The 51,955-nt window shown below is 28.4% G+C and carries 46 protein-coding genes; 30 read left to right on the forward strand and 16 right to left on the reverse strand.

The genetic code is table 11. The annotated features are described in order from the left end of the window. Window positions 1-110 precede the first annotated feature (110 nt). Complete coding sequence (locus tag I6U48_RS16695) at window positions 111-1,799, reverse strand: diguanylate cyclase (RefSeq protein ID WP_218321602.1); 1,689 nt, start codon at window positions 1,797-1,799, stop codon at window positions 111-113. A 487-nt stretch (window positions 1,800-2,286) separates the two neighbouring features. Between I6U48_RS16695 and I6U48_RS16700 the strand changes: the two genes are divergently transcribed. The 3 genes from I6U48_RS16700 (at window position 2,287) to aat (ending at window position 4,677) form a co-directional block, all read left to right on the forward strand. Next, on the forward strand, window positions 2,287-3,318 hold the full coding sequence (locus tag I6U48_RS16700; protein WP_218321603.1) for a DUF362 domain-containing protein: 1,032 nt from the start codon (window positions 2,287-2,289) through the stop codon (window positions 3,316-3,318). Window positions 3,319-3,438: 120 nt separating this feature from the next. Next, the gene (locus I6U48_RS16705) at window positions 3,439-3,999 is read left to right on the forward strand and encodes a TetR/AcrR family transcriptional regulator (protein ID WP_218321604.1); all 561 of its coding nucleotides are present in this window, start codon (window positions 3,439-3,441) and stop codon (window positions 3,997-3,999) included. Between the two features lie 30 nt (window positions 4,000-4,029). Then, entirely contained in the window at window positions 4,030-4,677 is a 648-nt protein-coding gene (aat, locus tag I6U48_RS16710) for a leucyl/phenylalanyl-tRNA--protein transferase (protein WP_218321605.1), read from the forward strand. A 94-nt stretch (window positions 4,678-4,771) separates the two neighbouring features. On the opposite strand, the gene I6U48_RS16715 is transcribed toward aat, so the two are convergent. Genes I6U48_RS16715 through I6U48_RS16725 form a run of 3 tightly spaced genes read right to left on the reverse strand, consistent with a single transcriptional unit; the run spans window position 4,772 to window position 6,923 of the window. Next, the gene (locus I6U48_RS16715) at window positions 4,772-4,951 is read right to left on the reverse strand and encodes a FeoB-associated Cys-rich membrane protein (protein ID WP_218321606.1); all 180 of its coding nucleotides are present in this window, start codon (window positions 4,949-4,951) and stop codon (window positions 4,772-4,774) included. Beyond that, window positions 4,941-6,710 (reverse strand): ferrous iron transport protein B, encoded by a 1,770-nt coding sequence (feoB, locus tag I6U48_RS16720; protein WP_218321607.1) that lies wholly within the window; start codon window positions 6,708-6,710, stop codon window positions 4,941-4,943. The genes I6U48_RS16715 and feoB overlap by 11 nt, the downstream gene beginning before the upstream one ends. A gap of 33 nt (window positions 6,711-6,743) precedes the next feature. Next, window positions 6,744-6,923, reverse strand: coding sequence for a 4Fe-4S dicluster domain-containing protein (locus I6U48_RS16725; protein ID WP_218321608.1), 180 nt, complete (start codon window positions 6,921-6,923; stop codon window positions 6,744-6,746). Window positions 6,924-7,245: 322 nt separating this feature from the next. Between I6U48_RS16725 and I6U48_RS16730 the strand changes: the two genes are divergently transcribed. From I6U48_RS16730 to I6U48_RS16745, 4 genes are all read left to right on the forward strand, one after another. After that, window positions 7,246-8,211 (forward strand): metallophosphoesterase family protein, encoded by a 966-nt coding sequence (locus I6U48_RS16730; RefSeq protein WP_218321609.1) that lies wholly within the window; start codon window positions 7,246-7,248, stop codon window positions 8,209-8,211. Window positions 8,212-8,377: 166 nt separating this feature from the next. Continuing rightward, entirely contained in the window at window positions 8,378-9,115 is a 738-nt protein-coding gene (truA, locus tag I6U48_RS16735; protein ID WP_218321610.1) for a tRNA pseudouridine(38-40) synthase TruA, read from the forward strand. Between the two features lie 196 nt (window positions 9,116-9,311). Beyond that, window positions 9,312-10,427, forward strand: coding sequence for an HD-GYP domain-containing protein (locus tag I6U48_RS16740; RefSeq protein ID WP_218321611.1), 1,116 nt, complete (start codon window positions 9,312-9,314; stop codon window positions 10,425-10,427). Between the two features lie 84 nt (window positions 10,428-10,511). Further along, window positions 10,512-10,919: an HIT family protein gene (locus I6U48_RS16745; protein WP_312891061.1), complete on the forward strand. Its 408-nt coding sequence runs from the start codon at window positions 10,512-10,514 to the stop codon at window positions 10,917-10,919. A 51-nt stretch (window positions 10,920-10,970) separates the two neighbouring features. On the opposite strand, the gene I6U48_RS16750 is transcribed toward I6U48_RS16745, so the two are convergent. Continuing rightward, window positions 10,971-11,783, reverse strand: coding sequence for an HAD family hydrolase (locus I6U48_RS16750; RefSeq protein WP_218321613.1), 813 nt, complete (start codon window positions 11,781-11,783; stop codon window positions 10,971-10,973). Window positions 11,784-12,498: 715 nt separating this feature from the next. On the opposite strand from I6U48_RS16750, the gene I6U48_RS16755 reads away from it, so the two are divergent. After that, on the forward strand, window positions 12,499-14,664 hold the full coding sequence (locus tag I6U48_RS16755) for a HAMP domain-containing methyl-accepting chemotaxis protein (protein WP_218321614.1): 2,166 nt from the start codon (window positions 12,499-12,501) through the stop codon (window positions 14,662-14,664). A gap of 159 nt (window positions 14,665-14,823) precedes the next feature. Here the strand turns inward: I6U48_RS16755 and I6U48_RS16760 are convergent, their stop codons facing one another. Both I6U48_RS16760 and I6U48_RS16765 read right to left on the reverse strand, forming a co-directional pair. Then, on the reverse strand, window positions 14,824-15,582 hold the full coding sequence (locus I6U48_RS16760) for a LytR/AlgR family response regulator transcription factor (protein WP_218321615.1): 759 nt from the start codon (window positions 15,580-15,582) through the stop codon (window positions 14,824-14,826). 31 nt (window positions 15,583-15,613) lie between these two features. Further along, entirely contained in the window at window positions 15,614-16,723 is a 1,110-nt protein-coding gene (locus tag I6U48_RS16765; RefSeq protein WP_218321616.1) for a sensor histidine kinase, read from the reverse strand. Between the two features lie 275 nt (window positions 16,724-16,998). On the opposite strand from I6U48_RS16765, the gene I6U48_RS16770 reads away from it, so the two are divergent. The 4 genes from I6U48_RS16770 (at window position 16,999) to I6U48_RS16785 (ending at window position 20,880) form a co-directional block, all read left to right on the forward strand. After that, window positions 16,999-17,757 (forward strand): sensor histidine kinase, encoded by a 759-nt coding sequence (locus tag I6U48_RS16770; protein WP_218321617.1) that lies wholly within the window; start codon window positions 16,999-17,001, stop codon window positions 17,755-17,757. Window positions 17,758-17,843: 86 nt separating this feature from the next. Continuing rightward, window positions 17,844-18,593, forward strand: a complete 750-nt coding sequence (locus I6U48_RS16775; RefSeq protein WP_218321618.1) for a LytR/AlgR family response regulator transcription factor — start codon at window positions 17,844-17,846, stop codon at window positions 18,591-18,593. Window positions 18,594-18,814: 221 nt separating this feature from the next. After that, on the forward strand, window positions 18,815-19,567 hold the full coding sequence (locus I6U48_RS30135; protein ID WP_218321619.1) for a LytR/AlgR family response regulator transcription factor: 753 nt from the start codon (window positions 18,815-18,817) through the stop codon (window positions 19,565-19,567). A gap of 596 nt (window positions 19,568-20,163) precedes the next feature. Beyond that, window positions 20,164-20,880 (forward strand): sensor histidine kinase, encoded by a 717-nt coding sequence (locus I6U48_RS16785; RefSeq protein WP_218321620.1) that lies wholly within the window; start codon window positions 20,164-20,166, stop codon window positions 20,878-20,880. A 154-nt stretch (window positions 20,881-21,034) separates the two neighbouring features. Here the strand turns inward: I6U48_RS16785 and I6U48_RS16790 are convergent, their stop codons facing one another. Together I6U48_RS16790 and I6U48_RS16795 are read right to left on the reverse strand one after the other, a co-directional pair. Beyond that, on the reverse strand, window positions 21,035-21,397 hold the full coding sequence (locus I6U48_RS16790; RefSeq protein WP_218321621.1) for a hypothetical protein: 363 nt from the start codon (window positions 21,395-21,397) through the stop codon (window positions 21,035-21,037). Between the two features lie 50 nt (window positions 21,398-21,447). After that, window positions 21,448-21,633 (reverse strand): hypothetical protein, encoded by a 186-nt coding sequence (locus tag I6U48_RS16795; protein WP_218321622.1) that lies wholly within the window; start codon window positions 21,631-21,633, stop codon window positions 21,448-21,450. A 523-nt stretch (window positions 21,634-22,156) separates the two neighbouring features. On the opposite strand from I6U48_RS16795, the gene I6U48_RS16800 reads away from it, so the two are divergent. The 10 genes from I6U48_RS16800 (at window position 22,157) to I6U48_RS16845 (ending at window position 36,098) form a co-directional block, all read left to right on the forward strand. Further along, window positions 22,157-23,062 (forward strand): sensor histidine kinase, encoded by a 906-nt coding sequence (locus I6U48_RS16800; protein ID WP_218321623.1) that lies wholly within the window; start codon window positions 22,157-22,159, stop codon window positions 23,060-23,062. A gap of 163 nt (window positions 23,063-23,225) precedes the next feature. After that, complete coding sequence (locus tag I6U48_RS16805) at window positions 23,226-24,938, forward strand: methyl-accepting chemotaxis protein (protein WP_218321624.1); 1,713 nt, start codon at window positions 23,226-23,228, stop codon at window positions 24,936-24,938. Window positions 24,939-25,090: 152 nt separating this feature from the next. Next, entirely contained in the window at window positions 25,091-26,530 is a 1,440-nt protein-coding gene (locus I6U48_RS16810) for an NAD(P)/FAD-dependent oxidoreductase (RefSeq protein ID WP_218321625.1), read from the forward strand. Window positions 26,531-26,671: 141 nt separating this feature from the next. Beyond that, window positions 26,672-28,837 carry a YhgE/Pip domain-containing protein gene (locus I6U48_RS16815; protein WP_218321626.1) on the forward strand — a complete coding sequence of 722 codons (2,166 nt, stop codon included), beginning with the start codon at window positions 26,672-26,674 and terminating at the stop codon, window positions 28,835-28,837. A 135-nt stretch (window positions 28,838-28,972) separates the two neighbouring features. Continuing rightward, window positions 28,973-30,208: a flagellar filament capping protein FliD gene (gene fliD / locus I6U48_RS30350; RefSeq protein WP_218321627.1), complete on the forward strand. Its 1,236-nt coding sequence runs from the start codon at window positions 28,973-28,975 to the stop codon at window positions 30,206-30,208. A 381-nt stretch (window positions 30,209-30,589) separates the two neighbouring features. After that, window positions 30,590-31,573, forward strand: a complete 984-nt coding sequence (locus I6U48_RS16825; protein ID WP_218321628.1) for an asparaginase — start codon at window positions 30,590-30,592, stop codon at window positions 31,571-31,573. A 71-nt stretch (window positions 31,574-31,644) separates the two neighbouring features. Then, window positions 31,645-32,091, forward strand: coding sequence for an Lrp/AsnC family transcriptional regulator (locus I6U48_RS16830; RefSeq protein WP_218321629.1), 447 nt, complete (start codon window positions 31,645-31,647; stop codon window positions 32,089-32,091). A 102-nt stretch (window positions 32,092-32,193) separates the two neighbouring features. Then, window positions 32,194-33,828 carry an aspartate 4-decarboxylase gene (gene aspD, locus I6U48_RS16835; RefSeq protein WP_218321630.1) on the forward strand — a complete coding sequence of 545 codons (1,635 nt, stop codon included), beginning with the start codon at window positions 32,194-32,196 and terminating at the stop codon, window positions 33,826-33,828. 199 nt (window positions 33,829-34,027) lie between these two features. After that, window positions 34,028-35,089 (forward strand): glycosyltransferase family 4 protein, encoded by a 1,062-nt coding sequence (locus I6U48_RS16840; RefSeq protein WP_218321631.1) that lies wholly within the window; start codon window positions 34,028-34,030, stop codon window positions 35,087-35,089. Beyond that, window positions 35,079-36,098 (forward strand): lysylphosphatidylglycerol synthase transmembrane domain-containing protein, encoded by a 1,020-nt coding sequence (locus tag I6U48_RS16845; protein ID WP_218321632.1) that lies wholly within the window; start codon window positions 35,079-35,081, stop codon window positions 36,096-36,098. The genes I6U48_RS16840 and I6U48_RS16845 overlap by 11 nt, the downstream gene beginning before the upstream one ends. A gap of 23 nt (window positions 36,099-36,121) precedes the next feature. On the opposite strand, the gene I6U48_RS16850 is transcribed toward I6U48_RS16845, so the two are convergent. Further along, the gene (locus I6U48_RS16850) at window positions 36,122-37,273 is read right to left on the reverse strand and encodes a glycosyltransferase family 4 protein (RefSeq protein ID WP_218321633.1); all 1,152 of its coding nucleotides are present in this window, start codon (window positions 37,271-37,273) and stop codon (window positions 36,122-36,124) included. A 284-nt stretch (window positions 37,274-37,557) separates the two neighbouring features. On the opposite strand from I6U48_RS16850, the gene I6U48_RS16855 reads away from it, so the two are divergent. From I6U48_RS16855 to I6U48_RS16875, 5 genes are all read left to right on the forward strand, one after another. Next, window positions 37,558-38,433, forward strand: a complete 876-nt coding sequence (locus I6U48_RS16855; protein WP_218321634.1) for a DUF1002 domain-containing protein — start codon at window positions 37,558-37,560, stop codon at window positions 38,431-38,433. Between the two features lie 172 nt (window positions 38,434-38,605). Next, window positions 38,606-39,337, forward strand: a complete 732-nt coding sequence (locus I6U48_RS16860) for a phosphatase PAP2 family protein (RefSeq protein ID WP_218321635.1) — start codon at window positions 38,606-38,608, stop codon at window positions 39,335-39,337. 131 nt (window positions 39,338-39,468) lie between these two features. After that, the gene (locus tag I6U48_RS16865; protein WP_218321636.1) at window positions 39,469-39,657 is read left to right on the forward strand and encodes a DUF896 domain-containing protein; all 189 of its coding nucleotides are present in this window, start codon (window positions 39,469-39,471) and stop codon (window positions 39,655-39,657) included. Between the two features lie 13 nt (window positions 39,658-39,670). Continuing rightward, the gene (gene hprK / locus I6U48_RS16870; protein ID WP_218321637.1) at window positions 39,671-40,600 is read left to right on the forward strand and encodes an HPr(Ser) kinase/phosphatase; all 930 of its coding nucleotides are present in this window, start codon (window positions 39,671-39,673) and stop codon (window positions 40,598-40,600) included. After that, window positions 40,590-41,138, forward strand: coding sequence for a 5-formyltetrahydrofolate cyclo-ligase (locus I6U48_RS16875; RefSeq protein ID WP_218321638.1), 549 nt, complete (start codon window positions 40,590-40,592; stop codon window positions 41,136-41,138). Before hprK ends, I6U48_RS16875 begins: the two co-directional genes overlap by 11 nt. A 27-nt stretch (window positions 41,139-41,165) precedes the next feature. Here I6U48_RS16875 and I6U48_RS16880 read toward each other — a convergent pair whose 3' ends face one another. The 6 genes from I6U48_RS16880 to I6U48_RS29775 form a co-directional block, all read right to left on the reverse strand. Further along, window positions 41,166-42,005, reverse strand: a complete 840-nt coding sequence (locus tag I6U48_RS16880) for a PHP domain-containing protein (protein ID WP_218321639.1) — start codon at window positions 42,003-42,005, stop codon at window positions 41,166-41,168. 37 nt (window positions 42,006-42,042) lie between these two features. After that, complete coding sequence (locus I6U48_RS16885) at window positions 42,043-43,098, reverse strand: flavodoxin family protein (RefSeq protein WP_218321640.1); 1,056 nt, start codon at window positions 43,096-43,098, stop codon at window positions 42,043-42,045. Between the two features lie 20 nt (window positions 43,099-43,118). After that, window positions 43,119-44,375: a Rossmann-fold NAD(P)-binding domain-containing protein gene (locus I6U48_RS16890; RefSeq protein ID WP_218321641.1), complete on the reverse strand. Its 1,257-nt coding sequence runs from the start codon at window positions 44,373-44,375 to the stop codon at window positions 43,119-43,121. 36 nt (window positions 44,376-44,411) lie between these two features. Continuing rightward, window positions 44,412-49,274, reverse strand: a complete 4,863-nt coding sequence (locus tag I6U48_RS16895) for a nucleotidyl transferase family protein (protein ID WP_218321642.1) — start codon at window positions 49,272-49,274, stop codon at window positions 44,412-44,414. A gap of 219 nt (window positions 49,275-49,493) precedes the next feature. After that, entirely contained in the window at window positions 49,494-49,871 is a 378-nt protein-coding gene (locus I6U48_RS16900; RefSeq protein WP_246615409.1) for a spore coat protein, read from the reverse strand. A 14-nt stretch (window positions 49,872-49,885) separates the two neighbouring features. After that, on the reverse strand, window positions 49,886-50,251 hold the full coding sequence (locus I6U48_RS29775) for a hypothetical protein (protein ID WP_246615410.1): 366 nt from the start codon (window positions 50,249-50,251) through the stop codon (window positions 49,886-49,888). 170 nt (window positions 50,252-50,421) lie between these two features. Between I6U48_RS29775 and lepB the strand changes: the two genes are divergently transcribed. The 3 genes from lepB to I6U48_RS16920 all read left to right on the forward strand — a co-directional run bounded on the left by lepB (window position 50,422) and on the right by I6U48_RS16920 (window position 51,893). Further along, the gene (gene lepB / locus I6U48_RS16910; RefSeq protein ID WP_218321643.1) at window positions 50,422-50,949 is read left to right on the forward strand and encodes a signal peptidase I; all 528 of its coding nucleotides are present in this window, start codon (window positions 50,422-50,424) and stop codon (window positions 50,947-50,949) included. A 215-nt stretch (window positions 50,950-51,164) separates the two neighbouring features. Continuing rightward, complete coding sequence (locus I6U48_RS16915; RefSeq protein ID WP_218321644.1) at window positions 51,165-51,362, forward strand: alpha/beta-type small acid-soluble spore protein; 198 nt, start codon at window positions 51,165-51,167, stop codon at window positions 51,360-51,362. 276 nt (window positions 51,363-51,638) lie between these two features. Then, window positions 51,639-51,893, forward strand: a complete 255-nt coding sequence (locus I6U48_RS16920) for a hypothetical protein (RefSeq protein WP_218321645.1) — start codon at window positions 51,639-51,641, stop codon at window positions 51,891-51,893. The last annotated feature ends 62 nt before the right edge of the window (window positions 51,894-51,955 follow it).

Consider the following 51,955-nt stretch of genomic DNA (forward strand, 5'->3'; position numbering starts at 1 on the left):
TTAATACTATAATTAAAGACTAAAAAAGAAAAAGGAATTCAATTAACCTTTTTCTTTTTTAGTCTTTACTGTAAGGATAAAATTAAGAAAGATAATCTTACTTTTAAAAATTAACTGTTTGTGATCATAATTTTGGCTTCATAAAGCATAGTGTCGGCTTTATGAAGTAATTCTTTAAAGGTGGTATTTGTACTAGGAATACACATAGAATAACCCATACTAATTGATAGTTTATATGGTTTTTTTGAAATTAAATTATACTTATAAAAATTGCTGTTAATGAGTTCTATGATTTTTTTTGACTCCTCTTCCGATGCCTTGTTAACTGCTATAGCAACAAATTCATCTCCGCTCATGCGTGCTACTATATCGCTTTCAGCAAAGGAATTTTTAAAAATCTGTGCTGTATTTTTAATTGCTTCATCACCTTCCTTGTGGCCAAAGGAATCATTTATAGTCTTTAGTCTATTCAAATCTCCATAAAACAGTGTGAATTTACCACCAGTAGTTGATGTAGCCTTAAACAAATTATCGCCCTGTTCATAGAAACCTCGCCTATTTAGAATACCTGTTAACTCGTCTATATATACGGATTTATTTTCTTCAACAAGTTTTTCTATTTTAAGGAATGCATTAGAAAATTTTGTTGCTAGCATATAAGCCTGTGAAAATATAAAAATAAAAAATCCTAAAGGTATAAGGGAATTTGTATTCAATAATCTTGCGTGTAAAATGGCATCATGAACTACTGTAGCTAAGAAAACAATAAATCCAAATAAAATGATTAAAGCTCCTTGAGTATTATTAATAACAGCCTTAACTACAATAAATAATATATATATGAATAGTATAATAGCATATACTTCATAATATATTAAAAAGGCTTCATAGATCTCTATATTTGTACATATTGTTACCAGACTAATAAATAATGATACAATTTGGGTCACATGTATCATTTTTGATGAAATATCTTTAGCAAAAAGTTCTTTGAAAAACATAGCTATAAAGGGAAGGGAAAAATATACAGTTAAGTAAGCTATTTTATTAAATAGTGTAAATGGAATATTGGGAAATATATCAAATATAATTCTTTCACCTACTAGCGTGTTTCTTAAAGCTATTACTAAACAAAATATTCCGAAGTATAAAGGCGCTTTGTATTTTGGTCTTTTATAATACAGTACAAAGTGATAAATTCCCATGATAAAAATGCATCCAATAACAAATGCATCCGAAGCCGCACTTGTAATGTATTCTCTTTTTACTTGGTTAGCATTACCTAAAAAAATGCTTTGAATTTTGCCACTTACATTATTAAAGTTAGACATTTGAATAACAATTTCTACATCATTATTATCATTTTTAAAAAAAGCCATTTGATGCTCAAAACTTTCAATGGCACTATTTTCATCTTTAGATACTAATCCTGCGGAAGATACTAATTGTCCATTAATCCATATTTTTGAGGCTGAAAGTATATGTTGAGTTTTTATTCCATAAAGCTTATCGCCGTTAGCTTTCATTTTAATTATAATTCTCATTGTGCCGTATCCAAACTTAGGTAGTATATTATTATTTACAGTGGTAATTAATGAATTAGGTAGATTAATAAAATTATTTGGGTTATTTCTATGATTACTTTTAAAATCCTTAGGCTCTAATAACTGTCCCCAGTACAATTCCCATTGCCCATCTAGTTTAGCAAGTCCATCTTTTTTAAAGTCCCAATTAGTTAAATCAATTGTTCCTTGTGAGGATTTAGGTATGTTATTTTTTTCAACTCCACATCCACACAAAATAAGTATTATTAGAATTAATAATACGATAATTATATTTTGTTTTTTTCTAAGTAATCTATTTTTTTGAATATACCGTCCCTCCTTTTTATTTCAATGAACTCTAGCAAAAATTATATTTTACCTAAGACATTTTCACTATTACATATAGATTAACATTTGTCAATACTGTTAAAAGTAACTAAATTAGATAAATAAAGAAACATAATTATTGACTGTTTAGTCATTAAATATTAGAATTAAGTTAGCAAGATAATAAGTTAAAATATTAATAATCAAAAGAAGATGTTCTAGAAAGTAAAATTTATAGTGTGTTTATCTTTAATGAATCTAACTTGAAATTGTTAAATTTCAGGTTATGCTTCAGTTGAAATTTATGTGATTTTATAGAATTCTTTTAATTTTCTTTGGAATAATATAAAAGAATAATTTTGAGTCTTTTATTGACTAAATAGTCATTAATAATAATTGATAGAGGAGATGTCTTATGAAAAAAGTATATTTTAAAGCTATAGATTCATATTTGAAAACAGAAGAAATAAATCAAGTAACTAAGCTGCTTTTGAATAGCTTGATAGAAGGTGAAAATATTGTACTTGAAAAGTACATACCACTGAAAGTTCATTTTGGAGAAAAGGGCAATAATACTTTTATAGAATCTAAAAACTTTGAAGGTATATTTAAATACTTTAAAGAAAGAGAAATAAAAAGTGCTTTTATGGAAACAAATGTACTTTATAGAGGGCAGCGAACTACTAGTGAAAATCATATTAAGCTTGCAATGGAACATGGATTTACTCAATTACCTATTATAATTGCAGATGGAGATCATGGTGAAGATTATGAAGAGGTAGAAATAAATAAAAAGAATTTTAAAAAATGCAAAATAGGCAAAGAGATTGCAAAGCAAAAACAAATTATGGTTATAAGTCATTTTAAGGGTCATGCTTTAGCTGGTTTTGGAGGTGCAATTAAGCAACTTGCAATGGGGTGTGCATCAAGGGGTGGAAAGCTTGCTCAACATGCTAATTCTATACCTAAAATAAGCTATTTTAAATGTAAAGGTTGCGGTGCATGTGCTAAGAATTGTCCGGAAAAGGCAATCGTTATAGAATCAAAAGCTAAGATTAATAAAGATAAATGTGTTGGTTGTGCTGCATGTATGACAACTTGTAATTTTGGAGCAGTTTCAAATGGTTGGCTGGCATCACTTTCTAAAAACTTTAACGAGAGGCTTGCTGAATATGCTTATGGAGCTGCTAAAGGTAAGAATAATATTTATATTACCTTTGCTTTTAACATAACTAGAAATTGCGATTGTCATGGACATAGTATGAAACCAGTAGCAAAAGATATAGGTATATTTGCAGCTACAGATCCCGTTGCTATAGATCAAGCTTGTCTTGATGTACTCGATAAAAATAATGGGAGAACAGTATTTAGAAGAGGCAGATATACTTTAGAATATGCAGAAAAAATAGGTTTAGGAAGCAAACAATATAAACTTATAGAGATATAGGATTGCACTCCCTTTCTATTTGAAGTTCCATGTCAGCAGTAGTAAATTTAAAGAATATTAGTGTTGATTATTTGATTAATACAAATTATAATACTCTCTAGACTGATAAGGAGGGAAGATATGGACAGAAGAGAGAGAATATTAAAAGCAGCTTTAAAGCTTTTTAACGCTCATGGATTTGATAATACTCCTACGGCTCGAATTTCTAAAGAAGCAGGTGTTGCAACGGGAACGTTGTTCAATTATTTTGACACAAAGGAACAGTTAATAAATAGTCTTTATTTATATTGCAAGGATTCTTTAATAAGGCAGATAACACAGGGGATTGACAAAGAAAAAACTCTCAGGAGTAAATTAAAAAGGATTTATATGAATTATCTAGGATGGGGTCTTCACAATACAGATGAATTTTTATTTTTTCAGCAGTTTAGTAATTCACCTTATATAGGTGAAGTAACTAGAAAAGAAGGAGTTAGCAAGCTTAGCAGTTTATTAGAGCTAATTACTGAAGGTATGGAAAATGAAATTATAAAAAACTCCAATCAAGATTATATCAATGCAGTAATTGTAGGCATATTTAATTCAAGTATGCATTATTTTATTGAAAATCCCACTTTAGCTAAGGATGAAGAGTTTTTAGAAATATCTTTTAATTTTCTTTGGGATAGTATTAAGAAATAACTTAATAAATATATGGGAAAGGAAGTAATTATGCCTATTTTTAGATTAAATGATGATTTAATATTCCCCCATCCATCTCTCGCAGAGGAAGATGGACTTTTAGCTGTATATGGAGATCTGTGTCCTGATAGGTTAATGCTAGCCTATCAAAATGGAATATTTCCTTGGTTTTCGGAAGGGGAACCTATACTCTGGTGGTCTCCAGATCCAAGATTTATTCTTTATCCACAGGATATAAAAGTCTCTCATTCTATGAAAAAGCTGCTAAAAAAGAATACATATAGAATTTCTTTTGACACTTGCTTTAGAGATGTAATATCAAATTGTGCTGGTGTTCGAAAAGAAAGCGGCACATGGATTACTGATGATATGATAGAAGCCTATAGTAAGCTTCATGAACTTGGACATGCACATTCTGTGGAAGCCTGGTATGAAAATAAATTAGTTGGCGGGTTATATGGTATAAGTATTGGAAAATGCTTTTTTGGCGAATCTATGTTTTCAGTTATGGATAATGCTTCTAAGGCTGCATTTATTACTCTTTGCAAAAAGCTGGATTCAGAGGGCTACATTATGGTAGACTGTCAGGTTTATACTAAACATCTTGAAAGTTTAGGAGCTGTAAATATTCCACGAGAAGAGTTCCTTAAACTTATTAAAAAAGGAATTTTAAGATAAATTTCAATAAAAATCAAATAATTGATATTAAAAAACTCTGCGGCTAAAAATTCTTGAAATTAGTTTAGCTTCAGAGTTTTTTAGAGAAATAAAATTAAGATTTAAATTTATTTTTCTGAATTTTTTTAGTTCTGTAATGCGGACACATTTTAGAACAGCTTCCACAATTACGGCATTGATTGTTACTGTTTCTTATCTTCATATATATGATGTAAATAGCAGCAATAATTATTATGGCAGCAATGAAAAACTCGATGCAATCCTTAAAATCCATAAAAATACCTCATTCCTATATTATAAAATAAAAATGAAACTATCCAAGCGGTAGCAAATTGATAAAATATTGAAATTAAAGCCATCTTGGTACCGAATTCTTTTTTTAAGGTTATTATAGTTGAGGCACAAGGAGTGTATAAAAGAATAAAAAGTATAAAGCTTAAGGATGATATTGTATTAAAATGCTGCGCCATAGTTACTGAAAGATTACCACCATATAAAACTCCTAAGGTACCTGCAATAACTTCCTTTCCCATTAAACCAGTGAGCAGAGAAACTGAATTTTGCCAGTATCCAAAGCCCAGAGGAGCAAAGATTGGAGATATTAATTTTCCTATAAAGGCTAAAAAGCTTTCATTTATATTTACCATACCTTTTAAACTGAAATTAGACAACACCCAAGTTATAATAGACATTGAAAAAATAATAGTTCCGATTTTCTTTAAAAATCCTTTGCCCTTTTCCCAAGTATGCATAAATAGCAATTTTAAATTTGGCAGTGTATATTCTGGTATTTCATCGATGTATGGCTCATAATTAGCTTCTTTCACTAAAAATTTAAAGATTAAACTGTAAATAAAAGCTATAAATACGCCCATAGAATACATAAAAGCCAGAACAATAATTTCTTTACCGTGAAAAAACATGGTAGCAAAAAGCATGTATACAGGAAGCTTTGCATTACAGGACATCAATGGTATAAGTAATGCTGTAATATTTCTTTCTCTTTCATCTTCAATATTTTTAGCGGCTATTAAAGCTGGAACAGAGCATCCAAAACCTATTATCATTGGCATAAATGACTTACCTGATATTCCTCCCATATTCATAATTCTATCCATAAGAAAGGCAACTCTATTCATATATCCGCTATCTTCTAAAAATGACAATATAGAAAATAGCGTCAGAATTACTGGAAGGAATACCAATACCGAACTTATACCAGATATAATCCCATCAATTATGAGCGATTTAAACCATGGGCTCTGGTGAGATAATAATTTATCAACTACAGGTATTGTATAGTCAAACAATGCACTTCTTAAAAGATCAGAAAGAGGGGTACCCACCCAGGAAAACACTATTTTAAAAATAAGATAAATAATGCAAGCAAAAATTGGGTACGCTAAATATTTATTTAAAACAATCCTGTCTATTTTTTGTGATATGTTAACTAAGTTATGTTTTTTAACGCTAATGCAGGAATTCATTATTTGCTCTATATAGGAATAGGTGTTTTTTTCAGTATTTATATTTTCAGGAAAGATATTAGGTGCTGAGAAGCTAGAATCCTTTATGTATTTGTGTACTGCTTTAACGTGAGGTTTAGCAAGTTTATTTATAGGTATAACTTTGATTCCTAACATATCAGAGAGTTTTTGAATATCTATATAAATACCATTCCTTTTAGCCTTATCGACTGAATTTAAAGCAACTACCATTGGTATATTTAATTTTGTTAATTGCAGGGTTAAATAAAGATTTCTCTCTAAATTCGAAGCGTTTACAATATTAATTATTAGATCTACCTTGTTTTCTGTTATATAGTTAATAAATAAGTTTTCAGTTTTAGAATTTGTATCTATAGAGTAAATCCCAGGAAATGCGACTATTTTGGTACTTTTATCTATAAAACCTTGCTGTTTGTCTATTTTAGAATTTCCCTCTTCATCTGATTTTTGTTGTACACGAGCTATTTTACTAAAAAAAGTTTCCTGCCCAACATTAGGATTACCAATTAAAGCACATACTGTCATATCTTGCTCCTTATATAAGTCTTTTTATTAAATTTATCTTATTGCATATTTATGGCACACTGAAATACAGGAACCGCAATTAATACACAGATTTATATTAATATATCCATGTTCATTAACTATAGTTATGGCTCCCATAGCACAGGAATTTTCGCACTTTCTACATCCCACACATCGTTCATTGTCAATTTGCAAAGTTTTTTTGTTATCCATATATTTTTACCGAAATTATTCAGAGTTAAATTAACTCTAAATCTCTAGATTGTGAGTAAATCTATAACTTCGATAAATACCTCCTTCCAATTATTTTATGCATAAAATTATATTCTGTGTTTAAATCATTTATTTCACATATTATTATATCAGCAGTGTAGTAATAAAGAAAAGTTATTATAACAATTTTTTATAATTAATAGAAAAATATAATTAGGGGAAAAATATTTGAAACACATTCATAACACAGGTAGTTTTATAAATTACAGTGTGATATTATAAAAACATAAAATTTTGAAATATGACAGGGGCCAAAGATTATATGAAGAAATTAAAAATAATAGCATCAGTATTAATAATAGGTGTAATCATTTCATTTGGAGTGTATATAAAGGGAGTTTTAATATCGAGTAATTATAAAAAAGTAGAAGTAAGTGTAAATACTAAAAAAACAGAAGATAAAGAACTTAAGTTTGCGGTTTTAGGAGACGTGCATGGAGATGTTCATAAATTACAAAATGCTATCAATGATTTACGTAGCATAAATAGCAGCATGGATGCTATGGTATTGAATGGTGACAATGTTGACCAAGGATTAAAAATTCAATATGATGTACTGAAAAATACTTTGAAGCAGAATAGCAACATACTTCCTAAAACTATAATAGAGAATATTGGAAATCACGATTATTTTGATTATGCAAAAGGACCTAATACAAAAGATGATGTACAGAAATTTATAAATATGTATTTAGATTTTTCAGGAGAAAAATCAGTATACCATGATATTTGGATAAAAGGATACCATTTCATATCATTAGGTTCTGAATCAGGAAATACAAAAGCTTTAGGACCAGTGAACGCTTATTTATCTGAAAAACAGTTAGGATGGCTAAAGGAAAGATTAGCTGAGAAGCATGAAAAAGGTAAGCCTATTTTTGTATTTTTACATCAGCATCTAAGTACAAGTATAAAGGGATGGCGCGGCGTAGAACAAAGAGATGAACTAAATAAAATTTTGTCAAAATATCCTGAAGTAGTTTTGTTCACATCTCATACTCATGTTTTGTTAAGTGTAGATAATATAGAACAAAATCAACCTTTCACTATTGTACATACAGGTGCCGTTCACTATGCTATATTACCTGAAGGACATAATATAAAAAGACTTTATAATGATAGTCAGGGATTATATGTAGAGGTAGAAGGAAACAAGATTTTTATTAAAGGAAGAGATTTTGTTAAAAAAGATTGGGTTTTTACAAAGGAAATATCTAAAGGAAATTAAATTGCCTTAAAGTTATTTATGAAAGATAAAAAGATGAATAAAATTAATCTACCAATACAGATGCATAAAATAATATGGGGAGAAAAGAAAAAAGGTGTCTAATTTTAATATTAATGGTACAATATTAGTTGTGTAATTTAATAAAATAAACAAAAGGTGGTACTATATGAGAAATTTAAGAATGTCAATTGAGTATGACGGAACTAGATATAGGGGATGGCAAAAGCAAAAGGAAGGCGTCCCAACTGTTCAAGAAAAAATAGAAAATGTTTTATCTAAAATGACAGGGGAAGATGTTCAAGTAATAGGTTGTGGAAGAACTGATTCAGGAGTACACGCTGAAAATTATATAGCAAACTTTCATACTTATTGCAATCTAACTATAGAGGATATGCTAAATTATTTGTATGAATTCCTACCTGAAGATATAGTAGTAAAATCTATGAAGGATACAACAGAAAGGTTTCATGCAAGATACAATGTAAAATCTAAAACTTATGTATATAGAATAAATAACAATAAATTTAGAAGTGTATTTAACAGGAAATATGCTTATCATACTGATGAAGAACTCAATATAAATGAAATGAGAAATGCATCAGAGATTTTAATCGGAACTCATGATTTTCAAAGTTTTACCAATCTGAAATCTAAAACTAAGTCTACTATTAAAACTATTAACTATATACATATAAATCAAAAAGATGATATGATAGAAATAGAGGTAAACGGAAACGGATTTTTGCTCAACATGGTTAGAATTATTACAGGAACTCTCTTAGAAGTAGGTAAAGGAAATTTAAAACCATCAGATATAGAAAAAATATTGAATGAGAAGAAAAGATCTGAATCTGGTCCAATAGCTCAAGCTAAGGGATTATTCTTAAAAAATGTTCAATATTAATTGATTTTTAGATGATTTTTATAAATACTTGTTTCTGCTTTAAAGAGATTAGAATTAAATTGCTAATCTCTTTTTTTATAATAAAATTGACTAATATACTAAAGAAGAATACCAATTTTACTTTAAGTCTGATAAAATATTACTTATAAACAGTAAATTGACAGAAAGTAGTTGTGTGGATTGGGGGTTTGAAGCAATGAGACTTGTACCAATACAGTATGTTAAAGCAGGAAGCTTTTTGGCGAAAAGCATTTATGATGATAAGGGTGCAGTTCTCTTAAGAGAAGGTGTAAAGCTTACTGAAAGCTATATTAGAAGAGTGACGCAGCTTGGGATATTTACCATGTATATAAATGATGAATATAGTGGCCCAGAAGTCGACGATTTAATAAAGCCAGAATTAAGACAAAAAGCGATTAAAACTATAAAGGAAACTTTCTATAGTTTTGATAAGTTCAGTTCTAGTGCTGGAAAAGGTAGTATGCAAGATAAAAAATTTATAGCTGAAAGACAGAAATATTTTCAATCTATTAGTGAAATTGTTAAGGAGATTATGGAAGAGCTTCTTGGAAGAAGAAATGTTTTGATTAATGTTGTAGATATAAAAAGTACAGATAATTATACTTATCAACACAGCGTCAATGTCGCTGTATTGTCTTTAGTACTAGGAATACAATTACAACTGGAAAGAAGAAAATTATATGATTTATGTTTAGGAGCATTAATTCATGATATTGGTAAGGCACTTGTACCACAAGATATATTACTAAAGAGTGATAAATTGACAGTTGAAGAACTTAATATTGTCAAAGAACATGCACAAATGGGATATGATTTTTTAAAAGGCAGTTCGGATATACCTGCCACTTCACGAATTATAGCTCTTCAACATCATGAAATGGAGGATGGAAAAGGGTATCCAGAAGGAAGGCATGGAGATGAAATAAACATTTTAGCCCAAATAGTAGCAGTGGCAGATGTTTATGATGCATTAACATCCGATAGACCATATAGAAAGGCTCTAAGTCCAAATGATGCAGTAGAATATATTATGGCACATGGACAAACTCAGTTTAATTATGAAGTGGTTAAAGCTTTTAGTAAATGTATAGTTCCATATCCAGAAGGAACCATAGTTAAATTAAGTAATGGCGAAATAGCTGTAGTGGAAGAAATATATCCTAACTTTACTCTAAGACCTAAAGTTAAAATTATAAATAAAAAATACGGAAATGGTGAGGAGATTTATAAAGATCTTAGAACTGAATTGGGATTGGTAATAGTTGGTCCTGAATATGAGATTCCCGAATAAACTACAAGGCTACTTGTATTTAATAAAAAAATATAGATATTTATAAGGTTATCCAGCACTAGACAGTTAATATCTGGTGCTTTTATTTATGATAATAGAAAGGGAGAACAGAATATGGAAGAATGCCTATTTTGTAATTATAACAAATCAGAAATAATAGCAGAAAATAAATTAGCTTTTGCTATAATGGATAAGTTTCCTGTGAATGAAGGACACACTTTAATAATACCCAAAAGACATTTTCCTTTTTTCTTTGAAGCTGCAGAAGAAGAAATAAAAGCCATGTATAGCCTTATGCATGAAGTAAAAGAAATGCTAGACCTTCAATATGAACCCGCAGGATATAATGTGGGTGTAAATATAGGTTATTATGCTGGACAGACAATAAAACATCTTCATATACATTTAATTCCAAGATATAAGGGAGATGTTGAAAATCCTAAAGGTGGGGTTAGAAATTTGAAAAAGGCGTTAGTAGAATATGATGGATAACGTTGAATGGTACTGTTGAACTATAATAAGTGCAACAGTACCATTATAGTTTCATATAGCCAAATTTTCTTCTGCCCATTTGACTACAAAATCTATGACATGTTCATCATTTGAGCAGCACTTATAAGATACTTCTTCAAATAATTTTTTGTTTCCGTTTGCTACACAAAAACCATATCCGGATCTTTTTAGCATTTCATAATCATTCATGTTATCACCTATTGTAATTGTTTTGGCAATATCAATATTTAAAATTTCACATAAAGTTTCTAAAGCATGTCCTTTAGAAGTGTTTTGAGGCAATATTTCTAAATAATTTTCTCCACTTTTGACTAAGTTGACTTCACCAAACACAGAAACAAAAGCATTCTCAAGTTTGTCAATCTGATCTTCTTCGCCTAAAATTAAAATCTTTGTCCAATTTTTATTCCATAAGTTGTTTGGCATTTTATAATGAACGTCAGTTCTTTCAGGTGAAAATCTTTTGGTAAACCTACATTTATTAAAAATATAAACATTCTCATCATAATAAATCTCAATTCCTAAAGAAGGATCATGTTGTTTTAATTTCCTAATTATATTTTTAACTTTATCCTCTAAAAACAATTCATATATAGTTTTTCCTTCATTGTAATCATAAATTTTTGTTCCATTATATAGTATTATAGGTATATTTACATCAACTACATCTAAGTATTTACGTACTGATTCCATCATTCTGCCTGTAGCAAGAGTAAATATTCCTCCCTGCGCTGCAAATCTGTTTATAGCCTTAATGTTTTCCACAGAAATTAGTTTATCACTTCCAATTAATGTACCATCCATATCTGAAACTAATAAATAACCTTTAAATCGCCTATCCATGCTTTTCTCCATTTCCTTATAAATGAGTATAATATTTATCTTATTATTTTATATTAAAAAGTTAAATAATCCAATACATATTTTATAGATCGTAAACTCTAGAACTAAACTTATCCAGATTACCAATATAGACTTGATTGTAAGTCATTAAATAACTGAGAGCTTACAATATTGGTAATTTCATAGTTTTGTAAGTTCAATTATAGAGTTAACGATCTATAAGAGCAATTTAAAATAATATTGCTTTAAGTGCACGAATTATTACTTAAAAGTAAATTAATAACCGTTTAGGTATTATTTTACACGTTTCGAGAAGTTATTTAACAAATTTTCCGAAAAATTGTTATTATTATTATATAGTAATTAATTTAAAGGAAGTGAGGATATGTATAGAGATTCAACAAGGGATTCCTTAAGTGAAAATTGGAAGAGCAACTTATATAATTCCAACAAATCATATAAGATAAATTTTTACTATAAAAGACGAACAAATTTTTCAAGATATAAATGGAGACGAAATGATATTAGCTAGAGGACAAGCATCCGCATTTATTAGACTAGACAAGTTTTATAATATAGATACTAATTAGGGAGAATCTTTTACAAATGATGTCATAGATTTTAATAACAAAATTAACTTCTTATTAGATTGTAACAAATTAGTTGATACTGGGATTGATTTAATGAAAACTTAGAAACAGGAGGAAAAAAACAAATGACATGGTTAAATGATATTAAGATAAAAGTAAAAATATTTATAGTTATATGTTTTATTTCAATCATATTAAGTATAGTAGGATTTGTCGGAATGAATAATATAATGAAGGTAGATAAAAATCATACAAATATATATACACAAAATGTTAATGCAACTGACTATTTAAATTCAGCCGAACTCTCATATCAAAATACTCGGGTAGCAATGCGGGAATTTGTTTTAGATTATATAGACAATAAAGAATTGACACAAAAAGAAATAGAACAAATAAAAACATTAAACAGCTCGATAAACGTATATATAAATAAGTACGAAAAGCTAATGCAAAATGAGCAAACAAAAAATGAACTAGAGTCACTTAATCAAATTCTTGATCAATACTCTAAAATATGTGATGAAGCAATTACTTTAACAATCAATGGAAAAAAGTCAGAAGCAACTAAAATTATAATGACTACTGGCAAGGATATAGCTGAAAAAATAGCAAATAAATTCGATAATATAAGAAAAATTAATATAGATCAAGGTAATAAGGAATTGAACTTGAATTCAGAGTATTCAAAGAATATAAAAAATAGTTTGCTTATTATCGTCATATTAGGAATATTACTGTCACTAATATTAGGAATCATAATTTCTAATATTATAAGTAAACCTATTAGTATCTTAGCTAAACAAGCAGAAAAAATAGCTAAAGGTAATATAGATATTGAGATAAATACTAAAGATAGAAAGGATGAAATTGGCGATCTATCTTATGCCTTTAGAAATATGGTAGATAACATTAAAGAACAGACTAATATGATAGAAAATATTGCAAATGGTGATTTTAGTAATGAAACAATTGTTAGATCGGATAAAGATATTCTTGGAATAAGTTTACTTAAAATGAATGAGACTATAAAAAACATAATAAAAGAGATAAATTATTTAATAAAAGCTTCAGAAGAAGGAGCATTATCTACAAGAGGAGAAGTGGATAAATTTAACGGATCGTGGAAAGATTTAATAATTGGAATTAATAGTATTTTAAATGCTGTTATAGAACCTATTGAAGAAGCAACAATGGTATTAAAAGAAATGGCCAATGGAAATCTTCATATAGTTGTAAAGGGAGATTATAAAGGTGATCATGCTGTTATAAAAAATGCTTTAAACAGTACAATAAGTAATATATTTTCTTACATACAAGAGATATCTAAAGTATTAAGAGACATGGCAAAAGGTAATTTAAATTTGCAGGTTTCTAGCGACTATAAAGGTGATTTTATAGAGATTAAAAAATCTCTGAATTTGATAATTAATTCATTTAATAAAGTTCTCGGTGAAATATATAACATTGCTGATCAAGTTGCAGAAAGTTCTAAACAAATTTCAGACTCTAGCCAAGGATTAGCAAGAGGAAGCACAGAACAAGCTAGTGCAATTGAGGAAATTAACGCTTCTATAGAACTATTCAAAAATCAAATGATAAAAAATTCAGAAAATTCTTCAAAGGTGTATGATTTAACTTTAAATTCAAAGAAAAAAGTGGAAGATGGAAATCTTCAAATGGAAGAAATGCTTAAAGCAATGGGAGGTATAAATCAAGCATCTTCTAACATATCTAAAATAATAAAAGTTATAGATGAAATAGCTTTTCAAACTAACATACTAGCACTTAATGCAGCTGTTGAAGCTGCTAGAGCTGGTGAGTCTGGGAAAGGGTTCTCTGTGGTAGCTGATGAAGTGAGAAATCTTGCTGAAAGAAGTTCAAAAGCCGCAAAGGAAACAGCTGTTTTAATAGAAGAATCTATTAAAACAGCTGATATAGGTACAAAAATAGCAAACAAAACAGCTAGTTATCTTGAAGAAACTGTTCAAAATACAATTTTAATTACAAATCTTATAGAGAAAATAAAGGAAGCTACAACAGAACAAACAGTATCTATCACGCAAGTAAATGAAGCGATGGAGGAGGTTTCAGAAGTTGTACAAGCTGGAACAACTAATATAGAAGAAAGTGCTTCCTCTTCAGAAGAATTGTATAAACACGCCGATTTGTTAAGAAGTAGAGTAAAGAAATTCAATCTAAAAAACAAGGAAAATTCAAATATTATTAGATTAGATGATAATACAAACAAAAGTTTACTAGATGAAGTAGCATTTTCTTTAGACACCTAAACGGCTATTGATACTTAAAAAATGTATGTAATTTATTCTAAACAATAATAAAAAGATGATTTATTTTTATTATAATAATCTTTTTATTATTGTTTACTATTAGTAATAATATTTTTGTACTATGATTTATTCTGAAATTTTAATCAATAATTTAGTAAGTTAATCATCAAAAATATAGTTAAATTCATCAAAGATGTCATTTTGAGTTACAGGCACGAGTATTTCTTTTCCATTTGTCATAGTGATTGTTTTATTAAATTTATCAATTTTAACTATATGATTCGAATTTATTATATATGATTTATGAACTCTATAAAAAAAGTTACCTGAGTGTTCAAGTTGAAAAAGCATTGATTTCATAGATCCATATACTTGAAAAACATTATTAATCAAATGAATAATGAGTTTTGATTTAAAACTTTCTATGTATATTATATCCTCTATGCATATTTGATGCTTAATATAATCTGAAGTCACTGTTATAAAACTTCTTTGTTGAATTCCGAAATTTTTCAAAAGAGCTTCAAAATCTTGGTATAGAACTGCAATAGTGGATTCTATATTCCTTAATGTTATAGGTTTTACCCAAAAGTCAAAAGCTTTGAGCCTATATTTAAAAGGCATTAAAGATAGTTCAATATGAGCTGTAAGTATTATTATATAAGAATGAGGCTCGTATTTTCTTATCTTGCGAGCTAAGCTTAAGCCATTTAAGTCACAATTTAAAGATATATCTAATATATATACATTAAAATCTTTTTTGTGTAAAGATGAGTATTCCAGTACTCTGAATGGGTTAGAGGAATCTAAAACAACTTTACCGTTCAAATTTTTTTGCTTTAATATTTTCTGTATATGGTTTTTAGTTACATCTAGAACAACTGAGTTATCATCGCATATTATGAAATTTAATGTCATAAATCAGCACCTCATTATTAGTCGTTTTAATTTACTTTTTAATATTAAGTTCTTGCACGAATAAGTTATAGTTAACAAAGGTATTATTGACGATTTTAGAATAATTTTTCAATATATCCTGCACAAACTTAAGACCTAATCCTCTTTCTTTTCCTTTTGTTGAGCCACCTTTTTTTATAATAGTTAAATCAGGTTTTTCTTTAAAAGTATTTTCAATAAATATACTGATACATTTAGTATTTTCCAGTATAATTATCGAAACGTTTTTAGTAAAGGCATCAGATGCAGCTTCTATTGCATTATCTAAAAATACACCTAAAATTTCACATAGATCAGTATTTTTTATATACCTGCTATCAAGGATAACATCACATTCAACTTTTATTTCCATATTTATTTCTAAAGCCCTGGCTACTTGCAATTTTGACATTAAAAGCCCTTTTGTAGCAGGATTTTTAATTTTTTCTATAGAAAAAACAGTATTATCTTTTAATATTTCAAATTGATCTTCTATTTGACTAAAATATTTTGTTAAGCCTTTCCAGTCTTTGTTATCAATATATCCATTTAAACCATATAGAACATTTAATACGTTGTGTCTAAATCTTCTTAATTCAGACATCATACTGTCATTGTTTTGAACATAAGTTTCAAGTTGCTTATACATTTTTTGCAATCTTTGTGTAGTACGCTTATTTTCAGTAATATCTGTTGAGGCTGTAGTTACACCGATAATCTCACCTAATTTATTTTTTAGTGGTTTAGCAGTTATATCATAGGTAAAAATTTTTCCCTGTATTGGAAAGTCAATTTCTTTTCTGGTATTTATTCTAGTTTCCAATACTTGTTTCTTCAATTTAACTAATTCTAGGGTGCCTTCATTTAAAGAAATTTCATCATCTCTTTTCCCAATAGATTCTTCTGGAGAAAAAGCTGAGTGTGGATTATAAATCCAAGTATATCTCAATTTATTATCAACATGTGCAATAATAATTGGTGAATGTTCTAGAGCAATATGGAAGGGGCTATTTTTATTGTCAGTATAATATTTTTGTACTCTAGAATTTTTAATTTGAGCTTTTAAATTCTTAATTTCCTCTTTCAATTCATTAATTAAATCTACATTCTTTTCAATACACATACTGTCTCTAAGTCTCCTTGCAATTTATAAATTACAGTAAATCTTAATGGTGATGTTTTATAAATTCCACTTTAAAATTATATAATACTATAGGTAAAATAAGCAAGTGTCATTAATTTCCTAGTTATGCTGCTCAAAATGTGTTATCTATAGAAATAATTGAAATTTTTCTAAAATAAATGTATAATTTTTGTGTTGAATTTAGTATGATAATGTTCGATATAGGACATTACTGATTCATGAATTTTTAAATTATGCTGGAATGAGGGAGTTTATTGAACTATGAAGATATGTCTAAAGAAGAATTAATAGAAGAATTAAAAAAATTAAAAAGGCGTTCTAATGATTTTGAAACACGAAATGTTAAAACTAGTGCTGGAAGGTTGAAAAAAATCAACTCTCAACTTAAGATATTTGTAAAAGAAAATGAAAAAATGACATATGAGTTAAAACGAATAAGACATAATGCCTTAAATATATTGTACGGCTTGAGTGGTTATATAGAAAATAGTGATTGGCAAGGACTAACAGAGTATTTCTATCAATTTGAAGAACAAATTAAGGATTTAAAGGGGAATTACATTTTTTCTATAAATAATATAAAAAATCACGCACTAAAGGGGCTATTGGTTGTAAAATTAGATAAAGCTAAAAGCTTAGGAATAAATGTTAGTGTTGAATTAGAAAATATTATTTATTTAGAAAAAAAATTTATAAAGACCACAGATCTTTGTGAATTATTAGGTGTATATTTAGATAATGCTATAGAGGCAGCTTCAGAGGCAAAAATTAAGAAACTAAATATTTGCATATTAGAAAACGTCAAATCAATTGTTATATCAATACGAAATACATTTAATGAAATACCAAATGTATCGGATATTAATCGAGGAATATCCACTAAGGGAAAAGACAGAGGAATAGGGTTAATCTTAAGTAAGAATATCTTAAGAAAATATAATAATATTATTCATAATACTTTTATTGAATATATATTTTTTATTCAAGAGATTTATATAAAAAAATATATGTAACTATACTTGGTTTTGAATTGAACAAAATTTATAATTCTGTTTCTATAGACTTAATTTTATATTGAAAAGAAGGTGATGTAATTAACATGGAATTAAAATTTATTATATGTGATGATGAAAAAAACTCATTGTGTAGTACTATAAATAGAATAGAGCGTATAATTAAAGAAGATAATGTTAAAGGAGAAATTGTTTTGTGTGTAAATAATCCTAATGCAGTCCTTGAATATTCAAAAACTAATTATAGAGACGCTAATGTATATATTTTGGACATAAATTTTAATAATGATATTAATGGTTTAAATTTAGCGCGCACTATAAGGAATAACGAACCAAATTCCTATATCATTTTTTTAACTGCACATGCTCAACTTTCTATGCTTACATTTCAATATAGGCTTAAGGTCTTTGATTTTTTAATTAAGCCAGTTATATATGGTGATTTTAAAGAATGTATAAATGCATTATGGCAGGATTTCAATAAAATAGAGGAGTTAAAAAGTAAAGGTGAATCTGATTATATAAATATTAAATCTGGATATAGAGAATACAAACTTGCTTCTGATGAAATTTTTTTTATAGAATCTTTTGGTCCTAAATTGATTATTCATATGAGAGAAGGTAATATAGAAACTTATAGCACTTTAAAAGAGTTTATCACTACTTTAAATAAAAAATCAAATTCTTTTTATAAATGTCATAAGTCATATATTGTTAATTTAAATTATATAACACAATTGGATTCTCAAAATAATGAATTAATTTTGTCTAATGGAGATAGATGTCTAATTGGAAGAGTGCAGAAAAGCTATTTAAGGGAAAAAATGAACATTTAATAATCTTTTATAAAATCAAACCTATATGTGTAGGTTTGTATTTTTTTGAGCTGCAATAAAATTTCGAAATTCTTTAAATTAAGCTAAAGAAGAGCTGATTATAATGAAAAATGTACATTTTATGCAATTATTGTTTGTAAAGCAAAAAAACTGTAATATAATAACAAATAATACAGGCAATTTACTATTTTGGTTACGTGCAAAGTAGGGGGGGATGAGTTGTGTTAAACATATTTTTATGCGAAGATAACACAAGGGAAAGACAAATTTTTGAAAACTATATTAACAATTCTTTACAAAGGAATGAATTAGAGGGAAAAATAGTTCAATCTACTAATAATCCTAATCTCATAATAGAATCTTTAAAACTTAATAAAAAAAGTAATAGAATTTATTTTTTGGACATCAATTTAGGTAGTACAATGAATGGAGTTTTATTAGCGAAAAAAATAAGAGAAATTGATAGTGATGGATATATTATATTCATAACAACTCACTCAGAGTTGGTTCTTTTAACATTTGAATATAAAGTTAGAGCATTAGATTTTATACTTAAAGACAACTACAGAAAAATAAAAGATAGGATTGATCAATGTATATTAATTGCTAAATCTGAGTATGCAAATAAATTCAATAATAATAATGATAATGTAAAAGTTATTACTATAAAGTCTGGTCCTAAAACTTTTAATATAAGAGAAAATGAAATAGAATTTTTAGAAACAATGGAAGAAGAGCATAAAATAAAAATAAACACATCAGATCAGCAAATAGAGTTTTATGGAACATTAAAGGAAATAGAAAAAGAATTGGATACAGAGTTGTTTTATCGATGTCATCGTTCCTGCATAGTAAATATTAAGCAAATAAAAGAAGTGGATAAAAATAATTTGATTATAAAAACCAAAAGTGGTTATAGCTGTTTTGTTTCTAGGCGAAATGTGAAAGGCTTGTTTGAAAGATGGACATATTAAATCATGCCTTTTATAACCTTGGTGTAATTATATCTTTTTCCTTTATATTGTTTAATAGACCCAGTTTAAAGAAAGTTTCTTTAAGAAAAAAAATATTTTTTATAGTGTTTCACTTTGCTATAGTGATGTCGTTTATTTACATTAACTATATACTAAAGTTGATTTTAATTACAAGCTTGTTGATATTAATATTAATATTATTAAAAATTGAAAAATATGAAGCGATTTTATCTATAGTAATTACTACAATTATTTATATTCTATCTTTTCTAATTAGTTGTGTCATTTTAATGGAGCTGAAAAAAATAGATTTATATGAAATTCAAAATAATTATTTTTATACTTTGCTTTTGCATATATTTAATATTATTATAGGATGTTTTACTGTTCAATTTATAGAAAAAATATTTTTATTAAATAATACTAATTTATATAATAAAAAAAGAATAGTATACAATACAATAAGCTGCTTAACTACTTTTGGAATTATACTTTTCAATCTTTACGATTATATGTATTTTCACAAACAAAAAAATGTAAAATTATTTTTATTATATATATTGCTAATAGTTTTATATTCATTAACGAATATATCTATGATTTGCTTAGTTGACAAATATACAAATGAGAAGCTTAAGAATAAGTATAAAGAAGAAGAGCTAAGTCAGTTATTGGATTACACACGAAATATGGAAAATATTATGCAGGAAATGAGAAAAAATGCTCATAATCATACTAATATAATGTCAACTATAAATGGGTATTTAGAATTAAATAAAATTGATGAGTTAAAACAATATTTTTTTGAGGAAATTAGTCCAGAATATAATTCATTAAGCTTGGTAAATAATAATTCAGCATCTCTTAAAAATTTGAGTAATTTTCCAGCTTTAAAAGGTATTTTGTCTTATAAATTAATTATTTCACAACAAAAAGAACTAGAAATTCATATTGATATATTCGAAAATATATCAAAGATTCATATGGATACTTTAGATAAATGCAAGATACTAGGAATATTAATAGACAATGCAATAGAAGCAGCAGAGGACACAGATATGAAAAAAGTAAATATAGCAGTATTTAAAGGTGAAAATTATGTAAGCTTTATTATTGAAAATAGCTATAAAGAAAGGCCAGACATAAGAAAAATATTTGAAAAAGGATATTCTACCAAAGGCATTAACAGAGGTTTAGGATTATCAATGGTTCGCCAAATTATTAATGATAGATATCCAAACGTTTTGCTTAATACTTTAATAAAAAATGATATGTTTACACAGGAACTTCACATATATGAAAAAGATATTTAATATTAGTTAGTGTTAAAATTATCTACAAAATAATTGTTTAATTTTAAAGGAGTTGTTACACTAAGAATAATATTAGCAATACATTAGTTTATCAATAATTAACAAACTAATGTATTAGTATAAAAATTTCTCAATGTGGCAACTCATTACATTTTTAATAAGTTCCGGAATTGGCAATATTATAAACTAACTCCACTTCGTTCAGCTCTTTAAGTTCTAATGAATTTACTTCAAATCGGCAGTTTAAAAAAACTATATTTTCTAATCTCAATATACCTTGAGTTATTTGCAAAATTTTTTCATAAGAATTACAACTTATCTTGCAATCAAGGTTGTTTTTAAATATCCTAAAATTCATATTGAAACATCTCGGGCTATTTGTACAAAATTCAAATTCATCTATTGATTCACCTACAAACTTTGCACAAATACGCTCCAAGTATTTAGTAACATTTCTTTTATTTATATATTTATTATCATTTGATTTTAAAGTTATATTTGCCTTCAAATAAATCAACTTGCTTCCCCCCTATGTAATCAAATCTCTAAGTTTTGTATATTTTATGCTTAAACCAATATTATTTCTATAGAATGAATATTGTTATCTGATTCATATGAATCATTATCATTATTAGAATTTATAATCATAGTATTTAGAAGTTCTAAAGCAGCTGAATCTGATTCGTCTTGCTTAGAAAGCTTATGAAGTAAGATATCCCCATCTTTAAATTTAACGATTATTTTTTTAAACATTAAAAATTCCTCCCCATCTAAAAAAATTTAATGATTTTTAATCGTGCGTCTAACCAAGAAAATATAAATATATGTTTTTATTATACAAAGAATAATAATTATTTTAATATAAATGTCGTGAAATGATGATATTTAAGCTTGAAATGCATATTGTTATATATTAGAGACTAAAAATATGCAATTTATGCAATGTGCATTGTTACAATTAACTGAATTTTGTTAAAATAATAAAAAAATACAATTAAGTCCTAATAAATCAATGAATTTATGTTGTAGAAATAAAAAAATATTGAATTAGAAACAAAATAGAAAAATTATTTTTTGACTCTGTATTGCAATATTCAAAATATAATGTTAATTCAAAAGACATCTTTTAAATTTATTTGTTTATAATTTTATATTGGAGAGGAGGAAAATTAAAAATATATCTGCAACATGATAAATTAGAAATTCATATAGTTGATGATGGAAATGGAATACCTAAAGAAAAAATGAGAATTAATATAAGAAAATGAGGGATAGCATGTTATATAGAATATTAAGTAATCCAAATGGAAAAGAAAAAATTATACGAAATAAATATATGTCATTGAGAAAAAAGAATGAGAATTTACAGAAGAACTATAATAAATTTGATTTTAAAACAGAATTTTTAAGTAATATATCCCATGAATTTAATACTCCATTAACTCTAATTTTAAGCATATTGCAATTTATGGAAATTTCCGCCGAAAAAGAAATCTATAACTACGATAGTGAAAAATGCGAAAAATATATAGGCATTATGAAAAAAAACTGTTTTAGACTTATAAAATTGACAAATAATATTATAGAACTATCAAAGATAGCAAATAATGAAATCAATTCAACCTTTATGAATTATAATATTGTGAATATAGTAAAGGGTATTAGCCTTTCTTCAGCAAATTATGCTGAAAAAAAAGGAATTGGTCTCACTTTTGATACATCTATTGAAAAAAAAATAGTATCTTGTGACAAAGAAATGTTAGAAAAGATAATGCTTAACCTTTTATCAAATGCTGTTAAATTTACTGAACCAGGCGGAAATATTAAAGTAAGGATAGAAGATAAGTTAGATAGCGTTGATGTTTTGGTTAGTGATACTGGTATAGGAATTCCAGAGTATAAACTTAAAGAAATATTTTCTCCCTTTGCACAAATGGACAAGTCCTTTAGAAGAAATCATGAAGGATGTGGTATTGGTCTAACTTTAGTAAAAGCTTTAGTAGAATTGTTAGGTGGAAAGATTAAGCTTTATAGTAAGCTTGGAGAAGGAACTAATGTTGTTGTAAATATTCCAACTAATGTGGCTGATAACAGTATAATTTTGAAAAACGATTTTATTAGTTACTATAATGACGAAAAAGTAAAAATTGAATTTTCAGATATATGTTCTTTTATAGAATAGGTTATAAACTACATATTTAATGATTGGTTCATGATACAAATTGAATGCTCGAAAATCATATATCTTTTTCCTGTTTACTATTGTTATATAAATAAAGATACTAAGAAAATTAAAAAATTTACTGGTAAAATCGTCAATGGAACTCTGAAAAAGGAGGATATATATGAATATAAAGAATATTAAACTAAGCACAAAGCTTTTTATTGCCTTTACAATAGTTCTAATTTTTATGGGTACTATTATATTAATTGGAATTAGTAGTTCTAATAATATAAAAACGGTATTTATTGAGACAAGTGATTACAACGAAAAGGTTAAACTTTCTAATAGTATGAGAGGGCATATAAATAAAATTGTAATATCAATTAGAAATATTGCAATAAGCACTGACATGACTTATATGATTAGTGAAAGAAGACTAGTAAACGATGAACTTCACAAATATGATACTGAGAAAAAGAAACTTCAAAAAATGATAAGTTCAAGTGAAGAAGAAAAGCTTTTTCAAAACATTAACAGCAGCACGGAAGCTGCAAATACAGCGTTTAGTAAAGCGATAGAATATGGATATAAAAATGACATAAGTGATGAGGCAATCGATTATATATTGAAAGATATGAGTAAATCTCAGCAAGATTTATTAACTAGTATACAGTCAGTTATTGATTATGAATATCACCAAATGGATAAATATATAGGAAATACAAATGGTACTATAAACTCATCTATGTTACTTATGAAAATATTCGGAATAATAAGTATAATCATTTGTGTTCTTTCTCTTATGGTTATTCTTAGGCAAGTGAAAAGTCAAATAAAAATCTTATCTGATGCTGCAAATAATTTAGCTTTGGGAGATTTAAATGTTTGGATAGATTTAAATAGTGAAGATGAGCTAGGAAAATTAAGCCATAACTTAAATGATGCAGTAAAAAATACGCGAGATCTAATTGATGAAATTATGTCAAATTCGTCCGATGTAAGCAGTTCCAGTCAGGAACTTTCAGCTGTAGTGGAGGAAATTTCATCTAAGCTTGAAATGATAAATATATCTGTAAAGGAAATAACCGAAGGTATAGAAGAATCTAGTTCTTCTTCAGAATTAGTAACTTTAGCTGTTGCTGAAATAGAGAAAACTATCGATAATATTGCAATTAGAGTGGAAAGAGGAAATAAGGCAGCTAAAGAAATAGAGAGTCGAGCGGTAGTAATGAAAGATAATGCAAAAAATTCCAGAAATATCGCTATAAACATTTACAGAGAAAAGCAAAATCATATAGTAAAAGCTATCGAAGAGGGAAAAGTTATACAGGAAATTAAAGAGATGTCTCAAGTTATTGGAGAAATTGCGAGTCAAACAAATTTATTATCACTTAATGCAGCTATAGAGGCCGCAAGAGCAGGTGAACAAGGAAATGGATTTTCCGTAGTAGCTGAAGAAGTAAGAGAACTTGCTGAACAATCTGCTCAGACTGTATCTAAAATTCAAGAAGTTGTAAAACAAGTAGAGAATGCTTTTAAAAATATCTCGCAGAATGCCAATGATATATTAAAATTCATAGATGAAAATGTATCTGCAGATTATGACGTTTTAGTTAATACAGGAGAGCAATATCAGAAAGATGCTGAGTTTATAAGTATATTGGTTCAGGATTTCAATGAGAATATAAAAAAGATAGTTACTTCAATGCAGGAAACACACAGATCCATAGAAAATATATCTACAGCAATGATTCAATCTAGCACAAGTTCTGAAGAGATACTAGAAAGTATTACTGAAACCTCAAAAGCTATGGAGGAGATCGCTAAAGCCGCAGAAAGTCAATCTTTGCTTGCAGCTACTATGAATAATTCTGTACAGAAATTTAAAATATAGATAAACTTTAATTTGTGTTATTAGATATTAATTATTCATTAATAAAAAAATGGCAAAAAGGTCAAATCTTATGTTATAATGTTATTAAATAATATAAATTATTAATTATTGAAATAGCGAAAAAATATTTTCAATTCTATGGAGGTGCTTTTATGTATGATGTAATTATAATTGGGGCTGGGGTAATAGGTGCAAATATCGCTAGGGAACTCTCGAAATACAAACTCAACGTCTGTATTATTGAAAAAGAAGAGGATGTAAGTTGTGGTTGCTCTAAGGCCAACAGCGGAATTGTACACGGCGGCTACTCAGATGAACCAGGTACCTTAAAAGCAGAATTGTGTGTACAAGGTAATAGAATGTTTGCGAAACTTGAACATGAGTTAAATTTTGGATATAGAGAGACTGGATCTTTAGTACTTGCATTTTCAGAGGAAGAGAAAAAAAATTTAGAAGAACTTTATGAAAATGGTATTGCGAGTGGCGTAGGTGGAATGGAAATAATAGATGGTAATGAAGTAAGAAAAATGGAACCTTACATAAGCAAGGATGTAAAATGGGCGTTGTATTGTAAGGATTCAGGAGTATGTTCTCCTTATGAATTTACTATAGCCCTCATTGAGAATGCCATATCAAATGGTTTAACTTTAAAGTTAAACCACGAAGTTCAAAATATAGAAAATTTAGGTGAAAGGTTTAAAGTTATAACTAACAGAGGCCAGTTTGAAGCTAAATATATTATAAATGCAGCAGGTGCTTATAGTGATAAAGTTTCAAGGATGTTAGGTATAGGAGATTTTGATATTTTTCCAAGAAAAGGAGAATATATTATCCTTAATAAGGATCAAGCCTATTTAGTGAAAAGGGTGATATTTCAAGTACCAACAAAAATGGGAAAAGGAATACTTGTGACAACAACATATCATGGGAATCTTATGATAGGACCAGATGCACAGCAAATATCGGATAAAGAGGATGTATCTACAAGTGAAGAAGCACTTAAAGCTATTGTTGAAGCAGCAAGAAAATCTGTCACAGGTTTTGATATAAAAAAGGCTTTGACCTCTTTTGCGGGAGTTAGGCCTACTAACACAAGAAAGGATTTTATAGTAGAGGAGACGAAGATAAAAGGGTTTTTAAATGTTACAGGGGATTCTCCCGGGCTAACTTCTTCGCCAGCTATTGCTAAAAAAGTATTATCCATATTAAATAATTCAGGATTAAATTTAGAAGAAAAGAAGGACTTTAATGCATATAGAAAAGCTATAGTAATTAAGAAGGATGATAACTTTGATGGAGATGTAAATTCTGAGGATCCAAATAAGCATATAATATGCAGATGCGAAAAGGTCACAGAAGCAGAAATTATAGACGCATTAAAAAGAGAAATTAATATAAATTCTATAAATGCTGTAAAAAGGCGTACAAGGGCTGGAATGGGAATGTGTCAAGGGGCGTTTTGCGGACCTAGAGTAAGGAAGTTAATTGCAAAGACTTTAAATATAAAAGAAGAGGATATAACCCAAAGCAGCAGCAAGTCTTCTGATCTTCATAGCAGAGTAAAAAGATTGAAGATTATGGGAATAGAATAAATTTTGAAAGGCATTAGATATTTGCTTATCTAGTGCTTTTCTTATTTCAGAGGAATTCAGTATTATTTCTCATATTAATGGAGAACCTAAATTTGATATATAAATAACTAATACTTAAAAGAAGGAGATTTTAGGTATCCTATGAATACAATATTAAGAATTTACAAAAGAGATCTTAAGAGAATAATCATAAATCCTGCTCTTATCATAATATTAATTGGCTTAATTATTGTACCAGCGTTATATGCTTGGATAAATATAATTGCTTCTTGGGATCCATATGGAAATACAAAAAATTTGTCAGTGGCAATAGTAAATAATGATAAAGGTGCAGCTTTCAAAAATATGCATATCAATGTAGGAAAGGAAGTAGCTGATAAATTAAAAACAAATCAAAATATAGGATGGACATTTGTTAATCAAAATGAAGCTGAAACAGGAGTAAAGTATGGCAAATATTATGCAAGTATAACTATTCCAGAAGATTTTTCAAGAGATTTGTTATCTATTGCAACAAGTAAAGAACCAGAAAAAGCTAAATTAATTTATTCAGTAAATGAAAAAGTTAATGCTATTGCACCTAAAATAACGAAAAGCGGATTAACAAGCTTACAAAGCGAAATAACATCATCTTTTACTCAAGAAGCGAGTACTACGGCGCTTAATTATATGAATGCTTATGGGATTGAATTAGAAAAAGCCAGACCCGAACTAGAAAAGTTTATGAACTTAATATCTAATATAGATAATGATTTACCTAAGGTAGGAGATGGCATAAATGCTGCATATCAGTTATCTAATGATATGCATAATTATATACAGAATATTGAAGGAAGCATTCCCATTGTAACAGATACTTTAAATAAATCTGCAAATATTGTTAAAGCGAGTAGCGATTTTTTGCTCAACGCTAAAAATAAAATGAAAAATATACCAACTAATGTTAATACAGATTTAACTACTGCAAAAAATAATGTTGATTCAACAATAGAAAGTCTTAATAGTATTATTACTTCTATTAATCAAGGCAACGTTGATCAGATTCAAACGTTAAAATCAATATCCGATAAGCTTAATGCTGCAATTACAAGTATTGATAATAATATAAGTATGATGCAATCAATCAATAATGTTCTAAATAGTAATGCTGTATCTAATTTTATAAGTAATTTACAAGATATACGAGATAGATTAGCTCGAGATAATGACAATTTAAATAATCTCATTAATACATTAAATAAAGGACAACAGATTTCTACTTCTGCGCTAAAAGCTATCATTCAAAATGTTACTATAGCTTCTCAGCTCATAAATGATTCAATAAACAATTATAATAACAATATTGCACCCCTTGTAACTAAGTTTACGGATAATTCAATGGGAATAACAGATAATTCATTAAAACTCTTACAAAATGCACAAGACAATATGCCATTAATTAATAGCTTATTAAAAGATGCGGACGCAGCTACTAACTTAGGAGTATCACAGATTAAAAATATTAAAGATAAGTTTCCAGCAATTCAACAATCTATACATAGCACTGTTGGTAAATTTAAAGACTTTAGTAGTGAACAAAAATTTAATGATATTATAAATCTACTTCAAAGCAATACGAAAGCAGTAAGTGATTTTTTATCTAATCCGATAACTTTGGTTCAAAATCGAGTGTTTCCAATACCTAATTATGGTTCAGCTATGACTCCTTTTTATACTACTCTTGCCATTTGGGTAGGTGCATTTACATTACTTTCGCTATTATCTATAAAAGTTGAACCTTTAGAGGATAATAAGAAAGTTAGCGCAAAAAAAGAGTTTTTTGGAAGATACTTGACTTTTGCTACTATTACAGTTATCCAAGCTTTGGTTATTAGTTTAGGAAATCTTTTTATACTTAAAACTTATGCTTTAAATCCGATTATTTTTATACTATTTTCTGTGTATGTAAGCATAGTATTTATAATGGTCATATATACTCTGGTATCAGTATTTGGAAATGTAGGAAAAGCATTAGCATTAGTAATTATGGTATTACAAGTTTCTGCATCTGGAGGAACTTTTCCTATACAACTCACCCCAAGATTTTTTCAAAACATAAGCCCACTATTACCTTTTACCTATGCTATAGGAGGTATGAGAGAAGCAGAAGGAGGGATTATTTGGAGTTCTTTATACTATAATATAGAAATTTTATCTATATATTTTTTTATATCAATAATAATTGCAATTTTTCTAAAAGAAAAAATCAATAAAAAATCTGAAAAGTTTATCAGTAAAATAAAAGAAAGCGGTTTGATTGGAGAGTAGTTGGTAGGGGATACTATAATTGAAGTATCTCTTTATCATTTCTTTAATCTGTGATAATTTAAACTTGTAGTAATGATTTCCAAAAATAATACGATAAAAAATTAGGGGTGAAAAAATAGTAAAGGAGGAAAGAGTGTGTATATTAATAATATGGTGAGATATGCTTACTATTCGAATTTATGGAACAATAACGTGTCAACATCTAGTGCTCCTATGATTAATTCCGTGAATCAATCTGTAAGAACTGCACTTAAATCTACCGAAGTTAATAACGTAAGCAATTATAATATTCATAAATTAACTTCAGCAGTATCCTTGAAAACAGATGCTGAACAGCTATCAAAAAGTGCGAAAAAAATTACTAATAATACGGATAGCGGAACCTTTGCACAAAAGGTTGCTTTGTCCGAGGACAGCACTAAAATTACAGCTTCTGCAGAAAATGGAGCCTATAATACAACTTATGCGATTAATATAGATCAAATAGCTAAGGCTCAAACAAACGCTAGTAATTTAGTGGACAAAAGTCAACTAAGTTCAATGCAGGCAGGAACTAATACCATTAGTATTACATCTGGAGGAAAGTCTAAGGATATAGACTTTTCTATATCTAATGGGGATACTAATGAAGTAGCATTAAATAAAATGGCAAAAGCAATTAATGCTTCTCAGTCTGGAGTAAATGCATTAATAGTAAAAGACAGTTCAGATAATAATATTAAGTTACAGCTTACTTCGGACAAGACTGGTACGAGCAATGTATTTTCTATTACTGATAAGATTGGAAATTCAGTAGCAAGTACAGGGATAAATAGTATTAGTTCAAATGCAGCGGATGCTAAATATAAGTTAAATAATATTGAATATACTTCTAATAGTAATGAAGTAACTACAGGTGGAGTAACCTTCACTTTAAAGAATACAACAAGTAATGCAGTTAAAGTAACAGTTAAGCAAGATAGCAGTAAGATTGGTGAAGATATAAACAATTTTGTCCAAGATTATAATAATCTCATTAAAGATGCAAGAAACAGCGGAATAAGTAATAGTAATGCATTAAAAGGAATTAACTCAATAATTGATAGAAGTAAAAGCAGCTTAGAGAAAATAGGAATTACTGTAAATAAGGATGATACTCTTTCTGTAGATAAGAACAAACTCAACAACAAAATAGAGAATGATATTAAAACGGTAAAAGATACCTTTAATAGTTATCAAGGCGTAGCAACTAAGATTAAAAATTATTCAAGTTCAATTGCAAAAAATCCATTTACAGCAGTTGGAGTTAATACTATAGATGTTTATAATAAAGGATTAATATCATCCTCTAACTATTTAAATCAAGGTTCAGTATTAAATTTATATCGTTAAAGCTTAATAAAAAACTATTTCTAATTGGATCTCATTTTGTTTGCTAGCACCCCTCAAATTTTACAAATAAAACGAGATATGAATAACGGACTGCAAATGAGTACTTGCAGCCCGTTTTTGTATTTCTTAATATATGAGCTTACATTCGCAGGATATATCATTATTAAATTAACCATTTATTAAAAATACGTTTTTATAATAAATAAAATTTAAAAAATAGATAATTAAATAATCAAAAATAAATATATTACCTTATTAAATATATGTACGCTATTTATTCAATATGCTAAAATGTAAATAATTCAAATGCGAACTCATGAGTTTCAGTAAATATATATTTAAACTTTAGTTTTGTACAATAATAAGAAGAGGAGCATTAATATGAAAAAAATTATTATAATATTTACTGGTGGAACAATATCTATGAAGAAAGACGAAACTAGTAATGCAGCAGTACCAACTATGAGTGGAGAGGACATATTAAAAGTTACTCCGGGGATTAAAAATATTGCAGATATTCATTTTTTAGATTTTGGCATGCTGCCAGGCCCACATATGACACCAGAAAAGATGTTAGAGTTATCAAATATAATAACTAATAAAATTGAAATTGAGGGATATGATGGAGTTGTAATTACTCATGGAACAGATTCACTTGAGGAGACAGCATATCTTTTAGATTTGACTTATAATGGATCAAAGCCAGTAATATTTGTAGGTTCAATGAGAAATAGTTCAGAACCTGGATGGGATGGACCTCCGAATCTAATAGATGCGGTACATACTGCCATATCCGAGGAATCAAAAAATAGAGGAGTTATGGTAGTAATGAATGGGGAAATACACTCAGCTTCTCAGGTAACTAAAACAAACACTCATACATTAGATACCTTTAAAAGTAAAGACTTCGGGCCTATCGGGTTCGTAGATAATAATAAAGCATATTTTTACTATAGCTATACTAAAAAGCAATATATACCTGCAAAAGAAGTTGACAGTAGTGTAGATCTTATAAAATGTGGATGTGGTATGGATGATCGTATCTTAAAATTCTGTGTAGATTCTGGAAGTCATGGAATTGTAATTGAAGGTATGGGAAGAGGTAATATTCCTCCAAAAATGGTTTCAGGAGTCGAATATGCATTAAGTAAAAACATACCAGTTGTCTTGGTTTCACGATGCCTTATGGGTAGAGTCCTTGATGACTATGGCTACGAAGGAGCTGGAAGAGAACTTACTGAAAGAGGCGTAATTCTTGGAGATAATCTTCCAGGACAAAAGGCTAGGATAAAGCTTATGGTAGCACTAGGTCACACTAAAGAAGTATCAAAAATTAAAGAAATATTCGAGAAAAATTATTACTAAAAATTAAGCACAAATTTCAAAATAATAAATATGGATTAAAAATAAGATCTCTTTTTCTAGGAGGAGTATTTATGGATTCTACAGATTATAAAATTATAGAAATACTTTTAGAAGATGGCAGAATGCCTATGAAAGAACTTGCACAAAAAGTAGCACTTAGTGCTCCAGCAGTAGCTGAAAGGGTAAAAAGACTTGAAGAAGACGGCATAATAACAGGCTACAAAGCAGTAGTAGACTATGAAAAGCTTGGAAAAAAGATTAATGTACTTATAAATGTAGGCATGAATGTTCAAAGGGCAGAAAAGTTTATGGAATTTGTTAAAAATGAAAATTCTATAATTGAATGTCATCATGTTACAGGCCCTTACTGCAAGATTTTGAAAGCTAAATTTGAGGATATAGCAAGTTTGGAAAATCTTATTGGTAAGATACAGCAATTTGGCAATACAGAGACATTTATAATACTCTCTTCAATAGAAAAAGAACATATAATAAGTTACGAAAAAATACCTAAGTAAGTTGTTTTGTAAAATAAATACCTAAATATTTAACTTTGTATATAAAAAAGATAAAAATATCAATTATATAGCAAATAGAGCTTAAACAGGAGGATGTATATTATGAATAACTTTAGTCTTCAACGTAAAGAAATTGAAAAAATTTATGGTAAAATTAGTCCATTTGAACTTAAAGATAAATTAATTGGTCTTGCAGAGGAATCAAAAGAAAGCGGTACACATTCATTACTTGATGCAGGTAGAGGAAACCCTAATTGGATTGCAGCAACACCAAGAGAAGCTTTCTTCACCTTTGGACAGTTTGCTATTGAAGAAAGCCGTAGAGTATGGAGTGAAAATGATTTAGCTGGTATGCCAAAGAGAGAAGGAATTTCAGAGAGGTTTATAGAATTTGTAAAAAATCACCAGGATGCTCCAGGAATTGATCTTCTTAGTAAGATGATTAATTATGGTGTAACAGTTAAAGGCTTTAAGGCAGATAATTGGATTCATGAACTAGCAGATGGAATTATTGGTGATAACTATCCTCAACCAGATAGAATGTTAAGACATATTGAAAGTGTTGTTAATGATTATCTTATTCAGGAATTATGCTATAATGAACCACTTGAAGGAAAGTTTAATGTATTTGCTGTTGAAGGGGCTACTGCAGGAATGTGTTATATCTTCGATAGCTTAATTGCAAATAATATATTATCAAAAGGTGATAAAATTGCACTTATGGCGCCAATTTTCACACCTTACCTTGAAATACCTCATCTACCACGTTATAATTTTGATGTTGTTAAAGTTTTAGCTGACGAAACAGATGAAAATGGAAACCGCATATGGCAATATTCTTCTTCAGAGATGGATAAACTAAAAGATCCAGATATAAAAGCATTATTTATAGTTAATCCAAGTAATCCAGCATCCATTGCAATGAAACATGAAACTATAAATTATTTAAAACATATAGTAGATAACTATAACTCTGATTTGATGATTATTTCAGATGATGTATATGGTACTTTTGTGGATGACTTCCGTTCAATAATGGCTGATTTACCATATAATACAATAGGAGTATACTCTTATTCAAAATACTTTGGAGTAACTGGTTGGAGGCTAGGGACTATTGCCCTTTATGAAAAAAATGTATTCGATAAATTACTAAGAGAACAGGATGAAGACAGAAAAGAGAGAGCAAGAAGACGTTATTCAGGAATTTCCACTGACCCTGATTCAATTCCTTTTATAGATAGAATAGTAGCAGATAGCCGTCAGGTGGCACTTAATCATACTGCAGGGTTATCAACACCTCAACAGGTTCAAATGGCATTCTTTTCGTTATTTGCTATAATTGATAGAGAAAACAAATATAAACAATTAACAAATAGTATTTGCCGCCGTCGTAAAAAGCTTCTATTTGATGGTTTAGGATTGGATTTGAGGAAAGATCCTTTTGATGCTTCTTACTATACTCAATTTGATTTATTGGAGTGGGCAAGCCACAATTACGATGATGAATTTGCAGATTATTTGCAAAATAATTATAAACCAGTAGATATTCTTTTAAGATTAGCAGAACAATCTTCTATTGTACTATTGAGTAGTAGCGGCTTTGATGGTCCAGAATGGTCTATTAGAATATCTCTTGCTAATCTCAATGATGAATCTTATCCTAAAATTGGACAGGTACTTCGCAAAATATTAGGAGACTATGTTGCAGAGTGGAACGAATCTCAAAATTCTTAAAATTTATAAACACATACAGCCAAAAGTAAAATTGTACTCTGCTTTATGAGTCTAAGCTTCAGCCCTATAAAAATTTTTAACTCCAAAAGCCTATGTTGTGGTAGATAACCATGATATAGGCTTTTTTTGAGAATATATAATAAAAATTTGCAGAAACTAAATGAGATGGACAAAAGTTATTTGAGAGGGGGATTTTAGCATGCCTAGTATTAACATGCTTTCTTCTGCAGAAAAAGTAAAAGGTCAAGGTGTGTTGGCTGCTTATATTGAGCAAGTCAATTTAGTTAAAAATGGACTACAAGATAACTTTAAAGTAAGTGTAAACAACTTTAAAATATGCGACATAATGCATTACCATACCATTGATTTTAAATTTTTTTTAAGTCTACCTTTTGTAAAATTAGTAGGTACAAGTGTCGCCTATGTTCATTTTGTTCCAGATACTATAGATAATAGTTTGAAGTTACCCCATATTATAAAAGAACTAGTTTATAAATATATAATTTGGTTTTATAAAAGTATGGATTATTTAGTAGTTGTAAATCCATGCTTCATTGATGTCTTGAAAAAGTATGAAATAGAAGAAAAAAAGATAACTTATATTCCTAACTTTGTGTCGGAAGAAAATTTTTATAAATATGAAGAAGAGAGTGTAAAAAAGATAAAACAAAAATTTAATATTCCATTGAAAAAGTTTGTAGTTTTAGGTGTAGGTCAAGTTCAGCATAGAAAGGGTATACTAGATTTTATTAGAGTTGCAGAAAAACTTCCGCAGATTCAGTTTATATGGGCAGGTGGCTTTTCTTTTGGCAAAATAACAGATGGATATAAGGAATTAAAAAAAATCATGAAAGCGCCACCTAAAAATGTAATGTTTCTAGGGATTATTGAAAGAGAAAAAATGAATGATATTTATAATATTGCAGATGTAATGTTTTTACCTTCTTATAACGAATTGTTTCCTATGTCTATTCTTGAAGCTATGGCATTAAAAATTCCTATACTCTTAAGGGATTTAGATATTTATCATAACATTTTGTTTGATTTTTACTTAAAAGGAAAAGATGTAATGGAATTTACACAGTGCATAGAAAATATAGAGAATAACGAAAAAAGCTATAAATTATGGTGTAAAAAATCATGGCAATGTCATCAATTTTATTCTAAAGAACATGTTTTAAGTATGTGGAAGCAGTTTTATGACAAAATATACCATGAGAAGAATAAAAGAAAATTTAGGAGAAGCTTAAATGAAAAATAAAAAACTAAATATAATTGTTGTAGCAATTTCAGCTTGTATTTTTTTTTCATTTTTTATTTTTAATAAGGGTTTCGGTTCTCTAATCAAAGAATTAAAAGCATTAAATATGTATTGGATTTTTTTTGCCTTAATGAGTATTATTTTATTTTGGACATTTGAAACAATGATTCTACACACGATAACAAAAAAGCTTTATTCTAAAGAGTATTCATTTTTTCAATCAGTAAAATTTCAAATGGTTGGGCAATTTTTTGGTGCTATTACACCTTTATCAGCTGGAAGTCAACCTGCTCAATTGTATGAAATGACAAAATATGGAATACCCGCAGGACTTTCAGGCTCTATATTAATGATAAAATTTATGCTGCATGAACTAATAAATATATTTTATTTATTAGTAGCATTGTTGTTTAGGTTCAGTTATTTCAATTCTAAAATTAAGCATTTCACATATTTTGCCCTTTTAGGCATTGTAATTAACATAGCAGTCATGCTATTTGCAATATTAGTTGTAGTAAATAGAAGAATAACAGAAATTATTATGCAGTTTATTTTAAAAATATTAGGCGCTATTCGAATCTTAAAAGATGTAAAAGCAAAACAGAAAAAAGTTGAAGAGGAATTAAAAAGCTTTCATAAAAATGCACTATTAATGAGAGAACATATAGATATGTGTACTTATGTTTTAATTTATACACTTTTTCAATGGCTTACTTATTTTAGTATTCCATATTTCATCTATAGAGGTTTTGGATTTAATTATCAAGATTTGTGGACTATTATGGCTGCACAAGTTTTCTTAACAGTTTTTATGTCAGCAATACCTCTTCCTGGAGCAGAAGGAGGAGCAGAAGGAGGGTTTTATGTAATTTTTAAATTATTTTTTAAATCTAATACTATCATTACAGCTCTTTTTATATGGAGAGTACTTACATATTATCTATCTATTGCAGTATCAAGTGCATTTATTTTAGCAATTTCTAATACACATTTAAGAAAAAAATGCTGACAGTACTAGGCTGCAGCATTTTGCTATTTTGAATTTAAAATTTTTTTATAAGTTTCAACTACTTTGTGTGTAAAGATATCGCTGGAATATTGTTTTGTAGTGCGAATTGCTTCTTGAGTTAGTCTGCTTTTTAAATCTGTATTTTGCAATATTTTATTTATGTAATGACTAAATTCCTGTGGGTCTTTATAAAAAAATCCATTTTTTCCTTGTGTAATGATTCCATCTATACAAGGATCATATTTACAAACCACAGGACATCCGCTGCTCAAAGCTTCGATATAGGTCAATCCCTGAGTTTCACTTGTAGATGCAGTAACAAATAGTTCTGCTATTTTATAGTATTTATAAATCTCTTCTGGCTTTATCATTCCTGTGAAAATAACTTTTTCTTGAAGTTCTTTATTATAGACTTCTTCTTTTAGATTTTGTAAATAGGGTCCGTCTCCTACAATCAAGAGTTTTATATTCTTAATTCTTTCCGTAACTGTATGAAAAAGAGTCAAAATTTCACTTATGTTTTTCTCTTCTCCAATTCTACCAACATAGGTAATAATCTTATCCGTATTTTTGATTCCTAATCTTGATAAGATTTCTCTTTTTTCAGTTGATTTAATGGGTTGATAAAATCTATTTAAATCAATGCCAGTAGGTATTATATGAATAGGCTTATTTACACCATAATTAAGCAGTATGTTTTTTGTTTTTTCTGTTGGAGCAATTACTCCATCAAAAGTATTTAAAATAAAGCGAGTAATTAATCTAGCTGTACTTTTTTTTATAAGTCTCCCACGAAATAAATAACCTAAGTATTCTTCATACATGGTGTGGTAAGTGTGGAGTTGAGGTATATTTATTTTATTTGCAATGTATTTTGCTGCAAGTAGGGTAGAAAATTCCGTTTGAGAATGAATCAAATTTGGTCTCCACTTTATAAGTTCATCTAGAATTTTATTGCAAAAGGGAACTTTAATTCTTGCATTGGGATAAACTCCAATGGAAAATGACTTTAGATAATATATATCTCCTACAATTTTTTCATAGCCAGTAGGGGATAACGTTAAGATTTTGACATCATGATTATTATTTTTTAATTCTTTATATAAATTATATGTTGAAGTAACAACTCCATTGATTGTAGGTAAATAAGTATCAGTGGTTATTAAAATTTTCATCTTTTATCTCCTAACCTAATTGGAATTTCATACAAGTGTATAAATCTTCATTATTAATTATTGTTTCCTAATAATAGATTAAAAAACTATATTATAATAAAAATAATAGCATCATTTAATAAGGCACTTGCTAGGAAATGAAGGTGGACATTTTATTAGATATTTTAGAAGGACTGATTAAAAACAAAGGACTTATAGTGGAAAGTTCATATTTATTTAAATTTAATTTTAAAGATTTATGATATAATTAAATAGAAAAATACAGAAATAAGGAGACATAAGGTATGAAATTTAAGACAATTGTAAGTAAACTATTAGTTGCAGCTTTTGCTATTTCTACAGTAATAGCTGTTCCGCTGCAAAGAGTTCATGCAGATGCTTATAAGGTTGTTACTTTAGGAGCTGATTTGACTGATGCCCAAAAGCAAGATATGCTTAAATATTTTGGTGTTAACAAAAATGAAGCTAATGTATTAGACGTAAATAGAGATGAGGAAATTAAATATTTAGCTAATATAGCTTCTGAAAAGGAAATAGGTACAAAATCCATATCCTGTTCTTACGTTGAACCTACAAATAGTGGTGGTCTAAATATATCTACACATAATATTTACTGGGTTAGTGATAGTATGATAAAGAATGCTTTAATTACTGCTGGAATAAAAAATGCCAATGTAAAGGCAGCGGCACCTTTCAATGTATCTGGGACAGCAGCTCTTACAGGAATATTAAAGGGTTTTGAAAATAGCAGTGCAGGAACAAAAATTGATGAAAATAAAAAGAAAACAGCTAATGAAGAATTGATGGTTACTGGTAATCTAGGCGAAAAAATTGGACAAGATAAAGCTGCTGGATTAATAAATGAAGTGAAAACAGAGGTTGTAAAAGATAAACCTAAAAGTGATGAAGAAGTAAAAAAGATAGTAAATGATGTTGTTAGTGGTTATAAATATAAATTAAGTCAAGACGATATTGATAAGATAACAAATTTAATGAAAAACATAAATAGTTTAAATTTAAATTTTAATGATTTAAAAGATCAATTAAATAGTGTTAAAAGTCATCTTCAATCAGTATTGCAGAGTGATGAAGCTAAAGGATTTTTCGCTAAATTATGGGCTGCCATTAGTAGTTTCTTCTCAAACATATTATCAAAGTAATTTAATTGCTGATTATTGGTATTCGCGAAATTGTTTTGCAAAAAGTTTAAATAACAAATGGTAAAATATAATTTTATTTATATTAATCTTGAAGTCATATATTTATTGGCTATAATAAATATATGACTTTAAATGTTTATTATAGAAATAATTCTAGCTAGGAGAATAAATTATGTCACAAATTAACTTGAATAGACTAAATTGTAAATCTATTAAAGAAAAGAACACTTTGTTTATGTGCTTTGTAATAACTTTAATTTTAATATTACTGGTAATCTGTTCAATAATAATTACAGAATATTTTAGAACTGGTCAAATACTCTTAGATATAAGAGCAATAAACTATGTTTATTCTATAAGAACTAAGGAGTTAAATAAATTTGCTATTGCGGTGACTAACACTGGTAATCCAGTATCAATTATTATAGCTACAATAGTGATAAGCTTGACTTTTTATTTTTTAAAAAAGAAAAAAGAATCAGTTTTTTATTTTTTGAATATTTTAGGAATATGGATACTTAATGAAAGCATTAAAACCATTTTTAAAAGACAAAGACCAGATATGATAAAGTTGGTTCATGCATCTGGATATAGCTTTCCAAGTGGCCATTCAATGGTTTTTATGACAGTATCACTTGTTCTTGTGCTATTAATTATAAATTATATATCAAATAGATACTTAGCATTTAGCTTAAGTTTGCTAATAATTGTATATGGATTCATGATTGGTATAAGTAGGGTATATGTGGGTGTTCATTACTTGAGTGATGTCATATCTGGTTGGACTTTTTCAGCTGTTTGGACTCTGATAAGTATTATAATATATAAAAAGACAGTAATTAATTCGGAGTCAGCAATAAATTATAATAATTCCGATATAAATAATAATTATTCAAAAAATTAAATATAAATTTAATTTTTATGCAAAAAAATAAAATAATGCAGCATTTTAGCAAAAAATTCTTTATACCTTTAGCAAATTTAGGTATAATGTAATATAAAAATGTAATTATAATTATAGTAGGGGTGAATAATATGAAAATCGAAGAAGTAATTGAAAGAATAAACTTTTTATATAAAAAAAGTCAAGGAGAAGGGTTAACTGAAGAAGAAAAGATTGAACAACAAAAATTAAGACGACATTATATAGATAATGTGAAAAGAAACTTTAGAGCTCAATTAGATTGTGTAAAAAGAGTTCCAGATAAAGATAAATTAAGCTAAGGGGAGAATACAAATGTCAGTAAGAGTAAATGATCTTATAAAAGATTTAAGTTTAGAAGTACTAAGCGCTGGAGAAAGAAATAATGAAATAACTGTAAGCGATATAAACAGACCTGGTTTGCAATTTTCAGGTTTTTATAATTACTATGCAAATGAAAGAGTTCAGGTGGTTGGTAAAACTGAATGGAGTTTTTTAGATGCCATGCAGCCTGATTTGAGACTGAAAAGACTTAGAAAGTATTTTGAGTTTGATAATCCTTGCACTATAATAACTAGAGGTCTGGAACCTCATTCTGAATTTATAGAGAGTGCGAAGCAAAATAAGAGATGGGTTCTAAGAACAGACAATCTATCTACAAGACTTATAAGTAAGATTATGAATTACCTAGATGATAAATTAGCACCAGAGACAAGATTACATGGTGTGCTAGTGGATGTATACGGTATAGGTATGCTGATTACAGGTGAAAGTGGAGTAGGAAAAAGCGAAACTGCATTGGAGTTGATTAAGAGGGGACATAGATTAGTAGCAGATGATGCAGTTGATATAAAACAAATAGATGGGGAACTATATGGTACTTCACCATATATTACATCAGGCATGATTGAAGTAAGAGGTATGGGAATAATTGATATACCAGCATTGTATGGTTTAAGTTCTATACTAAAGACAAAAAAAATAAATATTGTAACATATCTTGAACAGTGGAAAACAGATGAAAATTATGATAGACTTGGAATAGATAAGGAATATTTAAATATTCTCAATGTGCCTGTGAGAAAACTGACAATTCCAATTAGACCAGGAAGAAATCTTGCTGTGATCATTGAAGCAGCTGCAGCTAATTATAGATATAGTTTTATTACTAATGTTACTCCGGTAGATATCATAGGCCAAAGAATGTTAGAAGAAAAAGAAAGAAGGGAACATGATGGAGAGTAAAAAAGACATTAGGAAAAGTATTAAAAGTAAAAGAGCAGCATTAACAAATGATGAAAGAGAAAAGCTTAATAAAGCTTTATACGAAAAGACTATAAATAGTGAGTATTATAAAAATGCTAATACTATATTCGCGTTTGTTAGTTATGATACTGAAGTGGATACCCATAGTATTATTAAAAAGGCCCTAGAAGATGGAAAAACAGTATGCGTACCTAAGACTATATCCATGGAAGAAGGAATGTTAGCTATTAAGCTAAATAGTTTTAATGATATGGCTGAGGGCAACTATGGAATATTAGAGCCTAAACTTACAACTCCTAAAATAGAAGAAAATTTAATTGATTTAGCTTTTATTCCAGGACTTGCTTTTGACAAGCGAGGTGGAAGAGTCGGCTATGGTGGCGGATTTTACGACAGATTTATGAACAATATGAGAAAAGAAGCAAAAAAAATTGGACTAGCATATAGCTTTCAAATATTGGACGAGGTTCCAATGGAAAAGCATGATTTATTTATAGATGGAATAATTACTGATTAATGTGAAAAGGGGCAAATAGTTGCCCCTTTAAATATTGTTAAGCTTGTTTAAAAATAGTTCTATACCTTTTTCATCTAAAAATACTTCGCCTATAGTAGAAGAGTGTTTTGAATCATTATCAGATATGCCGTGAAAATCTGAACCTGCAGTTATAATTTTTTTATAGTCATTAGCATAATTCAGCAATTTCTTTGTATCTTTCTCGCTATTCATGGGATATATGGCTTCTATACCATGAAAAGGAAGTTTAAGAAGCTCTTCTAGGTTTATGTTTTTTATTAATACTGGATGCGCTAGTACAATCAAGGCATTTATAGATTGTAGAAGCTTTATTCCTTCTTCTGTACTAAGCTTTTTATTGGGGAAATAAGCTGGACTGCCTTCTCCGATAAACTTTTCAAATATATATTCCCAACTATAATCATAACCTGCCTCTATTATCGCTTTTGCAATATGAGGTCTTGCGACAACACCATGAGTATCCTTCAATATCTTTTCATAGTTAAGGTTTATATTAAAAAATTCATGTAAGTTTTCTACGATTTTTTTAGCTCTATATATCCTATAATTAGTTATATCTTTTAGAAAAATTCTAAATTCTTCATGTATTAGAGATACATCTTTAAAATATCCTAATACATGTACATTTTTACCATTATACAGAGTAGAGAGTTCTAAACCAGGTATAACTTTTACACCCATATTATTTCCTTCCTCTATTGCTTCTTCTACACCTGCTACAGTGTCATGATCTGTTACTGCTATTATATCTACTTTTTCTTTTTTGGCTAAGTTAACTAATTCCTTTGGTGACAGTTTACCATCAGAATTTTTAGTATGTAGGTGAAAATCACCTTTTTTGTACAATAAAATCACCTTCTTGTTAAATATACTGCAGTAACTATTATAAGCCCTCAGATATATGTTTGGCAAAAAGTTTTGCCTTGTCTTTTATATTATTAATTTTAAATATAGAATTAGGATCATTTGCTGTTTCAGTAATTATTGCGTAAGGAGGAAGTCTGAAACCTTTATTCAAATTTAAAGCACCAATAAGTTGTTTTGCCACGGAATCACTACCAGAGTTTCCAGATACAACAACACCAAAGATTGATTTATTATGAAAAGATTTTTTAAGATATAAAACTGTAAGTCTGTTTATTGTGGCGGTTAAATTAGCAGCAATGGCATCATTATAATTTGGACAGAGCCAAACTAAGCAATCAGCTTTCTCAATAGCTGGAAGCACATTTTCTGTCATAAAACCACCATAAAAACAACTGTTTTGTTTTCCGTAGTGAATACACAATTTATAGGAGCAGCCTTTACAATCTAGTATTTTGCCATTGTCAATTTGGATTTCGTTAATATTAAAATTGTTTAAATGTTTAGAAACCATACGCCACAATTCTAACGTATTTGAGACCTTATGTGGTGAAGAATATAGTACTATAATATTTTTCTGCATTTTATTGCTTTTAATAGAATTATATTCAGAAAGTCTTTTACCAAGTTTATTGCACAAATGAATAGATATATCTTTAAGGGACATCTGTAGAGTTTTTTGCCAGGTTAAAAAGTTCCTTAGGTCATAAGTAGCCTCAATTAATGGATGACCTATAAAGTTACATCCCATATTATTTGCCATAAAGATTATATCTTGTGCAGCCCTCTTTGTTCCAAGTTCATTTAAGCTGTAAATAAGAAGAGCTGCTGTAGAACCATAGAAAACATCATTGCCTCTATTCTTTAGTGAATTAAAAAACTTAAGCATTGGTAAGTCAAAGCCTGTAAATTCTAACTCCAGTGCGAACAATATTTTTTTATTTTTCAAAGAGCTGCAGTCTTCAATTTTTTTTATATACTCAACTGAAGTGAAATTTTCACTGAAGCTTTCTATCATAAGTTTAAGTTGTTCTGACAAATTTTCATTTGGAGCTATAATATACAGCATCTCCATATGCTCACCCCATATCTTATTTATAATACTGAATTATAAGTGTCCAATAATTTGTTGAAAAGTTTATTAGGCATATTTTTATAAAATTCAAGTTCTACGCCCTTTGGCAGTAATCGATTTCTGCATCCCATAAATTTCCCACCTATAAAGGTAGCACTATAATGCCAATTACCTTTTATAGTAGCTATAATAGATAACGCTCCAGAAGATAATGCAGGAGCTATATAAGGTTTAAATCCTATAGAACGAACCTCTAAATTAGCTTTTCGAGTTTTAGTTGTTAAATAGTCTGATATTTCTTCATTATAGTTATTAATGCTATCAGCAATTATGAGGCCTTCACCATGAGGACCAAAGGCTCTTCCTTCTTTTAAATAATGTTTGGACTCTTCTCTTTGCTTAGCATAATAACAAGCTCTAGCATTCATGACCCCAAGTCCATAGCCTCTTATTTTTTCAGGCAACAATGGTGTCTCCCCATCTAAAGAACCTTCAAAAGCTGATTTGCAAAGTAAATCAACAGGGTCTGAAACTACTGAAAATATACCTTTAAAATTTCTTTTAGACGCAAGTTCAGCATAATAGCGCACTATTTTTGAATTACCTTGAAATTGAACAAGTCGAACATCAGAAGCTTCTGTGCCTATTTCGGGAACACCAACAGATACACAAAAAACAAACATGTCACAGTTAAATAGATCATCTTCTTTAATATAGTATATATTAGGATAACTGGCGTCAAATTCTGGAGGTAAAATCTGATTACATTCATATTCCCATCTTTTTGCTTTTTTTTCATCTTTATCATATATATTAATTCGAGATATGCAATCGCTGCCTAATAATCTGAGTCCTGTAACTAGTGTTCCACCAACATCTCCGAGACCAACTACTGTTATATTCCATTTGGCTAAATCTTTTTTAGTGTCAGATAGTACTTGAAAGGAATCCTCAAAGGCTTCCTCCCAATTTGTGTATTCTGTATTTATAGAGATAACGTTTCTATCAGCTATATGCTTTAGGAGCCAATTAGGTATATTTAAGTTGTTGTTATAGGTATATTTTAACATATTTAAGCTTTCTTTATCAATAAATAGGTTCTCGGGAGATGTAACATAGTAAGATCTCTTGGATTTTTCAGGATTAATACTATTTAATGTAAAGATCTCTCCAGTAAAATTCTTAGCATGTTCTTCAGTAATTTCTTCAAAATCGTACTTTCTATTTGAAATTAACAATCTATTTTTAAATTTATAGTAAAGTAAGTCTTTAGGCATAAAGCAACACAACCTTTCGCTAAAATTTAATGCAAATTATTCAAATGCCTGGCTCAATCTTAATAAAAGTTCAAGATCATTTTTAAGATAACTTGACGGATTTAGATTTAAATTGTAATCCACATTTTCTCCATGTTCTGGACATCTAGGTATTGTAAGTACTTGGCCTAAGGAACCTAAGGTTAAGTTTTTCTCATGTATTGTATGAAATTCATCCTCTAATACTTCTAATATACGAATAGAGTTTTCTATACATGCCTTCGATAAATTATATATCGAAGTTTTTGAAGCTTTTCTAATAAAAGCAGGGTAAGTGTATGGCAAAATTAAATTTATAGATGGTAAAAGGTTTCTTTCAGGATAAAAGCCTCTCCATAAAGCATCTCCTCCTATAAAAGGATATAATGCATTTTCGTTGAACCATATCTTAAGTCTAGGGATAAAATATACGCTATCAATCTGTCTGTTTTGAATATCCATTAAATCTTTTCCTCTTCCAGATAAAACCCCGACAATAATTTTTTGAACCTTTACATCTTCGTTTTTGAATATGGGATCTAGAGCTTTCATTCTATATCCTTTGTGAAGTAAATCATCGACAAGTATAACAGGGCGATTAAAGGATTTTATCATTTTTACTTGAGTTTTTAAATCAAGATAATGAGGAAATTCTCCAATTACAAACTTTCGCATATCGGGATAAAAAAGTTTTTCAGTATGAAGAGATTTAGTTACTGTATTTGGTATTACATATCTTCTGAGGATATCTCCATAGGGCACACACATTGCTGGACCATTCTTTTTAGGAACAACTGTTTCAGTGGGAACATCATTTTCCTTGCATATCTTTCTTATCACATTTTGATATACAAAATTAACATCAAAGGAAATAAGCAATTCTCCAGGATATAATTCGGTAATAGCTTCCCTTAATTTTTTTCTAGAAGCAGCAAGCACAGATTTTATTCTTGGATTACTTCTAAAAGGTTCCTTAATTATATTCTGTACATCAAGATTTAGGATACAAGGAGAACTCATATTAACAGCGTATACAGGACAATACTCATCACAAAATGGTATTTTAACAAATCCGTTTTCTTTAAGTAAATTATATACATTTTTCGAACAAAATTCGATATCAAATGTATTTTTAAATATAGCATATTCATAATCCTTTGAAATACATAAAGTTAATGTTTCTGTAAGAAGAATTTGTTCTAGATCAGTGTTTTTGTCACAATTCTTTATATATAATCCATCAATCATTATAATTCTACCTACACTATTCTCACGGATGTACTGAGATACTTCTGAGTTTCTAAATTCATAATATAATGTAGCGGAACGAATCCAATGAAAAACAGAAAATCCCAAGATTTCATTCGTAATAGTGTTTTTAAGTAACATTATTCTAGCTGAAGGTTTTGAAGATATACTTACAAGTTTATCTTTAAAATTTTCATTTGCATCTGGTACACATTTACTTAAAGTCTCTAAAACATTTGTTGAGAAAAAATCTATAACTTCTGTATCAAGCCAAGGTGATTTTATTATAGATTTATCCTGAGATTCTCTCTGATAAAATCCATTATCATAAATATATTGCTGTGATAACGGATCTACTAAACTTGAAATATCTCTATTTTCGTCAATATAGCTTCGTATCTGTGTAGAGCTTAACTCAGAATATTTAGATGAAAGAGTAAGTACGATGATATCTTTTTCTATATTCTTTACTGCAGTATTAAATTTTTTACTTTTACCTCTCTCAAAAATTATATGGGAGAAGGTATGGATAGAATTTTCGCTTCTTGGCAACTTATAACTTGAGGCATTTAGGAGAACATCGCTTCCTATAGCTATATATACCTCAGACTCTTTAAAATTTTCTCTTAAAACCTTTAAATTTTCTGGGTTTGCTATATTTGTAGGAAGAATATCTGGATAAATAAATATATCAAGTTCATCTGAAATAGACATATTAACTAAATTTCTTCTTAAAAGACTTGGAAGAGTCTTTTTAGACCAGGAAAATTCATCTATTGCTAAATAAACCTCAAAACCTAAATCTCTTATATGCTTTGCTATTTCCTTGTGACTGAGAGAAAAAGGATCAAAGGTTCCAGGAAAAAATGCTATTTTTTTAGGCAATGGTATAACTAGTTCACCATGAAAAAAATTAAAATCTGATATAAATCTATATATATGATTTAAGCTAGCAGACCTTGTTAAAAATAAAAGATCTGAATTCTTTTTGCTAGTTATTAAAGTAAGAACCTTTTTGGCTATCAATTTAAATATAAAAGCTTTTTTTCTCAAATCAAGATAAGAGGCGCCAAAAATATCCTTTCCTATAACACTAAAGGCTGCTTGTTTAACTTGAAAATTGTAGTTTCCAAGTCCATTTAAGAGGATACCAAGCATTCTGTTTAATCTTTTATTGTAAGAAACTTCACTTTCTTCAAATCTGTGCTGATATAAATCATAATAGGATATAGTTATAGCTATAGTTTTTAATATTAGTGATTTTAAGTTAATATTAGAGCTTTTAATTTTCACAATACAGTCACTTATAGTTTCATCTAATTCTTTTGGCTGAAGCCATAAGATTGCCTGACCTGCGTACCTTGGAATATACTCAGTAAACTTGTTTCCTTCTATCTCTAGAGCTCTTATTAATTCAACTGCAACTTCATTTCTTTCTGCCAGTGTTAACTGCGACATTATTTTTAAAATTGCATTTCCCGCACGGTTTCTTACGCTTTCCACTGCACTTACCTTTAACAAATTGCAAAAATGTATAGCTGTATGAAGACCGGAAGATTGAGGATTGTTTAATACATAATCTAAAAGTAATTCTACTTGATTTCGTTTTCTAATCCAATCAGTTGCAGTTTTTAAATTGCTTAAAAATATTTCAGTAACGTTTTTTTGAGTTAATTTACAGTGATGTTTAAATATTTCTATATTGTTCTTTATATTTAATGACATATTTATTTTATAAAGTAATAAATTTTCAGCAGGAATTTTACTTTTAGTGGTTATATCAGAAAAATAATATCTAAGTTTTTGAATAATTGGATTTTCTGTTGGCAGTTCTTGAATAAAATGGAGCATGGTTTCCAAAGCTTCAAGCCTGGTAGTAATGCTTCTCTTTTTCAATTTAGAGAATACATAGGAATATATTACATCCAAATCATCATCATAAGCATCTAGTGGTATGTACTTTGCAGTTTCTAGCAAAAATAATTCACAATCACTTCCTTTGTAGCTTTCATCTTTATAAAAACTAAATATTATATCCTTATAATATTTAAAATAAGAACGTTTTCTACAGTTTGTAAATAGAGAATTAACCATTATGCTTATACTATAACCAATATTAAACCTATGAGAAGATATAACTTTATGTCCAGGGTATAGCATTAATTCAAAGTATTCTTGTAACAAATCAAGGCTGCATAGAGAGCAAGTATCTACAGTTACATTTTCAGGTAGTTCTTTTCTGTATTCTTCATCATAAATTGCAATTAGATTTCCTATTATCTCAGAGCAGTGTCTCCTTATGTCATCTTCAGGATGTATTAGATTTTCATATAGAAATTTTATAGTCTGAAGTTTTTGCTTTTGAGTAAGGTATGTTGAATATTCCTGAAATATCCTTATATACTCTCTTAAATTTTTCCAATCCTTTTCGCTTCGAGCCATTTCAATTATAGCATCAAGTGAGTATTCATCACGGAGTTGATGCATCAAATTTATATTATCATTTATAGAAAGATACTTTAAGTTCTTTACTATATCTTCCCCTTGAAGTAGTGTATAATGAGGTTTCCCTTTATTTATAAGCGTAAATTTTGATTTAGGTTCAACATCTATGCCTAAATTTATTAGGAAATCCTCAAAGTTTTTTAATTTGGCATAGACTCTTTTATATCTCTTACTTTTTTCTCCGTTAACGTTCTCTAGCTTATTTAAAATTATATAAAAGGAGTCCTCAAGTGAATATACTTTCATTCTAGCCTTACCATTTATATATTCATCTTTTACTCTAAAGTCAGAATATATAAGAAGAAGAGACTCTAAAGATAGATTTTCAAGTTCAAGGTCCCAAGTAGAGTGATTAATAGCTATATTTCTTATATAGTTTATTCCATATCTTTTAAACCATTCATCTGTATAATAATAATGAAGTCTAGGAACACGCTTTAATTCAGCGCCTTTACAGCCATATTTACCTATGTCATGTCCTCCAGCAGCACCAGAAACTCTTCCTAAATCGACGGGTATACCTATGGCTTTTGCTTGACGTGCTATTACTGTAGAAAGATAATGAACACCACATACATGTTCAAGGGTAGTGAAGCCCGTTAGTTCACCGTTTATTTTCATCATTTCGTAAGTGTAATTGCCTTTGAAAGCTTTAATAAATTTTTTATATTCTTCTGGATGTTCCAATTCGTTCTCTTCTTGAAGAGTTAAAAAATTCATAGGATATAAGCTTTCGAAACTTCCATCTGAAGAGATTTTCTGAATATCACAAATTACCCGAAAGATTCTTAGAAACAGTTCACAAGGAAGTATCAATTCCTCTAAAAGATCTATAGATACAGTTTCTGGAAAAGCCTTATTTAAAGTATATTGATATATGTAATTGAGCCAGTCTTTAGGGACATTTTCCTTTGCTAATTTATTAAGAAAAGGAAAACATATATTTAAAGTTCCTTTAGCTGTGAAATTCATATTTTCTATTAAATCCTTTAAAGCTGAAGAAAAATCTTTATTTCTAACATATTCATCGATAATTTTCTTTTCAATATTATATTTTTGAAGCCATTTAATGCTTGTAAGTTTCCTTATAATCCTGTTATATACCTCAATAAAAGATAAGTTATTCATGTTGACCTCCTTAATATATTGGTTACAAAAATTATATACTTTTAATAGATGTTTTGAAAGGTGTTAGCGTAAAATTTTAAAAATAATAAGAATTTTGATAACTATTAATTCTTAAAGTATTAAAAAAGTATATAAAAATAGCCCTGGATATTTCCAAGACTATTTTTGTTAGTTCTAGTTAAAAATTAAACTTAGTCATATGATCTAACTATATGTTTACTAAAATAAGCTTTGAAGTTCATTTGTATCTTGTTTGAGCTGCTGTTCTGGATTAGTAAAAGCATTATACCATTGCTTGTTAACTGCTATATCTGATAAAGAATAGTGTTCGTTAAGTGAATTAGTCAACTGCAGTTTTAATAATTCTCTTAACTGAGGATTAGTTGTTTCTGTAATTACTGTAGCTAGACTCAAGATATCAGATTTCGATATTGTAAGTAATTCTAAGGCTATTTCTTTATCATAATTTTTGCGATTTTCGCTATTGTTATTATTGGGTTTATTGCTGTTGTTACTATTATTATCACTATTGGTATTATTATCATTATTTTTATTATTCGTCATAATGTTTTTACATGCATTATCTATCCAAGACATTGATTTATCTCCTCCTAACTAGAACTATTTTGACTAGAATTTCCTCCGCCTTCTTGAGGATTTTGGTTATTCTTGTTAACTTGGTTTTGATTATCTTGGCTTTGATTACTTTGATTTTGAGTGTTTTGATTTTGATTACCTTGATTTTGAGCGTTTTGATTCTGGTTATTATAGGAATTATACTGAGTGCTTATAAAGTTTTGTATTTGTTCTATAGCTGTTTTTTTAGAATTCAAGCACTGCTGCATATAATTTTTTAATTCGTTATCATTAACCATCGATATATTTGCTTGGGTTCTTTTTAAGCTTACTATTTCACCACTTATTAATTCATGCAGTTCCAACATTTCATGCGGAGCTAAATTAGTATTGTTCTGCATAAATTATCACCTCCCTTATTTATGTTATTTTTCTCTAAATACTTACTTAATATCCATGGAAAAAAATCTATAATTTTTAACTTTTATTAATATATTGTTTTTAAAATATAAACAATATATTAATAAAAATATAGTAGAATTTAAATAAAGAAACTTGAAGAGGTGAAACTATGAATAACAAATTAATTAAAGAAATAAAAGACTACATGATTTCTATTACAGTTGCATTAGTAATAGCTTTATTATTCCATACTTACGTATTTGCTAGAGCTACTGTTCAAGGTCCATCTATGCAACCAACACTTCATAACAATGATATATTATTCTTAGAAAAAATAAGTACAGAAACATCAAATGTTAAACGAGGACAAATAGTTGTATTTGATTCCAAAGATGAAAATGGAGACTATTATATAAAGAGAGTAATAGGTATAGCTGGAGATACTGTGGAAATAAAAAATGGTCATGTCTACTTGAATGGATCCATGTTAAACGAAAGCTATTTAAGTTCTAATAACATAACTGAACCTTCAACAGATGAATCAAAATATATTGTTCCAGATGGATGTGTATTTGTATTAGGAGATAATAGAACTAATAGTAAGGATAGTAGAGTTTTAGGACCTATAAAAATAAAAGATTTGAAAGGACACGCTGTAGTTAGAGTGTTTCCATTTAATAAGGCAACAGTGTTTTAAAATTACATAAAGCCGTATTTTGAAATGGGCTGTCCTAAAACTAAGTTAGTTTTATTTAACGACATAAAAGTTCAAAATATAAATAAATAAGTCATAAGTTACAAAAAATAGAGTTTTTTCATTTAATTTAATAGATTAATAATTTGAAAAAAGCATAAACTTATAATACAACAATGGTAGTACAAAACAAAAAAATTTTAAGGAGGAATTGACTTATGGCAAATAGAAGTAATAGAGCATTGGTACCTCAAGCTAAGGAAGGATTAAACAAATTTAAAATGGAATCAGCTAGGGAAGTTGGAGTAGATTTAAAGGAAGGTTATAATGGAGATCTAACTTCAAGAGAAGCTGGGTCAGTAGGCGGAAACATGGTTAAAAAAATGGTAGAAGCTTATGAACAAGGTTTAAAGTAGAACATAGCTGATTTAAAAGCCAGGTGGATTATTCTACCTGGTTCTTTTTATAATGAAACATATGGGAAGAAGTTATACCGTAATAATGTTTATTGTAATTTAAAGGAACAGTTAAACAAAATAAGAAATATAATAAAATATATATTATGAATTGGAGATTATGGGAACTTTATCAATAGTAGAATAATAGCTTTTTTAACTTTTTTGGCATAATACTTGAAAAAAATTAATATTTTATAACAAAACCATTTTAAAAAGTTTATGAGGTGAAGTGCAGTGAGTGTACAAATATATCAAAACCCAGATTTTAAAATTTATAAAGCTGGAGATGGTTATATAGTTCACAACAAGCATAAGAATTTTAAAGATGGGCACACACATGTAAAAAACTACGATATCTGTATGATTATGATAAAATTAATAGAAAGAAAGGAGATGCCCAAAAGCAAAAATAGATATTTTATTCAAAGCCTCATAAGAATAAGTAATGATAAGAAGTATATAAGTAAAATACTAAAATGTGTTCAGTAATCTCAGGATTTTTCCTGGGATTTTTATATTGTATACTTAAAATAAATATGTCAATAATCTTA

The sequence above is a fragment of the Clostridium thailandense genome, assembly GCF_019207025.1.
GTDB lineage: Bacteria > Bacillota > Clostridia > Clostridiales > Clostridiaceae > Clostridium_AM > Clostridium_AM thailandense.

Excerpts from the sequence above, each read along its gene's own strand:
- I6U48_RS16700 (WP_218321603.1), top strand. The coding sequence starts at position 2,287 with ATGAAAAAAGTATATTTTAAAGCTATAGATTCATATTTGAAAACAGAA.
- I6U48_RS16705 (WP_218321604.1), top strand. The coding sequence starts at position 3,439 with ATGGACAGAAGAGAGAGAATATTAAAAGCAGCTTTAAAGCTTTTTAAC.
- aat (WP_218321605.1), top strand. The coding sequence starts at position 4,030 with ATGCCTATTTTTAGATTAAATGATGATTTAATATTCCCCCATCCATCT.
- I6U48_RS16715 (WP_218321606.1), bottom strand. The coding sequence starts at position 4,951 with ATGGATTTTAAGGATTGCATCGAGTTTTTCATTGCTGCCATAATAATT.
- feoB (WP_218321607.1), bottom strand. The coding sequence starts at position 6,710 with ATGACAGTATGTGCTTTAATTGGTAATCCTAATGTTGGGCAGGAAACT.
- I6U48_RS16725 (WP_218321608.1), bottom strand. The coding sequence starts at position 6,923 with ATGGATAACAAAAAAACTTTGCAAATTGACAATGAACGATGTGTGGGA.
- I6U48_RS16730 (WP_218321609.1), top strand. The coding sequence starts at position 7,246 with ATGAAGAAATTAAAAATAATAGCATCAGTATTAATAATAGGTGTAATC.
- truA (WP_218321610.1), top strand. The coding sequence starts at position 8,378 with ATGAGAAATTTAAGAATGTCAATTGAGTATGACGGAACTAGATATAGG.
- I6U48_RS16740 (WP_218321611.1), top strand. The coding sequence starts at position 9,312 with ATGAGACTTGTACCAATACAGTATGTTAAAGCAGGAAGCTTTTTGGCG.
- I6U48_RS16750 (WP_218321613.1), bottom strand. The coding sequence starts at position 11,783 with ATGGATAGGCGATTTAAAGGTTATTTATTAGTTTCAGATATGGATGGT.
- I6U48_RS16755 (WP_218321614.1), top strand. The coding sequence starts at position 12,499 with ATGACATGGTTAAATGATATTAAGATAAAAGTAAAAATATTTATAGTT.
- I6U48_RS16760 (WP_218321615.1), bottom strand. The coding sequence starts at position 15,582 with ATGACATTAAATTTCATAATATGCGATGATAACTCAGTTGTTCTAGAT.
- I6U48_RS16765 (WP_218321616.1), bottom strand. The coding sequence starts at position 16,723 with ATGTGTATTGAAAAGAATGTAGATTTAATTAATGAATTGAAAGAGGAA.
- I6U48_RS16775 (WP_218321618.1), top strand. The coding sequence starts at position 17,844 with ATGGAATTAAAATTTATTATATGTGATGATGAAAAAAACTCATTGTGT.
- I6U48_RS16785 (WP_218321620.1), top strand. The coding sequence starts at position 20,164 with ATGATTTGCTTAGTTGACAAATATACAAATGAGAAGCTTAAGAATAAG.
- I6U48_RS16795 (WP_218321622.1), bottom strand. The coding sequence starts at position 21,633 with ATGTTTAAAAAAATAATCGTTAAATTTAAAGATGGGGATATCTTACTT.
- I6U48_RS16800 (WP_218321623.1), top strand. The coding sequence starts at position 22,157 with ATGTTATATAGAATATTAAGTAATCCAAATGGAAAAGAAAAAATTATA.
- I6U48_RS16805 (WP_218321624.1), top strand. The coding sequence starts at position 23,226 with ATGAATATAAAGAATATTAAACTAAGCACAAAGCTTTTTATTGCCTTT.
- I6U48_RS16810 (WP_218321625.1), top strand. The coding sequence starts at position 25,091 with ATGTATGATGTAATTATAATTGGGGCTGGGGTAATAGGTGCAAATATC.
- I6U48_RS16815 (WP_218321626.1), top strand. The coding sequence starts at position 26,672 with ATGAATACAATATTAAGAATTTACAAAAGAGATCTTAAGAGAATAATC.
- I6U48_RS16825 (WP_218321628.1), top strand. The coding sequence starts at position 30,590 with ATGAAAAAAATTATTATAATATTTACTGGTGGAACAATATCTATGAAG.
- I6U48_RS16830 (WP_218321629.1), top strand. The coding sequence starts at position 31,645 with ATGGATTCTACAGATTATAAAATTATAGAAATACTTTTAGAAGATGGC.
- aspD (WP_218321630.1), top strand. The coding sequence starts at position 32,194 with ATGAATAACTTTAGTCTTCAACGTAAAGAAATTGAAAAAATTTATGGT.
- I6U48_RS16840 (WP_218321631.1), top strand. The coding sequence starts at position 34,028 with ATGCCTAGTATTAACATGCTTTCTTCTGCAGAAAAAGTAAAAGGTCAA.
- I6U48_RS16845 (WP_218321632.1), top strand. The coding sequence starts at position 35,079 with ATGAAAAATAAAAAACTAAATATAATTGTTGTAGCAATTTCAGCTTGT.
- I6U48_RS16850 (WP_218321633.1), bottom strand. The coding sequence starts at position 37,273 with ATGAAAATTTTAATAACCACTGATACTTATTTACCTACAATCAATGGA.
- I6U48_RS16855 (WP_218321634.1), top strand. The coding sequence starts at position 37,558 with ATGAAATTTAAGACAATTGTAAGTAAACTATTAGTTGCAGCTTTTGCT.
- I6U48_RS16860 (WP_218321635.1), top strand. The coding sequence starts at position 38,606 with ATGTCACAAATTAACTTGAATAGACTAAATTGTAAATCTATTAAAGAA.
- I6U48_RS16865 (WP_218321636.1), top strand. The coding sequence starts at position 39,469 with ATGAAAATCGAAGAAGTAATTGAAAGAATAAACTTTTTATATAAAAAA.
- hprK (WP_218321637.1), top strand. The coding sequence starts at position 39,671 with ATGTCAGTAAGAGTAAATGATCTTATAAAAGATTTAAGTTTAGAAGTA.
- I6U48_RS16875 (WP_218321638.1), top strand. The coding sequence starts at position 40,590 with ATGGAGAGTAAAAAAGACATTAGGAAAAGTATTAAAAGTAAAAGAGCA.
- I6U48_RS16885 (WP_218321640.1), bottom strand. The coding sequence starts at position 43,098 with ATGGAGATGCTGTATATTATAGCTCCAAATGAAAATTTGTCAGAACAA.
- I6U48_RS16890 (WP_218321641.1), bottom strand. The coding sequence starts at position 44,375 with ATGCCTAAAGACTTACTTTACTATAAATTTAAAAATAGATTGTTAATT.
- I6U48_RS16895 (WP_218321642.1), bottom strand. The coding sequence starts at position 49,274 with ATGAATAACTTATCTTTTATTGAGGTATATAACAGGATTATAAGGAAA.
- I6U48_RS16900 (WP_246615409.1), bottom strand. The coding sequence starts at position 49,871 with ATGTCTTGGATAGATAATGCATGTAAAAACATTATGACGAATAATAAA.
- I6U48_RS29775 (WP_246615410.1), bottom strand. The coding sequence starts at position 50,251 with ATGCAGAACAATACTAATTTAGCTCCGCATGAAATGTTGGAACTGCAT.
- lepB (WP_218321643.1), top strand. The coding sequence starts at position 50,422 with ATGAATAACAAATTAATTAAAGAAATAAAAGACTACATGATTTCTATT.
- I6U48_RS16915 (WP_218321644.1), top strand. The coding sequence starts at position 51,165 with ATGGCAAATAGAAGTAATAGAGCATTGGTACCTCAAGCTAAGGAAGGA.